This is a genomic window from Rhodococcus sp. ARC_M5, from assembly GCF_022810405.1.
GTDB lineage: Bacteria > Actinomycetota > Actinomycetes > Mycobacteriales > Mycobacteriaceae > Rhodococcoides > Rhodococcoides navarretei.
This window is the reverse complement of the sequence record NZ_JALGQE010000012.1, coordinates 56,962-112,610: the sequence shown is the minus strand read 5'-3', so window position 1 is coordinate 112,610 and position 55,649 is coordinate 56,962. Positions and strand designations below refer to the sequence as shown.

Below are 55,649 nucleotides of genomic sequence, written 5' to 3'. Positions count from 1 at the left end.
GAGAATCCGTATCAAGTAGGCAAGCCACTGAGAGATCGACTGGGAGGTAAGTTCTCGGCCCGCCGCGGTGAGTTTCGCGTCGTGTACCAAATCTACGAAGACCGAGTTGTGGTGCGAGTGGTCGCAATTGCTCACCGTCGGGACGTCTATCGGTAGCTTCACCTGTGAGCGTGGTCGTCAGTGCCCGGATGCGATCTCGGCTACGCTCCGATCAGACGATAGGAGAACGTAGATGGGTCTGCAGGAACTCGAAGCATTGGTGCATCGAACGGCCACTGCTGGAGAACCTTTCGAGCGTGGAGCCGATGAGGCGGAGCAGACGTATCTGTCCTCGCTTGCGGCCCGGCCGAGTACCGAGCTGATCTGCGAGGTCGGGTTCAATGCCGGCTTCTCGAGTTGGGCGTTCCTGGAAGCGTCTCCCGACGTGACTGTCGTGTCCTTCGACTTGGCCGCGTATGAATACAGTGCCGCTGCGAAAGCCCATATCGACGAACACTTTCCGGGCCGCCACACCTTGATTCCGGGTGACTCGCACACCACCATCGCGGCCTATGCGAAGGAACACCCGGACGTGCGATTCGACGTCATCTTCGTCGACGGTGACCATTCGGTGGAGGGTGCCCGCGCAGACCTCGACGATCTGCGTGCGCTCGCTACTGCAGACACGGTAGTCATCATGGACGACATCACGCCGTGGCTCTGGTTCGGCGAAGGCCCGACTCAGGCCTGGCGGGAAGCCGTCGACTCAGGTCGAATTCTGCACACGCAGTACTTCCGCGACGGTGAACCTGTCGACGAGGTGACCCCGCCGGCAGCCCGTGCCTGGGCCGAGGGACGCTACCGTCTCTGAATACCGACCTCACGGTGGCGGGATGAGGCGATGTGTGCAGGTTGTGACTGTTCCATCACAGCAGCGCTATCGCATCGACTCGGCGCGAGCCACCGCGTCCGAAACCAGTTGAGCGGCCTCATCGACATTCGACGCGAAGCGTACGTTATCGAACCGGTGCAGATATGCGTCATAAATTCCGGAGACTTTTTGGTTGGCGTTGTCCATCGCAACTACCTGCTTTCCCATCATCGCTGCCAGAACAGCAGCATGAAGGCGGTCGGTCAGCACTACCGATCCGAAGTTGAGAATGCGTTGTGCAACTGAAAGATTGAGTCTGATCAGTCGGCCGTAGGACTGGACGAGGGCAGGGTAGAGGATTTTCGTGGACTTCGGAAAGTTGGACACAATCCTGGTGGGCAAGGTAATCGCATGGGAGCGAACCGAAACCATTCTCTGCTGGCCCCAGTCGAATTTCGCCGACGAGTGCTCGAGGTGGACCGACCCGTGGTCCAGTCGTTCGGAGTCCTCTCTGAAAAGTTTCACCACGTCAACTTTCGAGCCAGAAGGACTGCGCGCGATAGATGCTCCGAAGGCGAGGTCTGGGCAGTACTCGATTCGATTCTCGGGGAATGCAGAGAGGGCGATTTCGTACGAACGACGTTCACGTAGCAGCAACGTCAGATCAGGGTGTTGTCCGTAGACCTCGGCGGTGGCCTTCAGTGCGTCCGACCGTGCGTAGTCGATTCCCTGAGGTAGAGCGACTATCCGATTGGCTGTGAACCGCGAGACTATACGTTCACGGAATTCTTGATGGAGGGGCCAGCGATCGCCGAAATTTCCCCCTCCGTGTAGGAAAATCGTTCGGTCGCCGATTCTTTTGCGGAGCATCTTGTCGCTGTGCGCAAAGATATCCGACAAGTAATCGACTCGCACCTGCAGATCACCGAAATAGCGCCGCTCACCTGCATATATGAGAGAGTCGCCAGCATTTTCATGGATTGGGAAATCCAATAACGCGATGCGATCGCCGGTGTGGATATGGTTGTGAAGAACTGCACGTGTGTCGTCGCGGATCGAGTTGAGGGCGTGCTGTGTCATGACGACCTGTTCCGAGTCGGAGAAAGACGGATTTGCCTCGAAGTGCTGTATTCGGAGCCAACGGCGTCCTTCGGTTGCAGCAAGAATCGAACGCGTGTCGATAGGGCGCCCCACTGCAGGCCGATGTTATGAGCCCACAATCCACGGGGTTGTGGGCTGAGCAGATTCGGTAGCCAGGGATTTCGAAGGATCGCGAGGAAGAAGATCGTGGCCAGTATTGCCGGAATCTGCGTCAAACAAGATGGGTTTGGGCAACCCATGTGTTCGTGCTTACGAACGACTTGGCAAGACGTTCTGCCGTAATTTATTCCTTGCCGGAATGAGGCGTGCATCGTGGGACGTAGCCGATACGCCACAACTGCATCAGGCACGTGTCCCAACGTCAGACCGGCCTCCTGTATCCGCCAGGAGTAGTCCACGTCCTCGCCCCCGCCGATCAACTCCTCGTCGTAATATCCGATCTTGTTCACCACCGTGCGCCATAGGGCAAAGTTGTTCCCCTGTGCGTAGGGAAGGTAGAAGGTCTCGAAGCGCTTCTCTGGAGGCGGCATCCGACGCCACGTCGCCACCTCGGTCGAATTCAGCGTGGTCAATTCGATCGACCCGCCTACTGCATCGAACTTCTCGGCCGCATGAGTAATCGCGCTCAACCAATGGGGATCGGCAACGTCGTCGTGATCGAGGACTGCCAAGAGATCGCCGCGAGCGGCGTCGATGCCGACGTTTCGTGCATGAGCCGCACCCCGGATGCCAGATGAGTCGACCCAGCGGAAGGGGAAGGAAGGAGTCAAGGCTTCGAGGTATCCACGAGTGCCGTCGCTGGAGCCGTTGTCGCTCACGATCACCTCGAACTCGCCTTTGTAGTCCTGGGCGGCGAGAGCTTGGAGCTGCCAGTCCAGATGGGGCAACCCATTGTGTACGGCAATGATGACGGAAACAAGACCGTTCGGCATAGTTTGTGACTTTACCTGACCTTTGGGCTCAGGCCTTGTCGAGCCTCAGCATCACCTGGTTCGTGAATGATCAGTTTCTCAACTTCTTCTCCAACGGCGTCGGGAACGACGGGACCACCGCGGTACCGTCGAGCAGGGTGGTGAGACGTTCGGCCTCCGCTGCAACGGCTTTCGACACCGTCGAGCCGACGTCTTCGAGCAATTCGGTGGCCACCTCGCCGGAGCCGGTGACAGCCCAACCGCCGACGATGCGACCGTCGGACCAGATGGTCGGGCCGATGTTGCCGAAGGTGTCGAACAGTGGTGCCTTGTGTTCACCGAGATACCAGGTTCGGTGTTTCCAGCCCATCGGCGTGGGATCGAGTGCCGGCAGCAGCATGACACTGGTGCCGGCGGGCTTGTCGAAGGTTTTGCCGGGCAACATGATTCCGTCGCCTTCGGTGAGTTCGACGGCCACGGTGTCGAGGCCCGAGACCGCGCCGCGAGTCTGTGTCTTGTTCCAACCCGTCCACCACTGCAGGTCGTCCAGGGTTGCTGGTCCGAACACCTCCAGCCAGCGTCGAGCCAGGTCCGCCCTGGCCTCGGTCTCGTCCAGGAGGGCAATCCCGTCCGGCCACCAGTGGTCGATCGGTGCCCACGCGTGGCGTCGAGAAGTCCACGCGCCCCGAGGTTCGACGCGCACCAATCTGCCCTCGGCGGCCATCATCACCAATACCTCGGAAGTGACGTATCGCTTGACGTCGTACACCTTGTCGGTGGTCGGCAGATACGCCGTCTTCAGTCCGGGAACTGCAGCGGACAGCTCCGCTCCGGTCGCAGTTCCCATCGCACGCAGCGCGCCCTCGGTCTCTTTTTCCGTTGCGGCAAGCCAGGATTCGACGTTGTCGATGATCGGCTCGGTGGGCAGCGTCGAGACTTGTTTGACCAAGCGTGCCCGCATCGTGCGCGCAACCCCGAGACTTGCGGCGGCATGAATCATCGGGACGTCCTCGTGTGCGACGACGAACATCGTGCGCCGCATCGCCATCAGGCGGACCAGGCTCCGGCGTTCGTACATCGCATCACGAACATCGGACAGTCCCAGCGATCGAGCACGTGCCAACACCGAGAGGTACACCGTCGCCGGGTCGGTGGCATGCAATGCGAGCAGTGACGACACCACCGCTTCGGTGGTCGAGGCGCGGGCGAAGTGCTGCGCGACGAGCCGGTGTCGCCGCTGAGCGTCGGTGATCTTCACGCGCTCAGTGTGACGGCTATCGGGGCGTAGGACCGACGAAACCGGTGAGAAGAGCATCGGCCGATGTTGTTCATGCCGTGTGCGCGGGCGTCGGCGGCGGCACCGACGTGGTCGTACTCGACCAGCTCGAAAGACGAAGTCCAGCTGCCCACGTCGTGATCGTCGAGTACGGCGTAACGCGCATGCGGCGACCCGGATTCCATGACGTGCGGGTAGGGCTGATCGTCGTCGTACGCGGGGGTGCCGACGCTGCCCGGGTTGACCACGAGTGTGCCGCTGGGGAGAGTCCACTGTCGCTGTAGGTGGGTATGCCCGCAGGCGATGACGGATCGGTCCGTGAAACCTGCTGCTCGTTGGAGGATTTCGGCCTCGGTTGCCTCGCGCGAGCCGTTGGCGTCCACCGAGTGCAGGAAATATTGCTGATCGTCGCTGGGAGTTCCGTGCACTGCCAGGATTCCGTGGCCCAGTTCGAGTGAGAAGGGCAGCGAGTCCAGCCACTGTCGATGCTCGTCGTCGAGTCGATCGTGAGCGTGCCGATCCCAACTACCCATGGACTCGGGGTCCTGCTCGAGCAGATAGCGATCGTGGTTGCCGGCGATAGTAGGGAAGTCCAGCGCCATCAGCCGGTCCGCAGTCCGACGGGGATGCAGTCCGCCGGACAGCAGATCGCCGAGGTTCACCACCGAGTGCACGCTCTGCTGTTCGATGTCGTCGAGAACGGCGTCGAGCGCCGCGATGTTGCCGTGAATATCGGCTATGAGAGCTACTCGCACGTCCACAGGATCGCAGCGTGGACATAGGACTGCAACACAAGGGCTCCCGGCGAGAGCCTCGCACCGACGGTGTCTCCGAACGGCTATCACTTTCGCGCGATCGAGATGCGACCGCGCCGCGAGATTCCGCTGTGGCAGCGGGTTGATGTCATCACTGGGTCACTGCGCCAGGAGCTCATTCCGGCGTCCACAGCGTGGAACGCTTCGCTGGAACGCGGCGGCTATCGATCCGATGATCGCCATAGGAAGAGCAAAGACGAGCAAGCTCGAGTAGGAGTCGTGGGTCACGAACGCGATCCCGGCCATGAACAGAACAACGAGGGCGGCGACGGCGATCCAGGAGAACCGCTTGTGCAGTGCTATCGCTGCCATTGCAGGTGGCGTGGCGAGGAACAGCCCTACGCCAATCAGGGGCCATACCCCCAGCACATCGACGGCACGGTCGCTGCACTGATAGGAACTGCTCTCGCCGATCTTGGAGCACGCCATCGATACGTCGAACATGGTCAACGACGCCGCGTTCCACGCAGTGAAGGCCACCGCGGTAACGGCCAACGCCCACCACACCGTTCGCACCATGCCCGCAGCCTAACCGTGTGGTCCGACCGAACTAGGCCCTCGTCCCTGGCGTATCACTGCTCGGCCTGCGAGACTGCGCTGACAGGAACCGGACGACAGGGGTGACGGATACGTGGTGCTTGCGTTGTGTGCCATCACGTTCGCTGTTCTGCTTCACGTCGTGGCAGCTCGAATCGCCGCTCGTGAGAACTACGGCCGTAGGTTGCCAGCCGTGAACGGCTCGTATCCGGTCAGACCCGCCCGACGTGTCCGCGGTGCCCAGACTGCCGGATGGTTGCTGAGTATCTACGGTGCGCTCCAGCTCGGCAACTATTTCTGGCTGAGCGAGCCGTGGTTGGCAATCGGTCTCATGGTTGCCGTAATTCTTCTGGTCAACGGCCTACCGAGTCTGCTGGTGACGGTGCTGCACAACGGCAATCTATCGACGCAACCGTAGGACCTGAACAACATCAGGACGCGAACACCTTGCCCGGGTTCAGGATTCCGTGTGGATCCAGGGCTTTCTTCACCGCGCGGTGCATGTCCAACACCACCGGATCGAGTTCTTGCACCAGACCGTCCATCTTGAGCAGCCCTACTCCGTGCTCACCGGTCACGGTGCCGCCGAGTTCCAAAGCAGCGTCGATGATCTCGGCGAAGGCGGCCTGGGCACGCTCGCGAGCCGGAAGGTCGTCGTGTGGCGTGATGAGCAGCGGGTGCAGGTTTCCGTCACCGGCATGGGCGATGTTGGCGATCGTCGTCTCGTATCGAAGGCCGATCTGCTCGATACGCGACAGCATCTCGGGCACATGCTTCTTCGGTACGCACACGTCCTCGGTCAATACCGGACCCAGCCGCTCCATCGCCGGATACGCCAACCGTCGGGCTGCGAACAGCGCGTCGGCCTCCTCCTGATCGGTCGAGACCGCAGACCACGTCGCCCCGGCCTCGTCGAAACACGAGAGCATCTTCTCGGCTTCCTGGTCTCCGATGAGGCCAGGATCATCGATTCGTCCGAGCAGCACTACATTGGCCTCGACCGACAGGCCCATGTTCTTCCAGGCGTCGACGGCGATGAGGCACTGCTTGTCGATCAGCTCCAACGCGGAGGGCGTCAATCCGGCGGCGGCAACTGCGGCCACGGCACGTCCGGCGTCGACGATCGAATCGAAATAGCCCGCAACGGTGCGTTGCGGATCCTGCAGCGGGCGCAGCTTGAGTGTCACTTCGGTGATGATGCCGAGCGTGCCCTCCGACCCGACCATCAGCCCCGCAAGATCGTATCCGGCAACACCTTTCGCGGTCTTGCGCCCGAGCCGCACCAGCTCGCCGGTTCCGGTGACGACCTGCATGCCCATGACGTAATCGCGGGTCACGCCGTATTTCACGCAGCACAGCCCGCCCGCATTGGTGGCCACGTTGCCGCCGATGGTCGACCACGGCGCGCTGGCCGGATCCGGGGGATACCACAGACCCTGCTCGGCGACGGCTGCGCGCAGATGATCGTTGACCACTCCCGGCTCCACGACGGCGTAGCGCTCGAGTAGGTCGATCTCCTTGATCGCGTCCATACCGTCGAGTGCGAGCACGACGCATCCCTCGGTGGCATTCGCGCCACCGGACAACCCGGTACCCGCCCCGCGAGTGACAACGGGCGCGCCGTGAGCGAGGCACGCACGAACGACAGCCTGCACTTCCTCGGCGGTGCGGGGCCGCACGACGGCAAGGGGCATCGCAAACGGGGCCCATTCCGCCTCGTCGTGCTGGTACGAGGCGATGACGTCGGGATCGACGACGAGACGATCCGCGGGGAGAGAGTTCGACAACTGTTCGACGAGCGACATGCTTCGACTCTAGCTGTGACCTGGGTCTCGGCCAATGTAGGTTTTCTCTATGTCGCCCGCGAAGTCATGGATGGAACTACTGCTGGACGATGCGTCCATCGACGAACTGGAAGCCCACGGTCGAGAACATCCCGGTGCCGAGGCGTACGCGGCCTCCAGGCTGCGCGCGTTGCTCGATCAGCGCAGACAGCGCAGTACCGAACTCTCGGCGCTCAACGACATCGCGGTGCGCCTGACGACCGTGCGCGACAATCGGATCCTGCTGCAGGAGGTGGTGGACCAGGCCCGCACACTTCTGGGCGTGGATCTGGCCTACATGGGCTCGGTGTACGGGAACGAGTTCGTCATCGAGGTCACCAGTGGTGCTTTGACGCCGAAGCTGGTGGGCATCAGGCTCACGCTGGACGAGGGGCTCGTCGGCCTGATCGTGCGCGGGGCCTCGCCGTCCTGGACACCCGACTACCAGAGCGAACCTGCATTTCGGCACATCACGGGAGCGGACAGTGCTGCGCGGTCGGAGAACATGCGCGGACTACTGGGCGTGCCCCTCCGGGTCGGCGACCGAGTGATCGGCGCATTGTTCGCGTGCAAGCGGCAGGAGCGGGACTTCGCAGACAGTGAGATCGCGCTGCTGTCGGCACTGGCCGCACACGCGGCCATCGCCATCGAGAACGTGCGAGCGATCGACAAGCTCGAAACGCTCAACGCCGAATTGTCGCTCCGCACCGCGGAATTGGAACAGACCCTGCAGTGGGACCGTACGTTGACCCAGGTGGTGCTCCAGGGCGGCGGCGTACGGAGTCTGGTGCGGGAGGTGGCGTCGGCCACCGAATGCCCGGCGTATTTCGTGGCCGATGGCGCGTCCGTACCGGTTGCGCTGGAGGACAGAGCTATCGAGGTCGACGCCATGGTCGAACGCTGTAGGGCGGGCGCGGATACTGCCGTGGGCGACGGTATGACCGCACGCAGGGTGGTGGCTGCCGGACGCTTTCTGGGGGCGTTGATCTCCGTCGGACCGGACGACAGCCGGACCCACCTACTTCTCGATCGGGCTGTGCCGGCCATCGCGCTCTCGCTGGCCGAGGAGCGCGCGGCGGCGGAGTCCGCACGCCGTGCGCAGGACGCATTCCTGCTCGACCTGCTGCTCCATCCGACCTCGTCACCCGACGATGAACGCAGGCAGTTCCACCGCGCCGGACTGGCTCCGGACGTGACGTATTGTGTGGCGGTCGCGCAGGGAAACGCGTCGAGGTCCGAGCTGGAAGCGGCTGCACTGCCGCCGGGATCGGTTGTAGCAGAGCAGGGTTCGAGGGTATTGCTGGTCGTTCCTGCTCGCGAGTCCGCTGCCGTCCGCCGCATGATCGCCACCCGTGCCACCGTCGGGATCTCCGAGCCCGCGCGAGGTGCCGACGCTCTGGCGGCGGCGTTCCGGGAGGCGCAACAGACTGTAGACGTGCTGACCACCCTCGGCCGGGATGGGGACGTGTCCTCGGCGCGTGGCCTTGGCATCTACCGAATCCTGCTGAGTCACATGGCTCGTGAGCACTTGGACGAACTCACCGAGGACAAGCTCGGGCCGCTGCTCGCGGAACAGAACAAGCGCGGGGTCCCGCTGATGGAGACGTTGTCGACGTATCTGGCTCACGGTCGCCATCATTCGGCCACCGCGTCGAGCCTGGGGGTACACGTCAACACGCTCTATCAACGGCTCGACGCGATCGACCGGCTGATCGGTACGCAGTGGCGCGACCCGGACGATGCTCTCGATCTTCAGGTGCTGATGCGCCTGCGACGGTCCGCCGATCTGCTGGGTCTGTGATCCGAGAGAATCGGTGCTCGTCGGATAGCGTCGGGGCATGGCAGTCGACTTTTCGTGGTCTCAGTTCCTGTGGATAGTCTTCGTGTTCGTCGGTGTGCCGTCGACGTTCTGGGCTCTTGTTCTGTGGGCGGTGTTCTCGAAGCGTCGAGAGAGCAAGGGGAGCGGCCCGCTCGGCTTGTGGGCCACCGGATCGGTCGCTGTCGCATCGGGTTTCGCCGCGTGCGCAGGGTGGCTGAGCTGGTCCGCGGACTACCGGGGCGAGTTCCGTGGCCCGGGTCTGCCGGCACCGAACGAATTCCCGTCCTGGCAAGTCGTCGCGTGCGGTGCGACGGTCGTAGTGCTGTGCCTTCTTGCCGCACGCATGTCGCGCTGGGCGAAGACCGGTGGACACGTCGCTGCGTTGGGCACGACGGCAGGGTTCGCCACTGCGTTCTGCATCGAAGCAAGCACCGATGTCACCGGTCAATCGGGTGTGGGTGTCATTCTGTGCATGATGGGCTGGGGCACCGGCTTGACCGTGCTGATGCTCGTTCGGAACGTGTTCGGTGGGCGACAGCGGTCGGCAGTCCAGCCGTGAAGCCGTCAGAGCTCGATGCCCGTTGCCTCGACCACGCTTGCCCACAAGGCATCTCGCACGCGTGGTGAATCTCCACGCCAGGACGGGTAATGAGTCGGACGCGGGGCCCGGTCGTGCCAGAACGTACCGGTGCTGGTCAATGCCTGATCCGCTGCCACGAGCCAGACGATGGTGTCTGCCCCGTCGCGTGCGGTCCGCAGAATCGGCTTCATCACCGAACCGAACAACGGCATCGAGCCGGTGACCCCGGGCGTCGCCGCCCAGCCCGGGTGCATGCTGTGCACCACCGGATCGTCTTCGAGCGAAAAGCGTTCGGCCAACTGCTCCGCCACCACCACCTGCATGCGTTTGGTTCTGGCGTATGCCGTCATACCGGAGTATTTGCCGTCCGCGTATTCGAAGTCCGCGGACTGCAGCGGCACCGGGTACATGCCGCCGCTGGAGACGAAGACGACCCGAGATCCGGCGTCGAACAGCTCTCGCAGTCCCACCGTCAACGCCACCGGCCCGAGAACATGGGTGGCGTAAGCAGATTCGTGTCCCTGTGCAGACAGTTGTCTCCCGTCCGGCATCACCCCGGCGCAGTGCACGAGAGCATGCACCGACGTGAGCTCGGACGCCAGAGCCGCGATCAACTCGGCCACGGAGTCGAGATTGCTGACATCGCACTCGCGTACCACGAGGGAGGCGTCGGGCACCTCGGCTCGGATGCCGGCGGCCGCGGACTCCAGCCGATCGGCCGACCTACCGACCAGGTGGACCCGTGCCCCCAACCTGGCCAGTTCCTTCGCCGTGGCTGCGCCCAACCCGGACGACGCACCGGTCACCACCATGTCGATGGGGGAGGGGAAGGGCGTCGGATCCGCGGCCCAGAACCGTCGACGCACCGTCGCACCGATGCGGGAGTATCCGGGAACGACTGCTCTGTCGAGGATCGTGTCCAGCGTGCGGGTCAGCAATGACATGCCGCTCTGATACCCCGCGGTAACCGGATGTATGCGCGTCCGCACGCCGGGGTCGATGCCAGAATGAGTCCATGGTTCACCCCGCCGTCTCCGACGTCACCCGCGACATCCTCGCCGAACTTCCCGCCCACCGACGGGAAACGTTCGAGTTGCGACTCGAGCAGTGGTTCCCCGATCTGCACGACGCGGTCACGGCCGTCTACCCCGATCCCGACGCCGTCGCAGCGACCATGGTGGAGATCGCAGCGCACGCCTATGCCGCCCGCCCCGAGGATCTGCACCGACTCGACCAGCGCCGATCGCTCGAACCGGATTGGTTTCAGCAGCCGGACATGTTCGGCTACGCCTGTTACGTCGACCGGTACGGACAGACGTTGCGCGGAGTGGGCGAACGGCTCGACCATCTGGCCGAGCTCGGCGTCACCTACCTGCACTTGATGCCGCTGCTGCAACCGCGGCCCGGCGACAACGACGGCGGATACGCGGTGATGGACTACCGCGCGGTGCGCGAGGATCTCGGCACCAACGAGGACTTGCGGGCGCTCGCGCAGACGCTACGCGGACGCGGCATCAGTCTTGTGGTCGATCTGGTACTCAATCACGTTGCTCGCGAACACGAATGGGCGGAGAAGGCGCGTGCCGGTGATCCGAGGTATCGAGACTACTTTCTGATCTATCCCGATCGCACCACCCCGGACTCGTACGAGCGCACGCTTCCCGAGGTGTTTCCCGATTTCGCACCCGGCAGTTTCACCTTCGACGACACGCTCTGCGAATGGGTGTGGACGACGTTCAACGAATGGCAGTGGGATCTGAACTGGGCCAATCCTGCTGTGCTGCAGGAGTTCGCCAGCATCGTGCTGCATCTGGCCAACCTCGGGGTGGAAGTGCTGCGGCTCGATGCGATCGCGTTTCTGTGGAAGCGGCTCGGCACGAACTGCCAGAACCAACCCGAGGTGCATGCGATCACCCAGGCCCTGCGCGCCACCGCCCGACTCGCTGCTCCGGCCACGCTCTTCAAGGCCGAGGCGATCGTCGGACCCCGCGACCTGCTGCCGTACCTGGGACAGGGGCGGCACACCGGGCGCGTCTCGGACATCGCGTACCACAACTCGCTGATGGTGCAGGTGTGGTCGATGTTGGCAACGGGCAGTACGGCTTTGGCGCGTCACGCCCTGTCCGCACTCCCGCCGACTCCGCCGAGTGGCACCTGGGTGACCTATGTTCGCTGCCACGACGACATCGGCTGGGCCATCGACGACGGGGACGCAGCGTCACTCGGGCTCTCGGGCGCAGGCCATCGCCACTTCTTGGCCGACTGGTACTCCGGGGAATTCGACGGCTCCTGGGCCGAAGGCCTGGTGTTCCAGTACAACCCGGACACCGGCGACCGCCGGATCAGCGGAACCGCGGCCGCGCTCACCGGCCTCGGACCGTCCCGCCTGGATCCCGACGGCGCATTCGGGCGAATCTTCCTGGCGCACGCCGTCATCGCCGGGTGGGGTGGGATTCCGGTCGTGTGGGGCGGCGACGAGCTCGGTTCCCCTGGCGACCCGAACTGGGCCGACGAACCCGCTCACGCCGGGGACAATCGGTGGGTGCATCGTCCCCGCGTGACCGACGCCGACCGCGCCGGCCGATTCCAGCAGGGGAGTGACGCGCAACGAGTGTTCGACGGTATCGCGCGCATTGCGAAGGTGCGCGCCGGTCTGCCGATGTTGCACGCCGAGGCACCGGTGGACGTGCAGAGCGAATCGGACGACGGTCTGCTCGTGGTGCGCAGGCGGCATCCCAGCGGCACCCTGGTCGCCCTCTACAACGTGACGGCCGAACACCGGTCGTTCCCGCACGCGCAGCTCATCGAACTCGGAATTCCGGCCCCGGTCGAGGTGCTCTCGCAGCACGATCTGGGGGTCGACGACGCCGGCTCGGTGTGGTTGCCGCCCTACGCGGCGTGGTGGATCGTCGACAGCCCGCTGCGCTAGAAGAGGCGATGCCGTGACCGGGCTGTTACCCTCCCCGAGACGGTCGGCTGGATACGAACAAGGGGACAATGTTCATGCTGCATGCTCGGATGCGAAGTCTGGTGCTCGCTGTGGTGGCGGTGTTGGTCGCCACGATGGCAACGGTGCTGATGGGGACCGGTGTGGCGAAGGCCGACTCCGAGCTCGTCTACGTCTACTCGCCGTCGATGGACAAGGACATCCCGATCAAGGTGCTCACAGCTGCCGGGGGCGGACCAGCGCCCACGCTGTATCTGCTCGACGGCCTGCGCGCACCCGAGGACAACAGCGGCTGGCTCATCGAGACCGACGTCGAGCGCTTCTTCGCCGACAAGCACGTCAACGTGGTCATTCCGTTCGGCGGCGGCGGAACCTTCTACTCCGACTGGCAGCGCGACGACCCCAAGCTCGGACGGGTGAAGTGGGAAACCTTCCTCACTCAGGAGCTGCCGCCCGTCATGGCCGATCGGTTCGGCAGTGACAACGTCAACAATGCCGTCGCAGGACTGTCGATGAGCGGAACCTCCGCGCTCAACCTGGCCGCGCATCGTCCGGATTTCTACAAGGCGGTGGCGTCGTTCAGCGGCTACCCGACGGCGAGCAGCCCCGGGTTCGCGCAGGGCATCTCGGTCGCCGTCGGCGAAATGGGCGGCAACGCGCGCAACATGTGGGGCACCTGGCCGTCCGCGGACTGGATCCGTAACGACCCGTCGCTGAACGTGGGCGCACTGCGCAACACGGCAGTCTTCGTCTCCTCGGGGAGCGGCTCACCGGCTACGGACCCTGTGTTCAACCCGGCGAGCAGCCGCTTCGACCCCGTCAGGTTCGCGCAGATGGTGCCGCTCGAGACGGCAGCCGGCATGAGCAGCCGTGCATTCGTTCCGTTGCTGCAGGCGGCAGGCGGTCGACCCAACGTCAAGATCACCGGTACCGGTGTGCACTGGTGGAACCACTGGGAGCAGCACCTGCACGATGCGTGGTTCGAGACTATTGCCCCTGCGCTCGGCGGCTGAGCCGGAAGTTCGTCAGGGCGTGCCGCATCCTCGGCGACAGCGATCCGTACACAGTTCCCATGCTCATCGCCCACATTCCCTTCGGTAGCGGTGACAGGCGCTTGGGCAACCAGGGATTGCGCAACGCCAGCCCGTAGGCGAACAACCCCATCTCACGGAGATGGGGTTGACGGGCTCCGTTCTGCTCGTGCTTGTGGGTGACCTCCCAGGCGGAACGGCCGTAGCCGACGCCCTGATGGAACGCGGCGCGAACCGTCGTCCTCAGGCGGTAGGCAACGAGCGCGTCGGGGGTGTGGCCGAGGGAGAGGCCTGCCTCCTGAATTCGCCATGAGATGTCTGCGTCCTCACCGCCACCGAGGAAGCTCTCGTCGAACGTGCCCACTCGATCGACGACGTGCCGCCACATTCCGAAGTTGTTCCCGTGGGCGTACGGCAGATACGTCGTCTCGAATCGATCGTCCGGTGCAGGCACCACGCGCCATGTCGCCACCTCCGGTGAGTTCAGCGTCCGCACCTCGATCGGACCGCCGACGGCGTCGTACGTCTCTGCGGCTCGGGCGAGCGCGGTGAGCCAATTCGGATACACGGCATCGTCCTGGTCGGTGAAGACGAGGAAGTCTCCACGAGCGGCCTCGATGCCGGCGTTCCGCGCGTGTGGGGTGCCCCTGACGTCGGAGCTGTCGATCCAGCGGAGATCCAACGGAGACTCCAGCTGCTCGAGATGCTCGCGCAATCCATCGGTGGACCCGTTGTCGCTGATGATCACCTCGAACTCTCCGTGGTAATTCTGGGCGGCGAGCGCGGCAAGCTGAACGTCGAGGTCCGGCAGGCCGTCGAAGCACGGCACGATCACTGATACAAAACCGACTGGCATGTATGTTGACGCTACCCGGTCGAGTCCCGCTACTCTGTCCGCCATGACGCCACCGAGGATCACCGTCGACTACACCGTGCTCGACTGCCCGGATCCGGCTGCGCTCGGCCGTTTCTACAGCACCATCCTCGGATGGGAGCCGGTGCGCGACGACGGCGACTGGGTGGTGGCGCACGGTCCCGGCGAACTGCGCCTCGCTTTTCAGAAGGCAGCGGACTTCACCCCCATCGACTGGCCGAACGAGGGCATCAAGATCCACCTCGACCTAGTGGTGGACGACATGGAACAGGCCAGGGATTTCGTCGTCGACGCCGGGGCCGAACTCATCGACGACGCGCAGCCCTCGTTCTGGGTGTTCCGTGATCCGGCCGGGCACATCTTCTGCCTGTGCAAGCGAAGCTGATATCGAAACCGGATTTCGAGAACAGGCTCAGGCAACTTTCGACTGTTGCAGTGACGTGCCGATCCGCTCGTGCTGCTCACCGAGCCAGCGCGCAAGAACCTGGCAGCCGGTCAGTCCACCTGCATAGTCCTCCCGCGCGTACGCGATGTGGCGGCCACCGCCGGGATTCGACCACTCGAATCGATTCCAGCGCAACGACTGCGGCAGGTAGCCGGCCACTTCGCCGGCCGCGGTGCGGAGGCGTCGAACATCCTTCGTCCACTGCGAGGGGCGAAGGCGAGTTCGGGTAGCGTTCTGGAAACTGTTGCTGCGCACGAGGTTCCACAGTTCACGTAGCCATGTCTTCGGGGTGCGGAACGACATCCATCGGGTCAGGTCGGCGATGTCGCGGACGAGGCTGTCGTCGCTGGCGTTGCAGATCATGTCCGAGGCGAGGCCGATCCACTCGACCGGAATCGACTCGGGCAGAGCAGGACCCGCGCCTGCGACGCCACGCCCGGTGCATCCGTCGACGGCACCCACCGGCTGCTGAGGATCGGAAATCAGACCTGCGGCAACGATGCGGCTGCCGTCGATCGTCCCGTCGTGGACGAGGCCGAGGACTTCGCGCACCACCGTCGCTCCCTGCGAGTAGCCGATCAGCGCAATCGGCCCCGCCGTGGTTTCCAGTGCACGACGCAGGCGTCGAACACCGAGTTCTGCGCTGTGTCGGAAGCACAGACCGCCGAGCGCGACCGGTCCGTAGGACGCCGGATAGCCGACCCACCGGCCGACGAAGCGGTCGTCGAGTTCGGCGACCACACAGGACAGCAGGCCCGTCACCCGCGTCCGGTGGTCGGACGGATGTGATTCCCCGGTACCTCCGACGGCGAGTACGGTCACCTTCTCCTGGCTCATGGCCCTCAGTCTGGTGGGGGAACCTGAGCCCGACGCCCGACAAATGCTGAGAACTGTCTGGCAGTTCGATCCGGATTCATCCCAGTGCGACGCGTACCTCGTCGAGGGAATCCCGCAGGAGCGCCTCGTAGCCATCGGGGTCCGGCACGGCTGCGCTGTTGGACGTGATGCCGACCGTGACGGTATCGCCGATGCCGTGGACTCCGTGGGTCAGGCTCATGGCAGGTGACAGGGCGGGAAAGCCCGCGGTGAATCGGACGCAGCCGCCGCCGAGAGCGAGGTCTGCGGCACCACGCGAGACGCTGGACACGACGGTGTTCCCGGTGACCGTCGACGGGACGGCGGTGGGATCGAACTGCGCGACGCCCCACTCGGCCAGAAATGCCGGCACATGTGCTTCGACGTCGTCCTGTGACGAGCGGGCAGCCTCCGACAGTGAATGATTCGCGCGGTGTCTGCGGGCCGCCAGATCCGCCGAGATCAGAATGCTTCGGCTGCGGATGTCGGATTCGGAGGTGAACAAACCGACGCCGACGTTCCCGAAATTGTTGCGAGCGTCGGCTCGTGCGTCCCGGGCAAGGGTGACCTCGGCGGCCAGATCCACCGAATCTCCGAGAAAGCATTGCAGCGCAACGGAGATTGCGGTCAGCACGAAGGTGGTGACGGTGGTACCGCCACAGTGCACGTCGGCCTTCGGGAGCACGATGGTGCGCACGGAGGTCCGGCCGGTGGGCGCAACGTCGAGGGCGGTCAGGGCGCGGGAGGGCGCGGGCGGTGGGATCGCCCCCGAGTCGGTGCCCTGCTCGAGGTCGAGCGCGTCGCGTCGGGCACGGACGCCGCCGCGAACCATCTGTGCCAGTCGAAGCGGAAGAGCGACAGCGGCAAGGGCTGAGGATGCCATCTCGCATACGACCGGAGGCTCTGTGCGGGCCGGTGATGCCGCAATGGAATGCGTGCCGAACAGGTCACGGGCAATCCGCGATGCCAGTGTTCCGTCGGCAGCTGCGTGCGAAAGCTGGAGCACCGCAACGAGGGCCGTGCCGCCGGGAGCGTCGACGATGTTCGGATACAGGTGCAGGTGCCACACGGAATCTCGGGGGTCGACCTGCCGTCGGAACGACGCAGCGACCGCATCGAGACACTCCGGCCAGGTGCGGGCTGTCCGGTGGACGGAGATCGCATCGGAGGGCGGACTCGCCTCGGTCCAGTGGGGATACTCGAGGCCGAAAGCCGCGTCGGTGATGCGCGTGCGCAATACCTCGATGCGACCGCTGCGCTCGTGCAGTCGCGTCACCTCGGTATCGATGTCCGCGGAGCCGTGATCGAAGCAGTACAGCAGGAATTGGTCACTGGGAATCTTCGACGCCATCCAGTATGCGCGTGCATCCGCCGGATGCAGTCGTGTCGATTCGCGGCGACGGCTGTCGGCTCGAATGCGGGGCACGCGCCAAGCCTATTCTCCCTCCACGCACCTGTGGACTACAGACTGTCCGGTACTGATCTGTGAACTGTCACCACGACCGGCCGGGAACTTCTTCGATGGCCTCGCCGTCTACCGGCACTATCGGCGCTAGCCTTGGCCAGTGCATCGACCAGCCCTGTGTTCGCGACGCCGTGACACCGCATGGTGGGTATCGTGACGCCGAGAGTCGCCTCGGGCTATCGGGCAGGACTGCGTTCGTCGACCAACGCGGCCGCGTCGGCCGACTACGTCACCGACGTCTCGTACACCGAGTACGGCTCCGCGGCCTGCACGCTCGGTGTCGCGGCCGACAACACCGTGTTCCTTGCCCCCGCTTTCACCGTCGACGGCATCGGTGTGCTGCGGTCGTCCGACTTCGGAAAGTCGTGGCGCGCATCGGTTCCGCAGGGCGTGCAGAACAGCCGACATCGGCCCTACATGTATTTCGACGACGTCGACGACCGACTGTATCTGCATGCCGGCCGATTCGATGCGCTGTCCCCGCACCCGCTGAGGACTGGATTCGTGCTCGGAGTCACCGACGATCGCGGCGAAACCTGGCGCACGAGGAAAGTGGCGTCGAAGGCCAGGATGGACGCCAAAGTATTCGCTGGGCCACGTCCTTCACGCGAGGGGAGGATCACGTATCTCTCCGCGCCGACGCCGTTCTCGATGCGAGTCCGGCCACTGATCAACGTCACCCGTCAGATGATCTGGCGGTCCTTCGACGGCGGTGTGAAGTGGGAGGTGGCCGGAGGTTTCGACATCGACCCGAAGAACATCCCCGGCCTGCCGAGCCGGGAGTACGTCTCGTTCGGCAAGGGCGTCGTCGGTCCGGACGGCACCGTCTACATCGGTGGCCGCTACGGTCGACGGTTCGCCGTTGCAGTCAGTCACGACGAGGGCCTGAGCTGGAACGTTCGAATGGTGCCGGGTTCGGCACTGGCCAAATATCACAATGCTCTGCACTTTCTGCTACACGGATCGCGCTATCTGCTACCGGAGTCGATGGCGGTCGACGACGACGGAAACGTGTACGCGGTGTGGCCGGACCGCGACGGATTGTTGCATGCAGCATGGTCTTCCGACGGTGCGGTGAGCTGGTCGAGGCCGGTGGTGGTATCGGCACCGGGGGTGCGTGATGCCCGCTTCGGTGCGATCACCGCCACGGGGTCCGGGAGGGTGGGTATCGCCTACTACGGACGTGAGAAGGATCGTGCCTTCCATGGATTCATCGCGCAGTGCCGTGATTTCCGCACCGGGGGCCCGGTGTTCGTCGGCGGCAAGTACAACGATCCCGATGCCCCGTTGTTTCCGCACGGATTCTGCAGCGGCTACCCGGGTTTCGCGTTGGGGCGTTCACCGAACGACAACGTGCGGGTGCACTTCGCCCCCAACGGTGACCTTCTGACCGGGGCCGTGATGCAGATGCGAGGAAGAAATCGGCAGCGCCCATGGGCGGCACGCTCGGAACGCACCGAGATGCAGGCAGTACTGGGCAGGCTGGGCCGGATCGGCCGCGACTGAACAACGAAAGGCCCTGCAACAGTGTGCTGCAGGGCCTTTCGGGGTCGAGCGCAAGCGTCAGGCGACGTTGATCAGACCGACAGTGGGGAAGAAGAAGCAACTCTTGTCGGTACCGTCGAGCGCCTTGTGGTTCACCGTGCCGAACACCGCCGCGAGGACGGTTCCCGATCCGGTCTCGACGGGCACTGCGCGTGCACCGGCGGCGGGCAACGCATTGAGTGCGTTGACCACGAGAGGCCGAGCCAGTTCCTTCAACTCTGCCGGAATGCCGGAGTTGTCGAGGATGGACTGGGCGAGAGTGGTTGTCAGCCCGCCGAAGTCGGCGAAGCCACCCTGCAGGGTATTGACGTTGAACCACGCCACCTGCATGCCGGACTTGTCGGCCGAGTCGTTCACGATGCCGGCCGGAACGAACGCGAACATCGTCTCGCCCTTGTTCACCGCGTTGAGTTCGGGCACGGCGATCGACGGCAGGCCGGGCAGAGTGGCGATCGGTGGCACGGTCAGCTGGGGCCACGGTCCGCCGGCACCACCGGCGACGCCCGGCACGATTCCCAGCGGTGCGCCGGGTGTGGCAGCGCAGTTGATGGCTGCGGTCGGGTAGAAGAACGGAGTGATGCCGAAGTCGGTCAAAGCCTTGTTGGCTGCGTTCAGTGCGGCGAACGGGTCGGCGCTCACATCCTCGGCGACCGGGGTGCGCGACTCGGCGATGGCGTTCGCCGCGTCGAGCGAGGCACCACCCTGTCCTTGCAGGGCGGCGATCGCCTGTGCCAGCGGATCGGCCGGTGCCGGATCCGCTGCCGCGGTGGCGGGAACTGCGAGCAATGCCGCGCAGGAGAGCGCGAGCGCGCCCGCCATACGGCTGAGGCGACGAGACATGTGTGACTCCTGTGACTGATGTGGCTTATGTTGCGGTTGCGCTGATATCACCACACATCATCTCGACGTCACAAGCCAGGACGGATTCCGTTGTCCAATCGAGACGGTCCGTCTGCCGCTCAACCCACGTCGATACCGAAGTCCCGGACGATTCCTTCGAGACCCGATGCGTAGCCCTGGCCGATGGCGCGAAATTTCCATTCGGCACCGCGGCGGTACAGCTCACCGAACACCATGGCGGTTTCCGTCGATGCGTCCTCGCTGAGGTCGAAGCGGGCGAGCTCACGCCCGTCCGACTTGTCCACCACGCGAATGAAGGCGTTGACGACCTGACCGAAGTTCTGGCCGAGGGCGTCGGCGTTGTGGATGGAGACCGGGAAGACGATGGAGTCGACCTCAGGGGTCAAGGCTGCTAGGTCGACGTCGATGCTCTCGTCGTCGCCTTCGCCCTCTCCGGTCCGGTTGTCGCCGGTGTGCTCGATGGCACCGTCGGGGGATCGCAGGTTGTTGTAGAAGACGAAATAGTTGTCGCTCAGTGCCTTCTTGGTCGTGCCGAGGCCGATGGCACTGGCGTCCAGATCGAAGTCACCGCCGGTGGTGGCGCGAACATCCCAGCCGAGCCCGACGCTCACGGCGGTCAGATCCGGGGCTTCCTTCGTCAGCGAGACATTTCCACCTTTGGCAAGCGTTACGCCCATGTCCATTCACTCCTCAGCGCGTTCGTCCGTGCATCGTCTCTCCACCATATTCATGTTCGTGACGGGGGTGCCCGAGGTGCTCGTGTGAAGCCGGAGGGAGACGTTGCGGGTGTGAGCAGTGAGGCTGGCGGTACCGATGGGTTTGTGGTGGGATACGACAAACGACGAAAGCTAGCAGTGGTTGTGCACATTTTCGAGTAGGCGCGCCGCGGCGATCGAACGGCAATGGAGATTTCTGTGCAGGTGTCGCGACGTGAACTGTTCAAGTACGCCGCCGCGGGGTCCGCGGCCGCCGTCGGCCTGGTTGCGGTGGGCACAGCGACCGCGCACGCCGACGCCGGACTCGGAACGCTCGTCGACTACTCGGGTGGAGTGCCGTCGGCCTCGGCGATCAAGGAGGCCGGTCACCTGGGGGCCGTCCGCTACGTCTCCGACCGCCGACCCGACGCGAACTGGATGATCGGCAAGCCGATGCGCAAGTCCGAGGCCGACTCGCTCACCTCTGCCGGGCTGGAGGTGGTCTCGAACTACCAGTTCGGCAAAGGGACCACATCGGATTGGCGCGGGGGATACGCGGCGGGCGTGAAGCATGCCACTCGCGGCCTCGAACTCCACACGGCCGCCGGAGGTCCCGAGGACCGCCCGATCTACGTGTCGATCGACGACAACCCCACCGCGGTGGAGTTCGCGACTCTGATCGCGCCGTACATCCTGGGCTGGGAGTCGGTGATCGGAGCCGAGCGAACCGGTATCTATGCCAATTCACCGACCATCGAATTGGCCTCGGTGGCCGGTCTGGGTCAGTGGTTTTGGCAGCACAATTGGGGAACCCCCAAAGGCTTCGTTCACCCGGCAGCGCATATTCATCAGATTCGAATCGACAAGGATTTCGTGGGTGGGGTCAAAGTCGACATCAACAATGTTCTGAAAGCCGATTACGGGCAGTGGTCGAAATCCGCCGCCGACATTCTCTGAAATGCCATCGATGTAATTCCTTCCGAACGCACCGAATGGAAAGCGATATTCGGTGCGTTCCGGGCGGACGGCTGCATTCCGCATTCGCCCACAGAAAACAGTTCGCCCCCGGCCTCTGCTGAGGCCGGGGGCGAACTGCGGTGGTCTGTGCGTGCGAGCTACGGGACGTAGACCGTGCCGATGGTGGGCAGGAAGGTGCAGCTCCGCGGAGCCGACGCGGGATCTTCCTTCGACTGTGTGGTGATCGATCCGGAGACGACCGACAGGACGCGTCCTGGGCCGGTGTCGGCGATGGCAGACAGCGTTGCCGGGCCGTCGGTGTTGATCATCGCCGCGCCGGTCAGATCCTGAGTTCCCGAGCGGCGATTGTCGATGTTGAGCCAGGTCACCGTCAGAGGAGCTGCCTGCTCTGCGGCAATCGGCGCGGTGCCGAGGGCGGTGAAGACGAAGCCGGCCTGGCCTGCACCCGGTCCGGGAGGCGGCAAGGTGGCGGGGCCGGGTACGGCCAGTGCGGTTCCGACGGAATCGGCGGTGTCGGAGATGCACCCCACGCCGAGTGTCGGGTAGAGGAACTGGGCGATGACGGGACCGTCCGTCGGCAGTTCCGGGCCGCCGCCGCCGGAGCCGTCCAGGAAGGTGATGACTCGTTCGAGCAGCGCCTTGACCTGGTCCGGTAGCTGCGCTGTTTCGAGTAGTGCGCGGGCCTGACCCAACAGGTCGGCGGCCGGAGCGGCTCCGACATCGGCAGGTCCGGCTGCGGCACCGAGGATGGCGGGTGCGAACGAGGCGAGTGCCTCCACCTCGGCCAGGCTCGGCATGGGCTCACCCGGGGCGGGGAGGAACTGGGCGATGAGATCAGCGGGATCGGCCGGTGCCGCGGGCAGATCTGCCGGTGCCATGGGCACCAACGGCTGCGCGGATACGCTGGTCGGCACGACTAGTGCGGCGGCTGCGGCTACGGCCAAAGCTGTAACTACGCGACGCGTTCCGCGGGTACGAAGCACGGTGATGTTCCCCATTCTGATCATGACGCGGGCCCTCGGCGACAGCCGGTGCTCGAGGGGTCACTCTATGTAGCGCAATCCCCGATGTACAGCCGTTGTCGATGGAGCCCTTCCCCGTCGCAGCTATGCCAGGGCAGTCTATTGGTCGCACGCTGCGAATTCTCCGCAGAAGCACACGATAACCTGTTACTGGAGTTGTCAGTGTGAAAGGTGATGCAAATGTTACTCGCGTGCATCCGCGGTTAGGGCAGGTGTTCGGCGCCCTATAAGCTCGACGATCGATACACGGCATCGATACCGAACGGAACCGCACGCACAGTGAACCGACTCGTTCGGCTGGCCCCCGTTCTGCTCGCGGTCTCGGTGATCAGCCGATTCGTCTGGGCGTTCGCGACGCCCAACGGAATGAACCTCGTGGACCTGCACGTCTACGTCGACGGCTCCGCTGCTCTGCTCGGCGGCAATCTGTACGACTACACGTATTCGGTTCAGACGCCGGACTTCCCGCTCCCGTTCACGTACCCGCCGTTCGCCGCGCTCGTGTTCTTCCCGCTGCACTACCTGCCGTTCACGGTGGTCGGCGTCCTGTGGCAGGCCGCGACCATGCTCGCACTGTTCGCAGTGGTGCGTCTGGTTCTGTCGATGGTTCTCGGCGACGAGCGAGCCGCCGAGTCGCGCTGGGTCCGCATCGCAATGCTCTGGACCGCACTCGGGCTGTGGTCTGAACCGGTGCGGACGACGCTGGACTACGGCCAGGTCAACGTGTTTTTGGTGCTGCTGGCGATCCTCGCGGTACGCAGCAGTCGGTGGTGGGTGGCAGGCGGGCTCGTCGGTGTCGCCGCAGGGATCAAGTTGACTCCCGCCATCACCGGTCTGTACTTCCTGGCGACGCGGCGATGGAAAGCGGCAGCATTCTCTGCGGTGGCGTTCGCCCTCACGGTCGTGGTCAGCTACGCGGCACTGGGGCACCAGGCCTCCACCTACTTCACCACGCTGCTCGGCGACGCCGACCGCATCGGCCCCGTCGGCTCGGTCTGGAATCAGTCTCTGCGCGGAGCGCTGAGCCGGATCGTGGGTGAGGACGTCGGCCAGGGGCCGTTGTGGATCGCCGCCGCGGTGATCGCCACGGTTCTCGCTGTGCTGGCGTGGCGAGCACTCGATCGCCGCGACTACCTGGGAACCCTCGTCATCGTCCAACTCCTGGGCTTGTTGGTGTCGCCCATCTCGTGGTCGCATCACTGGATCTGGGTGATTCCGATGGTGCTCTGGCTCGTGCACGGGCCGCTGCGCGACATCGCCGGAGCCAGAATCGTCGCCGGCTACTGGCTGGTGACGGTCACGGTGGGGGTGCCGTGGTTGCTCAGCTTCTTCCAGGAGTCGATCTGGACGATCCCTCGTCCTGGCCTCGAGGCCTGGGCCGGTGCCGTCGACGTGGTCGGATCTGCTTTGTTCCTCGGTTGGGTCGTCTATGCGGGACGCATCAGTGCGCGGTCAGCTGGTCGATCCGACGCGCCAGATCCACGTCCTTCTGTGTGAGACCGCCGGCCGAGTGCGTGGACAGCGTGAACGTCAGCGTCCGCCACCTGATGTCGATGTCGGGGTGATGGTCCGCCTCCTCCGCGGCGTCGGCCACGCGGTTCACCACCTCGATCGCTGCTCGGAACGACGTCAGTTCGACGGTTCGGGTGATGGATTTCTCCACCACGGTCCACTCCGTGAGCCGGGCGTCCTCGATGTCGCGGTCGGTCAGCAGTTCGGTCATAGAAAGATGGTGGCATGTCCGGTACCCCCACCGCTGTGGTTGTCGCAGCCGCGTTGACGCACGAGGGCACGCTGTTGCTCGCGCAACGAACTCGTCCGCCCGAGTTGGCGGGCCTGTGGGAACTGCCCGGCGGCAAGGTCGAGCCGGGGGAGTCCGAGGACGCGGCGCTGGCGCGCGAGCTGCGTGAAGAACTGGGGGTGGAGTGCTCGATCGGTGCCGCGCTCAGTGGAGACGTCGACCTGGCCGGGGGACTCGTCCTACGCGCCTATCGAGCCACCCTGGTCTCGGGAACCCCTGCGGCGCTGGAACATTCGGCTCTGCGCTGGGTGGACGCGGCAATGCTGCCGACGATGGACCTGGTCGATGCCGACCGACTGTGGTTACCCGAGCTACTGGACATCCTGCTCACTTCGCCCGAGCGGTCTTCAGGCCCTTCTTGAGATCTTTCTTGGTTGCGCCCGCCGATTCGAGCTTCTTCATTCGCATGATGACTACCGGGCATGTGACGCACCGAACCTTCTTGCGGCAGCATTTTTTCTTGGGCTTCATTCCCGAGACATCTGCGGCCTTTACCTTGCCCATGAGCACCAAGACTAATGGGTGGCGCAGGTCACAGACCTGAGGGTGGCGCGGGGCACCGTCGGACTACGGGTAAACTCGATCAGTCGCGAGAACCTCGCGGTGCAGCGCGCTTCTCTAGCGACATAAGCCCGCTAGCGAACAAGAGCCCGCATTCGACTCCAGGAGAATTTTTCGCGTGAGCGCCCCAAGCAGTGCAGACAACATCGACAGCACCACCACTTTTCGCAACGTAGCCATCGTTGCACACGTCGACCATGGCAAGACCACCCTGGTCGACGCCATGCTTCGGCAGTCCGGCGCGTTCGAGGAACGTGCCGAAGCGATCGACCGCGTCATGGACTCGGGTGACCTCGAAAAAGAAAAAGGCATCACGATCCTGGCCAAGAACACGGCCGTTCACAAGCGCAATGCCGACGGCACCATCACCGTCATCAACGTGATCGACACCCCCGGCCACGCCGACTTCGGCGGAGAGGTCGAGCGCGGCCTGTCCATGGTCGACGGCGTCGTGCTGCTCGTCGACGCATCCGAGGGCCCGCTTCCGCAGACCCGCTTCGTGCTGCGCAAGGCGCTTGCCGCCTCGCTGCCGGTGATCCTGGTCGTGAACAAGACCGACCGTCCCGACGCGCGCATCGAAGAGGTCGTCTCGGAGAGCCACGATCTGCTCCTCGACCTCGCGTCCGACCTCGACGACGAAGCGTCGGAGGCGGCCGAACTCGCACTCGACCTCCCCGTTCTCTACGCCTCCGGCCGCGAGGGCAAGGCGTCGCGCGTTCAGCCCCAGAACGGCAACGCTCCCGACGCCGAGAATCTCGACGAGCTGTTCGAGGTACTCCTCAACTACGTCCCCGCGCCCAAGGGGAACGTGGACGCGCCGCTGCAGGCCCACGTCACCAACCTCGACGCGTCGGCCTTCCTCGGCCGTCTCGCCCTGGTTCGTATCCACAACGGCCAGCTCTCCAAGGGGCAGACCGTGAGCTGGATGCGTGAGGTCGACGGCGAGCCCGTCGTCCAGAAGGCCAAGATCACCGAACTGCTCAACACCATCGGCGTCGAGCGCGTCCCCGGCGAGAAGGGTGTCGCAGGCGACATCGTCGCCGTCGCGGGCTTCCCGGACATCATGATCGGCGACACGCTCGCCGATCTGGAGAACCCGGTCGCTCTGCCGCGCATCACCGTCGACCAGCCCGCCATCTCGGTCACCATCGGCACCAACACGAGCCCACTCGTCGGACGCGTCAGCGGCCACAAGCTCACCTCGCGCATGGTCAAGAGCCGGCTGGACCAGGAGCTCATCGGTAACGTCTCCCTCAAGGTCCTCGACATCGGTCGCCCCGATGCGTGGGAGGTCCAGGGTCGTGGCGAGCTCGCGCTCGCCATCCTCGTCGAGCAGATGCGTCGTGAAGGCTTCGAGCTCACCGTCGGCAAGCCCCAGGTGGTCACCCAGCAGGTCGACGGCAAGCTGCACGAGCCCTTCGAAGAGCTCATGGTCGACACACCGGAGGAGTACCTCGGTGCCGTCACTCAGCTGCTCGCCGCACGCAAGGGCAAGATGGTGCAGATGACGAACCACGGCGCAGGCTGGGTTCGCATGGAATTCATCGTTCCCTCGCGTGGCCTGATCGGCTTCCGCACCGAGTTCCTCACGGACACGCGTGGCACCGGTATCGCCAACGCCGTCTTCCACGGGTACGCGCCGTGGGCCGGTGAGATCCGCGCCCGCCACACCGGTTCGCTCGTCTCGGACCGCCACGGCACCGTCACCCCGTTCGCCATGATCCAGTTGGCCGATCGCGGCACGTTCTTCGTCGAGCCGGGCGCGGACACCTACGAGGGCATGGTCGTGGGCATCAACCCGCGTCAGGAAGACCTCGACATCAACGTCACCCGCGAGAAGAAGCTGACCAACATGCGTCAGTCCTCCGCAGACGTCATGGAGACCCTGGCCAAGCCCAAGAAGCTCGACCTGGAAATGGCCATGGAGTTCTGTGCAGGCGACGAGTGCGTCGAGGTCACCCCCGAGGTCGTCCGCGTCCGCAAGGTGCACCTCGATTCCAACGAGCGCGCCCGTGAGCGTTCGCGGAGCAAGACTCGCGACAAGGCTGCTCTGTAAGACTCACTTCGTGCAGCAGAAGCGACGTGTCACCCTTGTGGGGCGCGTCGCTTCTGTCGCACAAGGTAGCCGACCACGAAGGAGATCCTCGTTGCGCAAGGTGCTGATACCGACGGTTCTGGTTCCTGCCATGGCTCTGGTACTCACCGCGTGCACCGCGGATCCGCCGCCCCCGATCGAGAGTGTCGAGACCTCGGTCAGCACGACGATGGTTCCGGCCGAGACCGGTGATCCGGTCGTCGTCGCCATCGACGACGTCGGCATCGGCTTCAACCCACATCTGCTGGCAGATCAGTCGCCCGCAACGGCAGCGGTCAGTTCGCTGGTGCTGCCCAGCCCGTTCCGCCCGGTTCGGAACTCCGACACCGGGGCGACCACCTGGGAGCCGGACCTGTCGTTGCTGATTTCGGCCGAGGTGACGTCGCAAGCGCCGTTCACCATCCGGTACCAACTGCGCAACGAGGCCCAGTGGTCCGACAGCGCACCGATCGCCGCCGAGGACTTCCGCTACCTGTGGCAGCAGATGATCGCCCAGCCCGGTGTCGTCGACCCCGCGGGATACGACCTGATCAGCGACGTCACGTCCTCGGGCGGGGGCAAGACGGTCGACGTGACGCTGTCCTCGCCGTATCCGGCCTGGCAGCGACTGTTCTCCGATCTGGTCCCCTCGCACCTGCTCAAGGACTCGCCCGGCGGTTTCCAAGGGGGGCTGACGGACAACGTGCCGGTCTCCGGTTCCAGGTTCAACATCAAGACCGTCGACAAGGGTCGTGACGAAATTCTGCTCGAGCGGAACGACCGATTCTGGGACGAGCCCGCAGCACCCGATCAGATCCTCATCCGTCGGGGAGGCACCCCGGCACAGCTGGCCGATTCTCTGCGGTCGAGTGATGCCCAGATCGCCCAGGTTCGTGGCGATGCGGCGCTGCGGGCGCAGCTTTCGGCGATTCCCGGGGTGCGGACCGACACCATCAGGCAATCGCGCGTGCTGTCCATGACTGTCAACGGGCGAGCGCCGAACATGTCCGATCCTGCTGTGCGACAAGGAATATTCGGCCTGCTCGATCCGAACCTGTTGGCCACGGTCGGAGCGGCAGGGGGTGCGACGGATCGTCGAGCAGCAGCACAGCTGTCCTCTCCGTCCGACCCAGGCTATTCCGCGACAGCGCCTGCTCCGATCGGCACGACGGCTGCCCTCGATCTGCTGGAACGGGCCGGGTTCGTGCCGACACCCGATGCGCTGGTGACATCCACACCGAGTGCCGCGACCACCGCCGCACCGACCACGACCGCGGTTCCCACCGGTGCCGCGACGACGGGCGCTCCGGTGCCGAGTAGCACCCGCATCGCGGACGCGACCGGCACCGCCCTGCGATTCGTCATCGGTGCCGTCGAGAACGACGACATCGCGCTCGCTGTCGCCGGCACCGCCGCGGACGAACTCGTCGGAGCGGGGATCGATGCGACCGTCACCCCGCTGCCCGCCGACGAGCTGTATTCGACGGCGTTGACCGAGGGAACCGTCGACGCGATAGTCGGATGGACGAGTGCAGGAGTGGACCCCGCGACGGCCCTCGCGTCCCGCTTCGGCTGCGTCGAGGAGAGCTCCGACGGTGGCGACACCGGTATCGAGGCCCCGCGGAACCTGTCCGGGCTGTGCGTGCCGGAACTGCAACCGAGAATCGACCGGGCCCTGGTGAGCGGTCTCGATCCCTCTGTAGCCACCAACGACGTGGAGCCGGCGCTGTGGTCTCTGGCGTCCACGCTGCCGATCATGCAGGACTCGTCGGTGGTCGCGGCCGTGCCCGGTATCACCGGCGTCTCGCTGACCGGCCCGGTGGAGGTCGGAATCTTCGCCGACGCCGCGCAGTGGATGCGGACGCCCCGGTGACCATCCCGAGGTGCCCTCGGGTGATCGTGTTCGATGTGAACGAGACATTGTCCGATATGGCTCCGATGGCGACACGATTCGATGACGTGGGAGCGTCGCCGCAGCTGTTCCCCACGTGGTTCGCGAGCGTGTTGCGCGACGGTTTTGCGCTCGCGGCCGCGGACGCCGCTCGGCCGTTCGCCACCGTCGGTGCCGGTGCGCTTCGGACGCTGCTGTCCGAGGCCACGCTGAATCGCGATACGGACGACGCGGTGGAGCACATCATGACCGGGTTCACCGATCTCGACGTTCATCCCGACGTGGTCGAGGGTGTGAGAGCCCTGGCAGCACTCGGTATCCGACTGCTGACGCTGAGCAACGGCTCGGCGTCGGTGGCGCAGACTCTGCTCGACAGAGCCGGGGTGCGTGGCGAATTCGAGACGCTGCTGTCGGTCGAGGCGGCGGGCCGGTGGAAGCCGCACCCGCAGTCCTACCGGTACGCACTCGACCAGTGCAGGGCCGAGCCCGAGGACACCATGCTCGTCGCCGTGCACCCCTGGGACATCGACGGCGCACACCGTGCAGGCATGACCACGGCCTGGATCGATCGGGGCAACAGCCCGTACCCCGCCTATTTCGCCGCACCCGACGTGCGCGCGAGCTCGCTACCGCACCTGGCGCAGCTACTCGGCGAGCGGGGACGGGAAGACAGCGAGAGACGGCGGAGCGACAGTGAGTGACGGATCGATGACGGGCCAGACAAGTGCTGAGCAGACGATGACGGAGCCGCAGCGGTTGCTTCTGGTCCACGCGCATCCGGACGACGAGACCATCACCACCGGCGGCACCATCGCCCACTATGTTCGCGCCGGTGCCGATGTGACCGTGCTGACCTGCTCGCTGGGCGAGGAGGGTGAAGTGATCGGCGAGACCTGGGCCGATCTGGTCGTCGATCGCGCCGATCAGCTCGGTGGCTACCGAATCCTGGAACTGCATCGCGCACTCGCGGCCCTGGGCTGCAATCCACCCCGGTTCCTCGGCGGAGCCGGTCGCTGGCGAGATTCGGGGATGGCCGGCACGACGGCTGCACGCAAACCGCGCGCGTTCGTCAATGCCGATCGCGACGAGGCGCTCGGAGCACTCGTGGCGGTGATGCGTGAGCTGCGGCCGCAGGTCGTCGTCGGCTACGACCCCGAAGGGGGATACGGACATCCCGATCACCAGCAGGTGCACTCACTGGTGACCGAGGCCGTCGAGGTCTGCGGGACGGGTTCCTACCCCGACGCGGGAGCGCCGTGGGAGGTATCGAAGTTCTACTGGACCGTGACCGGTCAGGACCAGCTGCACTCGGGGCTGGCCGCGATCGACGGCCTCCCGTCGGGATGGCGACTGCCGGAGGACGGGGAGCTGCCGAGCGTTCCGGAGAGCACGATCACCACCAGCATCGACATCCGCGGTGTACTCGACGCCAAGAGGGATGCGCTCCGCGCCCACGCCACGCAGGTGACCGTCGCGCCGTCGGGCAGCGAGTACGCGCTCTCCAACGACATCGCCCAGCCGATCCTGCTCGACGAGCAATACGTGCTCGTCCGCGGTGAACTCGATCCCGATGAGACGGGCAGAGAGAACGATCTGTTTGCCGGCGTACTAAGCTGTGGTCCGCATCACTGAAATACACACCAGTACTGATCTCACCAGAGCAGGGGCGGAACACATATGTACAACTGGGTAGTGCAGGACGCCATCGTCGCGTTCGTCGATTCTCTCAAGCCGCAGTTCGGCGCGCAGGCAGATCTGTACCAGTACGTACTGGGACAGATCGCCATGGGCGCGAGCAACCTGCTGACCTCGCTGGGATACCCGCCGGTTTCCTGAGTACCGGTGCACTGAAACAACCAGGGTCAAGGCAGTATTGGGCGCATGATCTCGAAGGCCGCATCCAATACTGTCGCCCTGGTGTCCTGGGCGACCGTCGCAGTACTGGTGTTCGACGGCTTCCTGTCCGGAATTCTGTCGGTCTTCTTCCTTCCGACCTACCTCGGGTCGGTGCAATTTCCCATCAGCGCGCTGCTCGGCGGGATAGCCAACGTCGCGTTGGTCCTGGCCGCACGCAAAGTAGCGGAACGGCCGATCTGGGTGGCGTCACCCCTTGTCGGATGGTTTTTCGCGGTGGTCCTGTGCATGTTCGGCGGCCCGGGCAACGACGTTCTTCTCCTCGCCGATTGGCGCACGATGCTGCTCATCGTCGCCGGTGCAGGCCCCGCCGGTGTGCTGCTGTTCATGTTCCGGATGAAGGCGATCACAGCAAGCGTGCATGCCGACCCGCATTCCGCAGCACATCCTCGATCATCGTCGGAGTCAACAGTCCGGTGAAGGTGTTTCGCTGGCTCACGTGATAGCTCCCGAACACGGTGATCGAGCCCAGGTCGAGTCGCACACCATGGCCGAATTTCGGTGCGGGACGGGGTATTTCCCACCCGTTGGCGGCCAGTGTCGGTAAGAGGGACTGCCAGCCGAATGCCCCGAGAACGAGCACCGAGCGCAGAGTCGGACGCAGCAACCGTAGTTCGTCGTCCAGCCAGGGCCTGCACGTGTTGCGTTCGGCGGGCGTCGGCTTGTTCTGTGGGGGAGCGCAGTGCACCGGCGCAGTGATGCGAACCCCGTTGAGCGTCAACCCGTCTCCGATGTGCGTCGCGGTGGGTTGGCTGGCCAGCCCGACGGCATACATCGCGCGGTACAGCACGTCGCCGCTTCGGTCTCCGGTGAACATCCGCCCGGTGCGGTTGGCACCGTGCGCTGCCGGGGCGAGCCCGACGATCAACATCGATGCATCGGCCGGGCCGAATCCCGGAATTGCCTTACCCCAGTATGTTTCGTCGGCGAAGGCGGCCCGCTTCTCGGCGGCGACCTGCTCGCGCCACCGCACCAGGCGAGGGCAGGCGCGACACTCGGACACAGCGAGGTCGAGTTCCTCGATGCTCTGCGGTCGCGTCATGTCAGGTTCGTTGCAGCCAGACGTCCCCGGCTCCCGGGGTGACGGCGTCGATCATCGCCCATGCATTCTCGATGGGGATGTCGATCACCTCGTAATGTCCGACGCCTGCGGGAGTGGCAGCGACGATGGTTGCCACCCCGGCGCGGCGCTGGAAGAATGTCTGCCGCACGGTCCAACCGATGATGCCTGCGGCTTCGAGGCTGTGGCGAGTCCGGTCGAGCGAACCGTGCTGGGTGATGAGCCAGCCAGGCAGCACGGCATGGCCCAGGCCTCGGTAGCGATCGTGAGCCAGGCCGAATGCAGCGACGAACAACACCGCGATCGCTGTCCACGCGAGGATCGGAATCGGCGCGCCGAAATACTGTGCAACTCCCAGGCCGGCAGCGATGACCAGGAGTGGCAGCCCTGCCCGGGTGTAACGGCGGCGACGCGCTGCGGGTCCGTGCTGCAGCAGCGGCTGGTCGGCACTACCGTGCAGACCGGCCTCGCCGAGCACGGTGGTCATCATGCGTAGCGCCTCGGCGCGCGGGGCCTGGGGGAGCAGCAGGGACGATTCTTTCTTCTCGGCGCTGACGCCGGTCATGATGGCGTCCAGTCTTGCTCCACCGGCCGCACGAAGCAGCAACGGTTGGGACAGAGAGGTGCCGCGCAGCCGCTTGCGATCGAGTGTCGACTGGCGAGTGCGCAACAACCCGTGGCTGACATGCATGGTGCGTTTCTGGTCCATCACCGTGAGGTTGGCGTAGGCCAGCAGATAGCGGACGCACGCGAAGATGCTCGATACGACGAGCAGTGCCATCAGCACCACGACGACGAACACCGCGATTCCCAATCGCTCGGCTGAGTCGATGCCGGTGGAGACCACCGACGATTCGGCCAGTGTCTGCCCGAGCCCGTACTGGAAAAGTACGCCGACGGCTGCGGCGATGGTGACGATACCGGTGATGGAGAACGGCGCGAACCGCACCCATGAGAACTGCCAGTGCGCAATCTCCGCCCCGGAATCCGCTGGTGTGCTGGGTGTTCCGTCGGTCGCCGGGATCTGCCCCGAGACTCGCTGCAGCAGATCTCCGCGCAGTGCGGGCACCAGTGCGGTATCGAGGGCGTTGAGCTCGAAGGCCTCACCCTTGCCTGCCTGTTGGCCGGTGCCGATGCGCAGGATGGACAGGCCGAGTACGCGGTGCAGAACGTTCGCTTCGACGTCGACCGACCGAATTCTGTTGCGCGGAATCGAGAGCACCTTCTTCTGCAGCACCCCGGTGCGCAGTTGCACGTGTACCGGACCGATTCGGTAGCTGGTGGTGAACCACCGCAGAATCGCGAACACCACGACGACCACGAGAAGGCCCAGACTCCAGAAGTGGTTCCCGCTCTGACTACCGACGAAGAACGAGATCAGCAGCACCGGCAGAATCTTGATGCCCTCGTTCACCGGATGCACCAACAACATTCGCTTGTCCAATCGCAGCCAAGGCTGCTCCTCCTCGACGGCGAGGAGGTGCTCCTGGTCGGTCACGTGGCGTCTCCCACGGTGCGGCCGGCGATGTCGGTGAGTCGCGCGACCGTCTTGTCGGCGACATCCTGGTCGAGCGCCGTGATCTTCACCGCACCCGCGGACGACGCCGTCGTCACGGTGACCGTCGCCAACCCCAGCATGCGGTCGAGCGGTCCGCGCTCGGTGTCGACGGTCTGCACCCGCGAGATCGGTGCGATGCGTCGCTCCTGGCTGAGCCAGCCGGTTCGGGTGTAGACCGCGGTGTCGCTGATCTCCCAGCGATGCACGCGGTACCGCCACTGCGGCACGACCGCGATGTTCAGGACGGCCAGCACGATGGATGCGACGAGGACGGCGACATGCGGCCAGGTGGTCCACGTCGAGTCGACGACAGCCCAGACGACCTGGGCGACGAAGACCGGTACCCACAGCAGACCGGCACTGAGAGCCCAGAGCAGACGCGCACGCGGAGACGGTTGCCACTGTGGATCGGTCATCGTTGTCACGGGTACAAACCTAGCCCTCACCCGCGCACGAGGGCGGCAGTCCGACCCGCGGGTGGCACGTGCGTACCAGGAAGGCGCATGATCGACTGGTGACTTTGCAGCCTGACTCCGCTCCAGCCGCCTCTGCCATGCGTCGCGTTCTGCGTCGTGCCCGCGACGGGGTGTCTCTCAACGTCGACGAGGCCACGGTGTTGCTGCATGCGCGTGGGGACGATCTGGTGGACCTGATGGCGTCGGCTGCTCGGGTTCGTGATGCCGGGCTGGAGTCGGCCGGTCGTCCCGAGACGGTCTCGTATTCGCGAAAGGTGTTCGTACCCATCACGCGGTTGTGCCGCGACAAGTGCCACTACTGCACGTTCGTCACCGTCCCCGGCAAGCTCAATGCCTCCGGCCACGGGATGTTCATGGATCCCGACGAGATCGTCGACGTCGCCCGTAAGGGTGCCGCGCTCGGGTGCAAGGAAGCGCTGTTCACCCTCGGCGACCGACCGGAGGAGCGGTGGCCCGAGGCCAAGGCGTGGCTCGACTCCCGCGGCTACGACTCCACTCTCGACTACGTGCGCGCCATGTCGATCCGGGTGCTCGAGGAGACCGGCTTGCTGCCGCACCTCAACCCAGGAGTGATGTCGTGGCAGGAACTCTCGCGACTCAAGCCGGTGGCTCCGTCGATGGGGATGATGCTCGAAACCACCTCGCGCCGGTTGTTCGAGGAGAAGGGGCAGGCGCACTACGGCAGCCCCGACAAGGATCCCGAGGTTCGGCTGCGCACGTTGACCGACGCGGGCCGGCTCAACATTCCGTTCACGACCGGCATCCTCGTCGGCATCGGTGAGACGCTGCGGGACCGGGCCGAGTCGATCATGGCAATTCGCAAGGTGCACAAGTCGTTCGGGCACGTGCAGGAAATCATCGTGCAGAACTTCCTGGCCAAGTCCGATACCGCGATGCGGTCCGTGCCCGACGCGGGTCTCGAAGAATTCCTGGCGACGATCGCAGTGACGCGCATGGTGCTCGGCCCGTCGATGCGCATCCAGGCTCCGCCGAACCTGGTCGAGCCGGAGGAGACGGCGGCGCTGCTCGGCGCGGGCGTCGACGATTGGGGCGGGGTCTCGCCGCTGACTCCCGATCACGTCAATCCCGAGCGGCCGTGGCCGAACCTCGACACCCTGGCAGAGCTGTCGGAGAAGGCGGGCTACCGCTTGGTGGAACGTGTTGCTGCACAGCCGCAGTACGTGCTCGCCGGCGCTCCGTGGATCGACCCGCGGATCTCGGCGCACGTGCGGGCGCTGGCCGATCCGGAGACCGGCATGGCGCGCGAGAACGTGAACCCGACGGGTCTGCCGTGGCAGGAACCGGACGAGGAGTGGGAGTCCTCGGGCCGCGTCGATCTGAACACCGAGATCGACACTCAGGGCCGCAACACCGAGACCCGCTCGGATCTGGCGAACGCGTTCGGCGACTGGGATTCCATTCGTGAGCAGGTGCGCGATCTGGCCGGGCTCGAGCGGGTGGACCGGGACCTGGTGTCGGCGTTGACGGCAGCGGAGAAGGACCCGGCCGGGCTCTCCGATGAGCAGTACCTCGCGCTCGCAACGGCCGAGGGCCCGGGCATGGACGCTGTCGCTGCGCTGGCCGACGATCTGCGCAGGCAGGTCAACGGAGACACCGTCACCTACGTGGTGAACCGGAACATCAACTTCACCAACATCTGCTACACCGGGTGCCGCTTCTGTGCGTTCGCGCAGCGCAAGGGCGACGCCGATGCCTTCACCCTGTCCACCACCGAGGTGGCGGATCGGGCGTGGGAAGCGCATGTCGTCGGTGCCACCGAGGTCTGCATGCAGGGCGGGATCGACCCCGAACTTCCGGTGACGGGGTACGCCGATCTGGTGCGGGCGGTCAAGGCCAAGGTGCCGTCGATGCATGTGCACGCGTTCTCGCCGATGGAGATCGTCAACGGGGCCTCGCGCGGTGGTCAGTCGATTCGCGAGTGGCTCACCGAGCTGCGCGCGGCCGGCTTGGATTCGATCCCGGGTACCGCCGCGGAGATTCTCGACGACGAGGTGCGGTGGGTGCTCACCAAGGGCAAACTGCCCGCCGCCGAGTGGATCGAAGTGATCACCACCGCGCACGAGGTGGGACTGCGTTCGAGCTCGACGATGATGTACGGGCACGTGGACAATCCGTCGCACTGGGTCGGTCACCTGAACGTGCTCAAGAAGATCCAGGACAAGACCGGTGGGTTCACCGAGTTCGTGCCGCTGCCGTTCGTGCACCAGTCCTCGCCGTTGTATCTGGCCGGGGCCTCGCGACCGGGACCGACCAATCGTGACAACCGCGCGGTGCACGCCCTGGCTCGCATCATGTTGCACGGCCGAATCGACAACATTCAGACGTCATGGGTGAAATTGGGAATCACGGGTACACAGGCGATGCTGAACGGAGGCGCGAACGATCTGGGAGGGACCCTGATGGAGGAGACGATCTCGCGTATGGCGGGTTCGCAGAACGGTTCGGAGAAGACCGTCGCGGAACTGCACGAGATCGCCGACGGCATCGGACGCCCGGTTCGTCAGCGCACCACCACCTACGACCCGGCCCCGGCCGTGTCGGTTGCCGGCCTGATCTGACCCTCGGGTCCCCTTTTCGAAATGGAGCTTGTCTGACATGGACGACCGTCGAGTCGCCGCGGTTCTGAGCAGTGCCGTCGCCATCATCCATCCCGTGCTCGACATCCTCGCGACACGCGACCCGATCGGGCTCAAGGGACGAACGTTTCGGCAGTCCTCCGCGGACGACTCGACGCTCGACAACGTCATCGACTTTCTCGCGAAGGCTTTCGACACCACAGACTTCCCGGGTACTGCAGGCTGGGAGGAGCTCGACAGCGACGCCCGCTCGCAGTGGTGGGTCAATCGCATCGGCGCACTCAACACCGTGGCCGTGGCGTTCCCCGGCGTGTTCGGCATCTTGGTCAACCGTCTGCCGATCCAGGATCTGCTCGGTTTCGCCAATCAGGCGATGGTGCTCGTGGCCGTGGCCCGCGAATCGGGTGTGACCGATCGTGAGACGCACGTGGCGTTGCTCGGGTCGGTGCTGTGCAAGCGCGATCTGACGTCGTTGGCCGACAGTGCTCCGCCGGAGAAGGAGGAGTCGCCCAAGTCGGGTCCGTTCGCGCTGCTGCGCGGAATGTGGCAGATCGCGAACGTGCTGCGCGACGTCGCCGGTGAACTGGAGAAGCGTCCGCACCCCCGCGGCATCTACCGCGTGCTCGGTGCCATCCCGCTCGTCGGCGGTGTCGCCGGATATCTCGGCGAGCGCGGTGCACTTTCGCGTGCCGCGAAACAGGGCCGAAAGTGGCTCGCCGCCCACCGTACGGCCTCTGCAGTCGGCGAAAGAGCCCCCGCGAAGCAGCTACGGAAGTGAGCCGACCGAGCCAGGTGAGGTCACCCTGGTCGGTTTGCTCCAGGTTCGGACGGCGATACTAGGATGCTCAGGGCGCGCGAGCGCCCGAAATCGATACAGGAGGGGAGAGCAGCAGTGACTTACTCGATTGCAGAACCGTGCGTAGATGTACTGGACAAAGCGTGCATCGAAGAGTGCCCGGTGGATTGCATCTACGAGGGTAACCGAATGCTGTACATCCACCCCGACGAATGCGTCGACTGCGGAGCCTGCGAGCCCGTGTGCCCCGTCGAGGCCATTTTCTATGAGGACGACGTACCCGAGCAGTGGAGCGCGTACGTCGGTGCCAACGTCGATTTCTTCGACGACCTGGGATCTCCCGGTGGCGCAGCGAAGCTAGGCAAGACCGATTACGACCCGCCGTTCATCAAGGCTCTGCCTCCCATGGGCGAGAACTGACTCCCTTGGTACGTACAGCGGTGGCAGCGGGGCTGCCCGATTTTCCATGGGACTCGCTGACCGCCGCGAAAGACAAGGCCTCGGCGCACCCGGACGGCATCGTCAACCTGTCGGTCGGTACACCGGTGGATCCGGTCGCAGAGGTGATCCGTGCAGCGCTGAATTCTGTGGCGAACGAACCCGGTTACCCGACGACCGTCGGTACCGTGGCGCTGCGGGAGACCGCGGTGGCTGCGCTCGAACGTCGGTACTCGATCACCGGTCTGACGCCCGACGCGGTGCTGCCTGCCATCGGTACCAAGGAAATGATCGCCTGGTTGCCGACGCTGCTCGGCCTCGGAGCCGACGATCTGGTCGTCATCCCCGAATTGGCATATCCCACCTACGAAGTGGGGGCGCTGCTCGCTGGATCGCGCACGATCCGGGCCGACGGCCTGAATCGGCTCGGGCCCGAGCGGGCGTCGCTGATCTTCGTCAATTCTCCGTCCAACCCGACCGGCAAGGTGCTCGGAGTCGAGCACCTGCGCAAGGTCGTCGCCTGGGCCCGCGAACGCGGCGCGATCGTCGTGTCCGACGAGTGTTACCTGGGTCTGACCTGGGACGCCGACGCCGTGTCCGTCCTCGATGCCCGCGTGTGCGACGGTGATCACACCAATCTGCTTGCCGTGCACTCACTCTCGAAGACCTCGAACCTGGCGAGCTACCGCGCCGGCTTCGTCACCGGTGATGCCTCCCTCGTCGCCGAGTTGCTCGAAGTGCGCAAGCACGCCGGCATGATGGTGCCGTTGCCGATCCAGGCCGCCATGACCGCGGCGCTGGCCGACGACGAGCACGAGAGCGTTCAGCGTGAGCGATACCGGGCCCGCCGAACGATTCTGAAGTCCGCCGTCGAGGCAGCGGGATTCACCGTCGACCATTCCGAGGCGGGGCTCTACCTGTGGGCCACGCGGGGCGAACCGTGCCGCGACACTGTCGACTGGCTCGCGCAGCGCGGAATCCTCGCCGCGCCGGGGGAGTTCTACGGGCCGGACGGTGGACTGCACGTGCGTATCGCGCTGACGGCCACGGACGAGCGCATCGACGCTGCGGCAGCTCGCCTACGCGGGTAGTCGGGTTTCTCTGGTGCGCTGAGCGTCCACTATTCGGCTCGTCGAGCGGGATCCCGTTTCTCGATGCGAATTGTGGACACTGAAATCAGTTGGCTCCGGGTCGGCCCGGGTGTTCTCATGTACCCATGACCCTCAGCCTGTTGCTCAGCTTCGCCGGAGTGTGTTTTCTGCTGGCGATTCTGCCCGGGCCCGATTCGTTTCTGGTGCTTCGCTACAGCATCGGCGGCCTCAGGCCAGGCATCGCCGCGGCGATGGGCGTCGCGATCGGTGGACTGTTCTGGGCCGTGTTGGTGGCCGTCGGGCTGGCGGCGATCGTCGAGCAGTCCGCGACGGCGTATCGCGTCGTGAAGATTCTCGGCGGGCTGTACCTGCTGTATCTGGGCGTCAAGGCAATTCGCGCGCGACGGAAGAAGAAGGTGGCCGGGGAGCCTTTGGTGCCCGTCGCTGCGTCCGCGTGGTCGGCGTTCGGTGCCGGGGTTCTCTCGTGCGCGCTCAATCCCAAGGTAGGACTGTTCTACCTCGCGGTGGTGCCGCAGTTCCTCACCGTGGTCACGTTCGCAGGTGCCATGACGCTCGGACTGGTCGAGGTGGTCGTCGCTGCACTGGTGATGGGAGTGTTCTCCGTGCTCGCCTCACGCGCGGTCGCGTTGCTGCGCAAACCAGCGGTGGCCGACTGGCTGGATCGCATCAGCGCTGGAATCCTGGTTGCCCTCGGCGTCGGAACGGTGGCGTCCTCGGCCTAGTGGATCACGGCAAGTAGGGGAAGTGGCAAGCCTCGAGTTTCACGACTGACGGGTGCGGGGGCGCGGCCTGGATCTCGCAAACGCGCGCGCATTTGCCATATGCGCGCAGAATCGTGACGCGAAACCGCTCGCGTTCGGCAAATGCGCGCGCGTTTGCGAGGACTGAGGGGCCGCGTGGATCAGGGCTCGAGGTCCGGCTCGCCCACGTCCCAGCCGCCGCGTCGGATGCGCAGGATGTAGACAAGTTCGTTGCTGCCGAAGGCTTCTACTGTGGTGAAGCGTTTCGGCTCCGTATTGACCTCGGGGTTACGGGCATGAGCTTCCTCGTAGAGCTGAGTGGCTCGAAGATCGGCCAGTTCCACTCGGGTCCAGAAGTCGTCGGATTGCACCGAGTAGACGAGCCGCGGTGCGCCGTCGGTAACGTGTGCGATGTCGATGTCGTCGTCCTCGGAGTCCTCGTCGTCGAGGTCCAGATCGAGTTCGTCCTCGGAATCGGCGTCCTGCTCGGCGTCGGTCCCGATCAGATAGACGCCCGCCTGCAGGTCACCGGCGGCGACCGTCATGTACTCGGCGTAGTCGCCGGTGTCGATTCCGTCCACGTCCATGTATGTACGGTAGCCATGTGCTGCTTCGTTCACTGAACCCACTCGCCGTTGCGCGGGGAGACGATATTCCCGACGCCATCACCATCGACGGTGTCTCGCTTTCCCGTGCCGACATCCTGGGTGCGGCGACCTCGGTTGCCGAACGCATCTCGCGAGCCGACCGCCTCGCGATCTACGCGACGCCGTCGGTCAAGACGGTGCTCGCGGTCGTGGGCGCGCTGATCGCCGGAGTCACCGTGGTGCCGGTTCCGCCGGACGCAGGGATCGCCGAACGCGAGCACATCCTTCGCGACTCGGGTGCCCAGGCATGGCTCGGTGAGGCACCGTCGGACACCTCCGGGCTGGAGGTCCTGCCGGTGCGTCAGCACGCACGCTCGTGGCACAGCTACGCCGAACCGCAGCCGTCCTCGGTCGCGTTCGTCCTCTACACCTCCGGTACCACCGGCCCACCCAAAGGCGTACTGATCTCGCGCAGTGCCATCGCCGCCGGCCTGGACGCGTTGGCGCAGGCGTGGGCATGGACTTCGAGAGACACTGTGGTGCACGGACTTCCGTTGTTCCACGTCCACGGTCTCATCCTCGGTGTCCTCGGCCCACTGCGTGTGGGCAGCCCGCTGATCCACACCGGTAAGCCGACGCCGGAGCTCTACGCGGCCGCGCGTGGATCCTTGTACTTCGGAGTGCCGACCGTGTGGTCGCGCATCGCCGCGGACGAGACGTCCGCCCGCGCCCTGGCCCACGCCCGACTGCTGGTGTCCGGCAGTGCGCCGCTCCCGGTTCCGGTGTTCGAGAAGCTGCGTGAACTCACCGGGCAGGCGCCGATCGAGCGATACGGCATGAGCGAAACCCTCATCACCATCAGCACCCGCGCCGACGGGGAGCGGCGCGCTGGCTCGGTGGGACTGCCGGTCGCGGGCGTCGAGACACGGTTGCGCGGTGAGAAGGGCGAAATCCTGCCGCACGACGGCGAATCCATCGGCGCGCTGCAGATCCGCTGCCCCATGCTGTTCGACGGTTACCTGAACAACCCCGACGCGACAGCGAAGACCTTCACCGAGGACGGCTGGTTCGATACCGGAGACGTCGCCCTCATCGAGCCGGACGGCTTCCACCGCATCGTCGGGCGAGCGTCGACGGACCTGATCAAATCCGGCGGCTATCGCGTCGGCGCGGGGGAGATCGAGACCGTGTTGCTGGGCCACCCGAGCGTCGACGAGGTGGCCGTGGTCGGTATGCCCGACGCCGATCTCGGTCAGCGCATCGTGGCGTTTGTCGTCGGTACCGATGTGGAGGATCGGGTGCTGATCGATCTGGTGGCCACCGAGCTGTCGATTCACAAGCGGCCCCGCGAGATTCGAGTGGTCGACTCCCTCCCGCGCAATGCCATGGGCAAAGTTCAGAAGAAGCTGCTCGGCTGACATCCTCTTGACGACCTAGGTTAGGCATGCCTACTATTCCGGGTCATGACCGCACCTGCGCCTGCATTCGCTATCGGGGAAACCCAGTTCGAGACAAACACGATCGAGGCGGCGACGCGTCGTGAGTTCCTCATCGGCAGCGTCGCGCTTGCGGCCTTGCTGGCCGGATGCGGGAGCGGTGAGGAGCAGCCGTCGGGCGACGGGACTGCAGGGGACGGCTATCCCCGTACGATCGTCGACGATGCCGGTGAGTCCGTCGTGATCGACCGTCGGCCGCCGCGGGTGGCGTGTGTGGCCAACCTGTGGGATCTCGACACGGTGCTCGCGCTGGGCGTCGTTCCCGTGCAGTTCGGGGTGCGCGAGGGCTTCGCCGAGATGATCGGCGCACCGAACAGGTCCTGGGAGTGGCACGAGAACGCCCTCATCGAACTCGGCGGGTCGAGTGAGCGGATCTCCCTCGGCGAGTCGATCGACACCGAGCGCATCGCCGCAGCCGAACCGGATCTCATCATCGGAGACGACGGGGTGGCCGATTCTCGTTCTCAGCTCGAATCGCTCGCCCCCGTTGTCCAGATCGCGTCGTTCGACTGGCGGCGCAACCTCGAGATGATCGGCGACGCACTCGATCGGCGAGATCGCGCCGACGAACTCATCGCGGACACCGAGGCGCGAATGTCCGCCGCGCTCGACGGGCTCGACGTCGGCGGTGCCACGGTCGGTTTGATCGCCGCCTACGACACGTCGATGTTCTACGGGCTGGGGCACGAGTCCATCCCCGCCGTGGATCTGTTCCGACGAGCCGGGTTCACGACGGTCGCCGCTCTGTCCGACGGAGCGACCGCGGACGCCCCGCGCCCCGAGTTCTCCACTGAGAACGCCGACGTTCTCGCCGATGCCGACGTACTCGTCGTGTTCGACTTCGGCTCGGCCGGGATCGTCGATACCGGACTGTTCACCTCGTTGCCGAGCGTCGCGGCGGGCCGGGTGGTGGTGCTCGAGCAAGGCGAAGTGGCTCAAGGCTTCTCGACGTTGAGCCCGCTCAATCTCGACATCTGCATCGATGTGGTCCGCCGCGCAGCCGAACTGCTCTGATGAACGCCGTCGTCAGCGGGGGTGTGAGGTGGCCGTTAGCCTCGAAAGTATGACGACACTCGACGGTGCACGCATTCTCGTATTCGGTGCCAGTGGCGGTCTCGGCGGCCCGATCGTCGAGCAGCTCGCGCAGGCCGGTGCTCGGTTGACCGTGAGCGGCCGGAGCATCGAGTCGGACCATCACACGGTCGATGCCGATCTGACGCTGCCGGATTCGGCTCGCTCGGTGGTCGCTGAGGCCGTCGAACACCACGGTGGACTGGACGGGATCGTCATCGCCGCAGGTGTCGTGGCGTTCGGTCCGGTGACCGAAGTGGACGACGACACTGTCGACGAACTGCTGCTGCTCAACTATCTCGCGCCGCTGCGGGTACTTCGCGAAGCGCTGACCACCCTGGATCAGGGCGGGTTCGTGCTCAACATCAGCGCCGTCGTGGCCGACAAGCCGATGCCGAACATGGGTGCCTACTCGGCGACCAAGGCCGCGGTGAGCGCATTGCTGAAAAGCGTTCGTACAGAGGCACGTAAGTCGAAGATCAGAATAGTGGACGTGCGTCCGCCGCACACCGAGACGGGACTGGCGACACGGCCGATCGCCGGGCAGGCACCGAAACTACCGCAGGGTCTGACGCCGGATGCGGTGGCCGCACGTATCGTCGCGGCGATCGTCGACGATGAGACGGACGTCGGCGCGGATCAGTTCTCGTAGGCTATTGTCGGCATCGTGACCGAGACACACGTGATCGACGCAGCCAGAAGGCTCGTGCGTCGTCGCACCATCGACTTCGGTCTCATCTGCACTTCTTCCTGTTCGTAACTGTCGATCGAACCCATCCCCGACGAGCATTTCGCGCTCCTCGGGTCGTTCCGGCAACCCTCGAATCGAACAGGAATTTCCCATGACCACATCTGTGTCTCATCTCGGCGGCGTCATCGCTGCCACCGACGATGCCGTGCAGGCCGATCCGAAGAACGCGCAGGCAGTCTTCCGGGCTTCGGTCACCGCGCACGATGCTGTCGCCAGCACCGTCACCTTGGGCAAGTACACCGTCGAGGTCGACGAGCCCCCTGCCCTCGGCGGTGAGAACAACGCCGCCAACCCGGTCGAGTACTACTTGGCGTCGCTGCTGTCCTGCCAGGTGGTCACCTACCGCGTCTGGGCGGAGAAGCTCGGGATCGTCGTCGACGACATCAAGGCCAAGGCCGAGGGTGACCTCGACGTTCGCGGCTTCTTCGGTTTCGACGACGACGTTCGTCCCGGGTTCGGTGAGGTGCGCGTCGTCGTGACCGTCTCCGGTCCCGAGTCACGGGAGCGGTACGAGGAGCTGCAGAAGGCCGTCGACGATCACTGCCCCGTGCTGGATCTGACGCGCAATCCCACTCCGATCCACACCGTTCTCGAAACGGCCTGACGTCATGAGCGAACGGACATTCGGCCTGCGTACCAGAGCAATTCACGCCGGAGCGAGGCCAGATCCTTCCACCGGTTCGCGTGCGGTGCCGATCTACCAGACGGCGAGCTACGTGTTCGAGAATTCCGCGGACGCAGGCGATCTGTTCGCTCTGCAGAAGTACGGCAATGTCTACAGTCGTATCGGTAACCCCACCGTCGCCGCCTTCGAGGAGCGCATTGCGAGCCTCGAAGGCGGCATCGGAGCGGTTGCGTTCGCCAGTGGGTTGGCGGCCGAGTTCGCAGTGTTCGCTGCGCTTGCCGGCACCGGAGACCACATCGTCGCCGCGGCCGGGCTGTACGGCGGCACGGTGACCCAGCTGGACGTGACGCTGCGCCGCTTCGGCGTCGAAACCACGTTCGTTCCCGGTACCGATCCGTCGGATTACGCAGCAGCGGTGACGGATTCGACCAAGCTGATCTACGCCGAGGTCATCGGTAACCCGTCGGGGGAGATCGCCGACATAGACGGTCTCGCCGCCGTCGCCCACGATCACGGAATTCCGCTGGTGATCGACGCGACGATGGCGACGCCGTGGCTCAGCCGGCCTATCGAATTCGGTGCCGACATCGTGATTCACTCGGCGACGAAGTTTCTCGGCGGGCACGGTTCGACGCTCGGGGGAGTGGTGGTCGAGTCCGGTCGATTCGACTGGGGCTCAGGCAAATTCCCGCAGATGACAGAACCGGTGGCCTCCTACGGCGGGCTGTCGTGGTGGGGAAACTTCGGGGAGTACGGCTTTCTGACCAAACTGCGCAGTGAGCAACTGCGCGACATCGGGGGCGCGTTGGCACCGCAATCGGCGTTCACCTTGATCCAGGGGGTGGAAACGTTGCCGCAGCGTATGGACGCGCATGTCGGCAATGCCCGAGTGGTCGCCGAATGGCTCGAAGCAGATTCCCGGATCGAGTACGTGAGATGGGCTGGGCTGGAGGGGCATCCGCATCACGACCGCGCAGCGAAGTACCTCCCCGCCGGCCCTGGTGCGGTATTCGCTTTCGGAATCGACGGTGGCCGCGAGGCCGGTCAGGCGTTCGTCGAGAGCGTTCAGGTCGCCAGCCATGTGGCCAATATCGGTGACGTGCGCACGCTGGTGATCCACCCTGGCAGCACGACGCATCGACAATTGACCGACGAGCAGCTGCGCGGAGCAGGTGTCGGTCCCGAGTTGATACGCATCAGCGTCGGACTCGAAGATGCCGAGGACATTCTGTGGGACCTGGATCAGGCCCTGACACTGGCAACAGGAAAGGCGCGGTCATGAGCGAACGCACCTGGCAGGGCCCGTCCGCGCCGCAGCGGCAACGCATCCTGAGTGAGACGAAGACCGTCGCGATCGTCGGTGCGTCCAAGAATCCCTCGCGGGCAAGCTACTTCGTCAACCGGTATCTGTCGTCGACGAGCAACTACGAGATATTTCTCGTGAATCCGACGGTTGCCGACATCGAGGGCACGCCCGTGTACCCGACGCTCGCCGATCTCCCGAAGCGACCGGACATGGTGGACGTGTTCCGCAAGTACGACGACTTGCCCGACGTTCTGTCCGAAGCGATTGCAGCGCAGGCGAAGACGATCTGGCTTCAGCTCGGGTTGTGGCACGAGCAGGTGGCACGCGACGCCGAGGCAGCGGGACTGAACGTTGTCCTGGATCGGTGCCTCAAGATCGAACACGCCCGATTCCACGGAGGACTGCATCTGGCCGGATTCGATACGGGAGTGATCGATTCGCGTCGTACGCGCGGTTAGCGGTTCAGGCCTTCAGCAGGCGACCGCTGATCTTCGCGGCCAGTGAACGTGGGGCCAAACGCACACCGCCGGCGCTGATCTTGTTGGACAGGCCGGATACGACGCTGGCGGGGGTGCGGCGAGAATCCAACGCGCGCATAGCCGTCGAGACCACCTGCTCGGAGGTCTGGTAGTTACCCACCGCGGCGTCGCCGGTTCCGACGACGTCGAAGAACTCGGTGCGGGTGGGGCCGGGGGAGAGCGCGAGAATCTTCAGCGACGAGGTACGGTGCTCGAAGGCCAGCGCTTCGGTGAAGTTGAGGACGAAGGCCTTCGTGGCACCGTAGACGGCCATGTTGGGGGTGGGTTGGTACGCAGCAGTACTCGCGATGTTGATCAACGCGCCGGTGAGGTTCGGCAGAAATGCGTGCGTCAGGTCGACCAAGGCGCTCACGTTCAGTGCGATCTCGGCGGCGATGCGCGCAGGATCCTCGTCGGTGAACTTTCCGTGCGTCCCGAAGCCTGCATTGTTGACGAGGGTTGTGGGGGTGATTCCCTTGTCCACCAGCGTGGTTCGCAGGGCTGCGCCGACACCGGGCGCGCCCAGGTCCATGACCACGACGGTGGCCGTCACGCCGTGCTCGGTTTCGATGCGCCGCGCCAGGGTGTTCAACCGATCGGCGCGTCGTGCCACGAGGACGACGTTCTCGCCGCGTGCGGCGAAGCGGGTGGCAAATTCCTCGCCGAGGCCCGAGCTTGCTCCGGTGATGAGCGCTGTGGAAGTCATGGCAGCCAATGTAGGCAGTGTCAGCATTGTTGTCAACGCCAACATCGCCTAGGGTGAATGCATGGCAACGCAGCGCTACCACCACGGCGACCTGCGCGCGGTGTTGCTCGGCGAGGCCGAACGGAGCATCGCGCACGGCGGAGTCGAGGCGTTGTCGCTTCGGCAGCTGGCCAGAGATGTCGGCGTCAGTCACGGTGCCCCGGCGCGCCACTTCCGCGACAAGCAAGCGCTCTTGGATGCGCTGGCGCTGCACGGTTTCGAGGAACTGAACCGCCGGATGGTCACAGCGGCAACGGGGCCCGGTGAGCTGATGGCTCGGTTCCGTGGAGTTGCCCGCGCCTACGTGGGATTCGCCGTCGAACACCCGGAGCTGCTGGACGTCATGTACAGCACCAAGCATCATCCCGACGCCAGTGAGAAGCTGAAAATTGTTGCGCACGAGAGTATGACCGCTACCGAGGCATTGCTCGGCGAAGCCATAGCAGCCGGTGTGATCACCGAGGCTCCACCGGAGATCCTTGCGCGAGTGGCATTCGCGAGCGTGCACGGACTCGCGATGCTGGCCACCGGCGACCTGCTCGACGGCGTCCCGACCGAGGATCTGCTCGACGCCACCGTCGACACACTGCTGCGCGGGTTCACCTAGGTTGTGTGTCCTGAATGTGAGTGCGGTGGTGCCTGAGAACGTTCCTGGTGTCGAAATTGTAGATCGTTTCGCGCGGGACGTCGCCCTCACTGGATGAAGTCGCGCGACCGAACCCCTGTCCCCGCAGATCGATATTCACTGCGAGCGGACGTAGTCGGTGCACGGCCGATGGAGCATCGCGCAGTTCTTCGTCCAAGGAATCAGCGTCGATGAAAAGCACTGCCCAGAACTATCACGATGATCTAGTATCTTGATTATCGAGATATTTGGGAGGTTCAGTGAGTCGGTTCAGGGATAGCTCCGCAGCTGACGGATTCTTTACGGCCTACGAACGCGTGCTGTCGAAGTGGCCGCTGCCCATCGACACCATCGACGTCGAATCCGGCTACGGCACAACTCGAGTCAACGCCGTAGGCCCCCTCGATGGAACTCCGGTGGTGCTACTGCCCGGCGGCGGAGCAACCTCGACCGTCTGGTTCGCCAATGTCGCCGCCCTGGCCCTGGGCTACCGGGTCTTCGCAATCGACCCGATGGGTGAGCCCGGACGAAGCATTGTCGGTCAGAAACCGATCCGCACTGTCGATGACCTGATGTGCTGGTTCGATCAGGTTCTCGAAACCCTCGAGGTCACGCGGACTTCGATGGTCGGACATGGGTACGGGGCGATGATGGCGCTCGCGTACGCACTGCACCGGCCAGAGCGCGTCCGCGCTCTCGTCCTGCTGGATCCCCCTTCGTGTTTCGCTGGCATGCGCCTCGCGTACCTGCTGCACGCGGTGCCACTTCTGGTGCGACCGACTCGCCAACGTATGCGTTCTCTGATCCGGTGGGAAACGCAGAAGGCTCCGCTCGACGCCGACTGGCTCGATCTCACAGAGCGAGGCACCGACTTCCCGTCGGCGAAACCAGTGGTTCCGCGCCGCCCCAAAGGAAATCGATGGGCGACGCTGGCCGCGGACGTCACCGTCGTCTTTGCCGGTGACAGTAAGGTGCACAACAGTTCTCGTGTTGCCGACGCTGTCGAGACGGTTCTCCCGAACGCACACACCGTCATCCTGGCCGGCAGCAGCCATCACATGTTGCCGATGCTGCCGGCCGGGGAACTCGATGCCGTGCTGCTGAGTGCCCTGGGCTGAAACCTGTCGTCTGATTGCCGCGAGCTGAAATCCGAAGCGGCAATGGACCGCTAGGTTGAACGGCATGACCGAATACGACCTGCAACGCTTCGTCGACGCTCAGGATCCCGTCTGGACTGTGGTGACGCGGGAGCTGAAAGCGGGACGGAAACAGACGCACTGGATGTGGTTCGTGTTCCCGCAGTTGGCCGGTTTGGGGCGCAGCGCGACTGCTCAGCACTTCGGCATCGCGGATCTGACCGAGGCGGAACTGTACCTCTCGCACGAAGTGCTTGGGCCGCGCCTGAAGAAGGCGGCACGGCTGGTGGTGGCTGTCGAAGGGCGCACGGTCGAAGAGATCTTCGGCTATCCCGACAACCTGAAGCTGCATTCGTCGATGACGCTGTTCGCCGAAGCTACCGAGGGTCCGTCCGTATTCGGCGAAGTGTTGCAGAAGTACTTCGCCGGTGAATTCGATGGCCCGACACTCGACTTGCTCGACGAGCGATACCGCTAGCATCGCACCCATGACCACTCCACTCGCCGGATCCATTGCCTTCGTCCACGCCAGCTGGCACCTGGACATCGTCGATCGCGCGCGAGTGGGATTCGCCGTCGAGCTGAAGGAGCTCGGTCGGGGCGAGACGCCCATCGACGTGTTCGAGGTGCCCGGGGCATTCGAGATCCCGCTGCACGCACAGCGGCTCGCCAAGACCGGAAAGTACTCGGCGATCGTTGCCGCCGCGCTGGTGGTGGACGGCGGAATCTATCGACACGACTTCGTCGAAACGGCGGTCATCGACGGCCTGATGCGAGTGCAGCTGGACACCGACGTGCCGGTGTTCTCGGTGGTGCTGACGCCACACCACTTCCACGAACACGCTGACCACAAGGCCTTCTTCACCGCGCACCTGGAGACGAAGGGTGCCGAGGCGGCGCGGGCGGTTGTCAAGACTCTTGCTTCGCTGGGAACCATCGGCTGACGCGTCGGGGTGCGGGTGATCGAAGTTCGACGTCGCGCCTTATGTCGTCGGCTCGGCGTTACTCGCGACAGTGCTTCTAGCGCTGGGAGGTCTACGACGTCGGTCGTTATCACACCCTACCGACAGGTTCTGGATAGCCAATAGTTAAGCAGGACAACAGTTTTCGATTCAATCATGCTTGCCAGTCGAACGCACGTTCGATACACTTGCGTCCATGACCACGGAGATCTGGCAACTGAGCGAGAGTGAACTGCTCGCCGACGCCGCTACGGTCTCCCATGAGATTCAGTTGTTGGAGGCCCGGCGGATCGCTCTCGTCGCAGAGATCGACACCCGCGTCTCCCGTGAGAAACTGGGATTCCCCGGACCCGCCGGCTGGCTGACGTCCACTACCCTGCTGTCACCGTCCAAGGCCACCAAGATCGTCGCCCTCGCCCGCGGTATGGCTGCGTTTCCCGATATCGCCGACGCCGTGAACACCGGCGTGATGTCCGTCGATCACGCCGCGCTGATCCTCACCTTCGCCGAAACCCCACCGAAGGACCTCCCGGAAGAGGGCCGCGTCATGGCCCGCACCGCGATGATCGCCGCCGCCACCGGGCCCGAAGCACGCACCGGCCGGATCCGCGCAGCGATCACCAAACTCGAGGACGAGTTCGGCGGCAAGACACCACCACCGGAGAACACCGACCGCAACGAACTGTTCGCGTCGACAACCCTGAACGGACGTCTGGTGGCGAAGATGGATGTCGACGCTGTCACCGGAGAAAAACTCCTCACCGCACTCTCACCCCTGACCGAACCCCGACCCGCCGCAGACGGCACCCCAGACGACCGCACCCCCGCCAAACGGCGCGCCGACGCCTTCGGGCACATCCTCGACCAATACCTCGCCTCGAGCAGCCGGCCCATCGAAGGCGGCGAACGCCCCCACCTGAACCTGCACATCAACCTGCGCGACCTCACCGACCTCCGCGACAGCGCCGACACCGCCGACGACATCGAAGATGACATTGCCGACGACGAAACCGCACGCGCAGCAACCGAATCCGACACCGTCGATCCGGTCGACATCAACACCGGACACCCCATCCACCCCGATGCTGAAGAAACGTCGGATGACGACACAGACAGTAGCTGCGGAAGCGACGCTGCCCCGGATCGCGGCGCTTACAGGGACCTGTTCGGCGACGGCACGTCAGTCGGCTGGCTCCCCTTGATGGGACCACTCTCCCGCAACACCTCCCGCCAACTCGCCTGCGACTGCGTTCTCACCGCCATCGTCCTGGACGAACACGGCAACCCACTCAACCTCGCCCGCACCGCCCGCACCGTCACCGCAAAACAACGAAAAGCCCTCACCGCCCGCGATCACGGCTGCGCCTTCCCCGGCTGCGGAAAACCCGCCGCCTGGACCGAAGGACATCACATCTGGCACTGGGCCGACGGCGGCCCCACCGACATGAACAACCTGGTCCTACTGTGCGGATTCCACCACCGACTCATGCACCACTCCGACTGGGAAGTGTTCATCGGCACCGACAACCACCCATGGTTCGTACCACCCGCCACCGTCGACCCTTACCGACAACCCAGACAATCCCACGCCCGAGCCGGACCCCACATCGCCTGACCCCCAAGAAAAGCTCCAGCCCCGCACCGAGAACACGGTGCGGGGCTGGAAGAGGTTGTTCAACAGAATGATTCGAGTGAATCGGACTCTCAGTCGTTGGCGTGCAATGCCGCGTTCAGTTCGACGCCGGTGCCCTTCCACGGCACCACCTCGACAGCACCCGACAGCGAGTTGCGACGGAACAGCAGGTTGGACTTGCCGGACAGTGTCGCCGCCTTCACCACAGTTCCATCCGGACCACTGACCTTCGTTCCGGCGGTGATGTACAGCCCCGCCTCGACGACGCAGTCGTCACCGAGCGAAATGCCGAGCCCGGAGTTCGCGCCCAGCAAGCAGCTCTTTCCGACGGAGATGACGTTCTTGCCGCCACCGGAGAGCGTGCCCATGATCGACGCACCGCCGCCGACGTCGGAACCGTCGCCCACCACGACGCCCGCCGAGATGCGGCCCTCCACCATCGAGTTGCCGAGCGTGCCGGCATTGAAGTTGACGAAGCCCTCGTGCATGACCGTCGTTCCACTGGCCAGATGAGCACCGAGACGAACGCGGTCGGCGTCGGCGATACGAACGCCGGTGGGAACGACGTAGTCGACCAGACGCGGGAACTTGTCGACTCCGTACACGGTCACCGGACCGCGGACGCGCAGCTTCGCGCGCACCGTTTCGAAGCCGTCGACCGCCGCGGGGCCGAAGTTGGTCCATACGACATTGGCGAGGAGGCCGAACACTCCGTCGAGGTTCTGCCCATGCGGCTGAACCAGCCGGTGCGAGAGCAGATGCAGTCGCAGATATGCATCGTGCGCGTCGATCGGGGCGTCGTCGAGCGAGGCGATGCTGGTGCGCACTGCGACTACCTCGACGCCGCGCGCCTCGTCCGGTCCGACGAGAGCGGCCAGCTCCTCGGGGACATCCGAACCCTCGAGTCGGGTGGTGCCGGCCTCGAAGCCCGACCCGAGCTCAGGGCTCGGAAACCAGGTGTCCAGAACGACACCCGACGTCGTGATGTTGGCAATTCCTACTGCTGATGCTCCCTGTGCGCTCACGGCAGGAAGAATACGCGGTGGGTTTCGCGCGCGGGTTCACCCGTCATCGCGGGTACTCGGACTGTTTCCGGATTCCGATCCTGATGCCGCGTCGGTTCGTTACCGATTCGACTGCCGAGTGTGATCGCATCGGGATGCCGGTGGACGGGTAGGGGGCGGGGGAGCTGACAGAGTTTCACCGGTGATCACCCGTACCGGCTCGCGCAGCCGAGGAGCCGCAGCAGTGATGATGGACGGCGTCTCCTTCACCGGATTGGTGACGACGCTGGCCGCGACGATCATCCTCGGAGTCGCTTTCGGTTTGGTTGTCGCCGAGGCGTGGTAGACATGCCCATCGGCTGACAGGGGGTCGCCGTAGGCGGGGGATGTCATGAGTTCGAGCAGGTCAATAGCCATGCGTTCGATAATTTCGGTGATCGCTGCATCACTTCTGACGGTGACCGGCGTGGTTGCCGGTTCCGGTGCCGCAGCTGCCGCACCCAACTGCGTCGGAGTCGGCGGGAAGTCGGCAGTGGTCGCAAGAATTCCGGGGGCTGCACTGGAGGGCCTTGCCGTTGACGCGTCGGGTCGCGCCTACGTCACCGACATCGTGTCCGGCCGGGTGTACCGCATCGACGCGCCGGGCCGGCCCGCGTACCCCATCGCCAAGGTCCCCAGCGGCGGCGGCGGAGCTCTGGCATGGATGCCCGACGGCACCCTGCTGGTCGGCTACGGAGCCGACCCTCGCGTCTTCGTCGGCGACGTCGTCAAGTCCGCGGGGATCGTTCGACTCGACGTCGACACCCTTGCCGTCACTCCCTTCGCGAAGGGTCTCAGTGCGGCGAACGGACTTGCCGTCGCCGCCGACGGAACGGTGTACGCCACCAACGACTTCGGCTCGCTCATCGGCCGGATCGGCCCCGACGGCGCGGTCGACCCAGCATGGGCGCGCTTCCCCAGCGCCAACGGCGCAGTGCTCGACGCCGCCGATCGGTACCTGTACGTCTCGCGAACGTTCGTGAACCCAGGGGTCAGCCGAATTCCGATCGCCAACCCCTCGGCACCGGAAAGCGTGCTCGACCTGTCGGGTCTCGACAGCTTCGCGGCCCCGGACGGGCTGACCCTCGACGATGCCGGACGCCCGGTGGTGCCGCTCAACGCAGGCGGCTCCGTCATCCGCATCGATGCGCCGGGGGCGACGTGTGTCATCGGCACCGGTACACGGTTGACCAGCGTCGTAACGTACGGACGCTCCGACCAGGGATTCTCGAGCGGAAGATTGTTCGGTGCCGGCTTCGACGGCGTGGTCCGCGAGATTCCGGGATCCACGGCCTAGAGTTTTCTCCCGTGACGCTCGAACTGCATGCCGACCCGATAGACCTCACCGCGGCACTGGTGGACATCCCCAGTGTCAGTGAGGACGAATCGCGCATCGCCGACGAGGTGGAGCAGGCGCTCCGCGAGCAGACCACGGGCTTCGAGATCATCCGCAGCGGCAACGCAGTTCTGGCCCGAACCAATCGAGGACTCGGGTCGCGGGTGATGCTCGCCGGGCATCTCGACACGGTTCCCATCGCGGACAACGTGCCGTCGAGGCGTGAGCACGACAGCGCCGAGGGCGACATCCTGCACGGGTGCGGAACCGTCGACATGAAGTCGGGCGACGCGGTGTTCCTGCACCTCGCCGCGACGATCGACAATCCTGCGCACGATCTGACTCTGGTGTTCTACGACTGCGAGGAGATCGCCGCCGCTCGCAACGGACTGGGCCGCATCGAACGCGAACTTCCCGACTGGCTCGCTGCCGACGTCGCGATCCTCGGCGAACCGTCCGGCGGGTTCATCGAGGCCGGGTGCCAAGGGACGCTGCGGGTTCGACTGACGGCGTCGGGAACACGGGCGCACAGTGCTCGTTCCTGGCTGGGAGACAATGCAATTCACAAGTTCGGTGCGGTCCTGAACCGACTCGCGGCGTATCGCGCACGCACCGTCGATATCGACGGCTGCGTGTATCGGGAAGGGCTGCAAGCAGTCCGGATCTCCGGTGGGGTCGCGGGCAACGTCGTCCCCGATGCGGCCGAACTCGATGTCAATTTTCGCTTCGCGCCTGACCGCAACGTCGACGACGCCGTCGAACACGTTCGTGAGGTGGTCGAGGGACTGGATCTCGGCTTCGAGGTCACCGACTCGTCGCCCGGAGCGCTTCCCGGTTTGAACCGACCCGCAGCAGCCGCTCTCATCGAGGCCGCGGGCGGACAGTTCCGGGCCAAGTTCGGCTGGACGGATGTCTCCCGGTTCTCGGCGCTCGGGATCCCGGCGGTCAACTACGGACCCGGCGACCCCAATCTTGCCCACAAGCGCGACGAACGCGTACCCGTCGAGCAGATCACTCACGTCACACAGGTTCTCCGGAGCTATCTCTCTGCCGGATAGCCTGAACGCCATGAACAGCGACCAGGGGCCAGATAGTTTCGAGGAATTCGGCAGTTCCGACGGCCACAGCACCGAGAAGTCGGCCAAGCACAAGGGATCCGTCGTACTGCGTCGTGGCCGGAACACCGAGACGTCCACCTCGGATCAACGACTGCTCGACGAGCGAGGACCAGGGAACTGGATTCACTCCGACACCTGGCGCGTACTGCGTATACAGAGCGAATTCGTCGAGGGATTCGGTGCGCTCGCCGAGGTCCCGAAGGCCGTGACGGTGTTCGGTTCGGCGCGCACCCCCGTCGACCATCCCGAGTACGCCCGAGCCCGGCAGCTCGGAGCCGCGCTCGCGAAGGAGGGCTTCGCCGTCATCACCGGCGGCGGACCCGGCGTGATGGAAGGGGCCAACCGAGGCGCGAGCGAGGCCGACGGGTACTCGATCGGCCTCGGGATCGAGCTACCGTTCGAGCAGGGCCTCAACGAGTGGGTCGATCTGGGCGTCAACTTCAGATATTTCTTCGTCCGCAAGACCATGTTCGTGAAGTACTCGCAGGCATTCGTGTGCCTACCCGGTGGCTTCGGTACCCTCGACGAACTCTTCGAGGCGCTGACCCTGGTGCAAACAGCGAAGGTCACCAGGTTCCCGATCGTGTTGTTGGGCAAGGACTTCTGGTCAGGACTGCTCGACTGGATAAAGACGACTCTCGTGAAAGAAGGCAAGGTGTCCGAGAAGGACCTCGAACTGATCCACTGCACCGACAGCGTCGACGAGGCTGTCCGGATCGTCCGCGAGGCCCAGCAGTGAGCGATCGCGGCACGACCGAAGGCTTGCTCAGTGTCTGCGTCTACTGCGCGTCGGGTCCCGTCGACGCCTCGTTCATCGACCTGGCCGGCGAGGTCGGCACCGAGATCGGTCGACGAGGCTGGCAGCTGGTCTCGGGCGGCGGCAACGTCTCGATGATGGGCGCGGTCGCGGCGGCGACGCGAGCAGCGGGCGGCAACACGGTCGGCGTGATTCCGAAAGCGCTCGTGCACCGCGAGGTCGCCGATGTCGACGCCGACGAGCTGATCGTCACCGACACCATGCGTGAGCGGAAGAAGATCATGGAGGACCGCGCCGACGCGTTCATCACCTTGCCGGGTGGGATCGGGACGTTGGAGGAACTGTTCGAGACATGGACTGCGGGCTACCTGGGCATGCACAGCAAGCCGATGGTGATGCTCGACCCATTCGGACATTTCGACGGCATGATGCAGTGGATAGACGGATTGCGTGAGACGGGATTCGTGCAGCAGCGCGCCCTGGACGCCCTGG

Annotated in this window: 60 protein-coding genes (2 of these 60 only partly in view); 39 read left to right on the top strand and 21 right to left on the bottom strand. The window is 65.0% G+C overall.

The window, feature by feature from the left end; translation table 11 throughout:
- Together MTX34_RS18480 and MTX34_RS18475 are read left to right on the top strand one after the other, a co-directional pair.
- Positions 1-156, top strand: the 3' portion of a protein-coding gene (locus tag MTX34_RS18480) for a type II toxin-antitoxin system RelE/ParE family toxin (protein ID WP_308198551.1). It extends 108 nt beyond the left edge of the window; the window shows 156 of its 264 coding nt (coding positions 109-264); its start codon lies beyond the left edge, outside the window; its stop codon occupies positions 154-156.
- A gap of 76 nt (positions 157-232) precedes the next feature.
- Positions 233-850, top strand: a complete 618-nt coding sequence (locus MTX34_RS18475) for a class I SAM-dependent methyltransferase (protein WP_243610330.1) — start codon at positions 233-235, stop codon at positions 848-850.
- A 66-nt stretch (positions 851-916) separates the two neighbouring features.
- Here the strand turns inward: MTX34_RS18475 and MTX34_RS18470 are convergent, their stop codons facing one another.
- From MTX34_RS18470 to MTX34_RS18450, 5 genes are all read right to left on the bottom strand, one after another.
- Positions 917-1,930 (bottom strand): polysaccharide pyruvyl transferase family protein, encoded by a 1,014-nt coding sequence (locus MTX34_RS18470; RefSeq protein ID WP_243610329.1) that lies wholly within the window; start codon positions 1,928-1,930, stop codon positions 917-919.
- A complete protein-coding gene (locus tag MTX34_RS18465; protein ID WP_243610328.1) occupies positions 1,927-2,883 on the bottom strand; it encodes a glycosyltransferase family 2 protein in 957 nt (318 codons plus the stop codon). Before MTX34_RS18465 ends, MTX34_RS18470 begins: the two co-directional genes overlap by 4 nt.
- Before the next feature lie 70 nt (positions 2,884-2,953).
- Positions 2,954-4,120, bottom strand: coding sequence for a winged helix DNA-binding domain-containing protein (locus MTX34_RS18460; RefSeq protein ID WP_243610327.1), 1,167 nt, complete (start codon positions 4,118-4,120; stop codon positions 2,954-2,956).
- Positions 4,117-4,893: a metallophosphoesterase gene (locus MTX34_RS18455; RefSeq protein ID WP_243610326.1), complete on the bottom strand. Its 777-nt coding sequence runs from the start codon at positions 4,891-4,893 to the stop codon at positions 4,117-4,119. Before MTX34_RS18455 ends, MTX34_RS18460 begins: the two co-directional genes overlap by 4 nt.
- Before the next feature lie 159 nt (positions 4,894-5,052).
- The gene (locus tag MTX34_RS18450; RefSeq protein WP_243610325.1) at positions 5,053-5,472 is read right to left on the bottom strand and encodes an ABC transporter permease; all 420 of its coding nucleotides are present in this window, start codon (positions 5,470-5,472) and stop codon (positions 5,053-5,055) included.
- 160 nt (positions 5,473-5,632) lie between these two features.
- Between MTX34_RS18450 and MTX34_RS18445 the strand changes: the two genes are divergently transcribed.
- Positions 5,633-5,908 (top strand): hypothetical protein, encoded by a 276-nt coding sequence (locus tag MTX34_RS18445; protein ID WP_243610324.1) that lies wholly within the window; start codon positions 5,633-5,635, stop codon positions 5,906-5,908.
- Between the two features lie 13 nt (positions 5,909-5,921).
- Here MTX34_RS18445 and MTX34_RS18440 read toward each other — a convergent pair whose 3' ends face one another.
- The gene (locus MTX34_RS18440; protein WP_243610323.1) at positions 5,922-7,295 is read right to left on the bottom strand and encodes an FAD-binding oxidoreductase; all 1,374 of its coding nucleotides are present in this window, start codon (positions 7,293-7,295) and stop codon (positions 5,922-5,924) included.
- A 49-nt stretch (positions 7,296-7,344) separates the two neighbouring features.
- Here MTX34_RS18440 and MTX34_RS18435 point away from each other — a divergent pair, with 49 nt between their 5' ends.
- Positions 7,345-9,114, top strand: coding sequence for a helix-turn-helix domain-containing protein (locus MTX34_RS18435; RefSeq protein ID WP_243610322.1), 1,770 nt, complete (start codon positions 7,345-7,347; stop codon positions 9,112-9,114).
- Between the two features lie 37 nt (positions 9,115-9,151).
- Entirely contained in the window at positions 9,152-9,691 is a 540-nt protein-coding gene (locus tag MTX34_RS18430) for a hypothetical protein (RefSeq protein ID WP_243595961.1), read from the top strand.
- 5 nt (positions 9,692-9,696) lie between these two features.
- Here the strand turns inward: MTX34_RS18430 and MTX34_RS18425 are convergent, their stop codons facing one another.
- Positions 9,697-10,656, bottom strand: coding sequence for an SDR family NAD(P)-dependent oxidoreductase (locus MTX34_RS18425; protein ID WP_243610321.1), 960 nt, complete (start codon positions 10,654-10,656; stop codon positions 9,697-9,699).
- A gap of 71 nt (positions 10,657-10,727) precedes the next feature.
- Between MTX34_RS18425 and MTX34_RS18420 the strand changes: the two genes are divergently transcribed.
- Both MTX34_RS18420 and MTX34_RS18415 read left to right on the top strand, forming a co-directional pair.
- Positions 10,728-12,641 carry an alpha-amylase family protein gene (locus tag MTX34_RS18420; protein ID WP_243610320.1) on the top strand — a complete coding sequence of 638 codons (1,914 nt, stop codon included), beginning with the start codon at positions 10,728-10,730 and terminating at the stop codon, positions 12,639-12,641.
- Positions 12,642-12,715: 74 nt separating this feature from the next.
- Positions 12,716-13,672 carry an alpha/beta hydrolase family protein gene (locus MTX34_RS18415; RefSeq protein ID WP_243595958.1) on the top strand — a complete coding sequence of 319 codons (957 nt, stop codon included), beginning with the start codon at positions 12,716-12,718 and terminating at the stop codon, positions 13,670-13,672.
- On the opposite strand, the gene MTX34_RS18410 is transcribed toward MTX34_RS18415, so the two are convergent.
- Positions 13,647-14,546 (bottom strand): glycosyltransferase family 2 protein, encoded by a 900-nt coding sequence (locus MTX34_RS18410; RefSeq protein ID WP_243610319.1) that lies wholly within the window; start codon positions 14,544-14,546, stop codon positions 13,647-13,649. The genes MTX34_RS18415 and MTX34_RS18410 overlap by 26 nt on opposite strands.
- 43 nt (positions 14,547-14,589) lie before the next feature.
- Here MTX34_RS18410 and MTX34_RS18405 point away from each other — a divergent pair, with 43 nt between their 5' ends.
- Positions 14,590-14,949, top strand: coding sequence for a VOC family protein (locus MTX34_RS18405; protein ID WP_243595957.1), 360 nt, complete (start codon positions 14,590-14,592; stop codon positions 14,947-14,949).
- 27 nt (positions 14,950-14,976) lie between these two features.
- Here MTX34_RS18405 and MTX34_RS18400 read toward each other — a convergent pair whose 3' ends face one another.
- Both MTX34_RS18400 and MTX34_RS18395 read right to left on the bottom strand, forming a co-directional pair.
- Positions 14,977-15,846, bottom strand: coding sequence for a PE-PPE domain-containing protein (locus MTX34_RS18400; protein WP_243610318.1), 870 nt, complete (start codon positions 15,844-15,846; stop codon positions 14,977-14,979).
- Between the two features lie 76 nt (positions 15,847-15,922).
- Positions 15,923-17,290 carry a WS/DGAT domain-containing protein gene (locus tag MTX34_RS18395; protein ID WP_243610317.1) on the bottom strand — a complete coding sequence of 456 codons (1,368 nt, stop codon included), beginning with the start codon at positions 17,288-17,290 and terminating at the stop codon, positions 15,923-15,925.
- 192 nt (positions 17,291-17,482) lie between these two features.
- Between MTX34_RS18395 and MTX34_RS18390 the strand changes: the two genes are divergently transcribed.
- Complete coding sequence (locus MTX34_RS18390; protein ID WP_243610316.1) at positions 17,483-18,835, top strand: sialidase family protein; 1,353 nt, start codon at positions 17,483-17,485, stop codon at positions 18,833-18,835.
- A 57-nt stretch (positions 18,836-18,892) separates the two neighbouring features.
- Here the strand turns inward: MTX34_RS18390 and MTX34_RS18385 are convergent, their stop codons facing one another.
- A complete protein-coding gene (locus tag MTX34_RS18385; protein ID WP_243610315.1) occupies positions 18,893-19,714 on the bottom strand; it encodes a hypothetical protein in 822 nt (273 codons plus the stop codon).
- 119 nt (positions 19,715-19,833) lie between these two features.
- A complete protein-coding gene (locus tag MTX34_RS18380; protein ID WP_243610314.1) occupies positions 19,834-20,412 on the bottom strand; it encodes a TerD family protein in 579 nt (192 codons plus the stop codon).
- A gap of 225 nt (positions 20,413-20,637) precedes the next feature.
- Between MTX34_RS18380 and MTX34_RS18375 the strand changes: the two genes are divergently transcribed.
- Positions 20,638-21,387: a DUF1906 domain-containing protein gene (locus MTX34_RS18375; protein WP_243610313.1), complete on the top strand. Its 750-nt coding sequence runs from the start codon at positions 20,638-20,640 to the stop codon at positions 21,385-21,387.
- Positions 21,388-21,545: 158 nt separating this feature from the next.
- Here the strand turns inward: MTX34_RS18375 and MTX34_RS18370 are convergent, their stop codons facing one another.
- Positions 21,546-22,406: a hypothetical protein gene (locus MTX34_RS18370; RefSeq protein ID WP_243610367.1), complete on the bottom strand. Its 861-nt coding sequence runs from the start codon at positions 22,404-22,406 to the stop codon at positions 21,546-21,548.
- 303 nt (positions 22,407-22,709) lie between these two features.
- On the opposite strand from MTX34_RS18370, the gene MTX34_RS18365 reads away from it, so the two are divergent.
- Complete coding sequence (locus tag MTX34_RS18365) at positions 22,710-23,927, top strand: mannosyltransferase (protein WP_243610312.1); 1,218 nt, start codon at positions 22,710-22,712, stop codon at positions 23,925-23,927.
- On the opposite strand, the gene MTX34_RS18360 is transcribed toward MTX34_RS18365, so the two are convergent.
- Positions 23,872-24,153 carry a 4a-hydroxytetrahydrobiopterin dehydratase gene (locus MTX34_RS18360; RefSeq protein WP_243595949.1) on the bottom strand — a complete coding sequence of 94 codons (282 nt, stop codon included), beginning with the start codon at positions 24,151-24,153 and terminating at the stop codon, positions 23,872-23,874. The genes MTX34_RS18365 and MTX34_RS18360 overlap by 56 nt on opposite strands.
- Positions 24,154-24,167: 14 nt before the next feature.
- On the opposite strand from MTX34_RS18360, the gene MTX34_RS18355 reads away from it, so the two are divergent.
- Positions 24,168-24,593, top strand: coding sequence for a (deoxy)nucleoside triphosphate pyrophosphohydrolase (locus MTX34_RS18355; RefSeq protein ID WP_243610311.1), 426 nt, complete (start codon positions 24,168-24,170; stop codon positions 24,591-24,593).
- On the opposite strand, the gene MTX34_RS18350 is transcribed toward MTX34_RS18355, so the two are convergent.
- Positions 24,559-24,735 (bottom strand): hypothetical protein, encoded by a 177-nt coding sequence (locus MTX34_RS18350; RefSeq protein ID WP_243595947.1) that lies wholly within the window; start codon positions 24,733-24,735, stop codon positions 24,559-24,561. The genes MTX34_RS18355 and MTX34_RS18350 overlap by 35 nt on opposite strands.
- Before the next feature lie 175 nt (positions 24,736-24,910).
- Here MTX34_RS18350 and typA point away from each other — a divergent pair, with 175 nt between their 5' ends.
- The 6 genes from typA (at position 24,911) to MTX34_RS18320 (ending at position 31,091) form a co-directional block, all read left to right on the top strand.
- The gene (typA, locus tag MTX34_RS18345) at positions 24,911-26,848 is read left to right on the top strand and encodes a translational GTPase TypA (RefSeq protein WP_243610310.1); all 1,938 of its coding nucleotides are present in this window, start codon (positions 24,911-24,913) and stop codon (positions 26,846-26,848) included.
- Between the two features lie 130 nt (positions 26,849-26,978).
- Positions 26,979-28,739, top strand: a complete 1,761-nt coding sequence (locus tag MTX34_RS18340) for an ABC transporter family substrate-binding protein (RefSeq protein WP_243610366.1) — start codon at positions 26,979-26,981, stop codon at positions 28,737-28,739.
- A gap of 20 nt (positions 28,740-28,759) precedes the next feature.
- The gene (locus tag MTX34_RS18335) at positions 28,760-29,458 is read left to right on the top strand and encodes a haloacid dehalogenase type II (protein WP_243610309.1); all 699 of its coding nucleotides are present in this window, start codon (positions 28,760-28,762) and stop codon (positions 29,456-29,458) included.
- Positions 29,459-29,495: 37 nt separating this feature from the next.
- Entirely contained in the window at positions 29,496-30,389 is an 894-nt protein-coding gene (gene mshB / locus MTX34_RS18330; protein ID WP_243610308.1) for an N-acetyl-1-D-myo-inositol-2-amino-2-deoxy-alpha-D-glucopyranoside deacetylase, read from the top strand.
- Between the two features lie 45 nt (positions 30,390-30,434).
- On the top strand, positions 30,435-30,593 hold the full coding sequence (locus tag MTX34_RS18325; protein ID WP_008714214.1) for a hypothetical protein: 159 nt from the start codon (positions 30,435-30,437) through the stop codon (positions 30,591-30,593).
- A 45-nt stretch (positions 30,594-30,638) separates the two neighbouring features.
- The gene (locus MTX34_RS18320) at positions 30,639-31,091 is read left to right on the top strand and encodes a hypothetical protein (protein WP_243595944.1); all 453 of its coding nucleotides are present in this window, start codon (positions 30,639-30,641) and stop codon (positions 31,089-31,091) included.
- On the opposite strand, the gene MTX34_RS18315 is transcribed toward MTX34_RS18320, so the two are convergent.
- The 3 genes from MTX34_RS18315 to MTX34_RS18305 form a co-directional block, all read right to left on the bottom strand.
- Complete coding sequence (locus MTX34_RS18315; protein ID WP_243610307.1) at positions 31,018-31,713, bottom strand: uracil-DNA glycosylase; 696 nt, start codon at positions 31,711-31,713, stop codon at positions 31,018-31,020. The two genes, MTX34_RS18320 and MTX34_RS18315, sit on opposite strands and share 74 nt — an antisense overlap.
- A gap of 1 nt (position 31,714) precedes the next feature.
- Positions 31,715-33,163 (bottom strand): PH domain-containing protein, encoded by a 1,449-nt coding sequence (locus tag MTX34_RS18310; RefSeq protein WP_243596075.1) that lies wholly within the window; start codon positions 33,161-33,163, stop codon positions 31,715-31,717.
- A 62-nt stretch (positions 33,164-33,225) separates the two neighbouring features.
- Positions 33,226-33,705 (bottom strand): PH domain-containing protein, encoded by a 480-nt coding sequence (locus tag MTX34_RS18305; protein WP_243596074.1) that lies wholly within the window; start codon positions 33,703-33,705, stop codon positions 33,226-33,228.
- A 98-nt stretch (positions 33,706-33,803) separates the two neighbouring features.
- Here MTX34_RS18305 and MTX34_RS18300 point away from each other — a divergent pair, with 98 nt between their 5' ends.
- The 5 genes from MTX34_RS18300 (at position 33,804) to MTX34_RS18280 (ending at position 39,430) form a co-directional block, all read left to right on the top strand.
- A complete protein-coding gene (locus MTX34_RS18300; RefSeq protein ID WP_308198550.1) occupies positions 33,804-36,344 on the top strand; it encodes a bifunctional FO biosynthesis protein CofGH in 2,541 nt (846 codons plus the stop codon).
- Between the two features lie 37 nt (positions 36,345-36,381).
- The gene (locus MTX34_RS18295) at positions 36,382-37,140 is read left to right on the top strand and encodes a hypothetical protein (RefSeq protein ID WP_243595942.1); all 759 of its coding nucleotides are present in this window, start codon (positions 36,382-36,384) and stop codon (positions 37,138-37,140) included.
- 114 nt (positions 37,141-37,254) lie between these two features.
- Entirely contained in the window at positions 37,255-37,578 is a 324-nt protein-coding gene (fdxA, locus tag MTX34_RS18290; RefSeq protein ID WP_008714223.1) for a ferredoxin, read from the top strand.
- A 20-nt stretch (positions 37,579-37,598) separates the two neighbouring features.
- Positions 37,599-38,687 (top strand): succinyldiaminopimelate transaminase, encoded by a 1,089-nt coding sequence (gene dapC / locus MTX34_RS18285; protein WP_243595941.1) that lies wholly within the window; start codon positions 37,599-37,601, stop codon positions 38,685-38,687.
- A gap of 125 nt (positions 38,688-38,812) precedes the next feature.
- Positions 38,813-39,430, top strand: coding sequence for a LysE family translocator (locus MTX34_RS18280; RefSeq protein ID WP_243595940.1), 618 nt, complete (start codon positions 38,813-38,815; stop codon positions 39,428-39,430).
- A 179-nt stretch (positions 39,431-39,609) separates the two neighbouring features.
- Here the strand turns inward: MTX34_RS18280 and MTX34_RS18275 are convergent, their stop codons facing one another.
- Positions 39,610-40,035 carry a hypothetical protein gene (locus MTX34_RS18275; RefSeq protein WP_243596824.1) on the bottom strand — a complete coding sequence of 142 codons (426 nt, stop codon included), beginning with the start codon at positions 40,033-40,035 and terminating at the stop codon, positions 39,610-39,612.
- Between the two features lie 2 nt (positions 40,036-40,037).
- On the opposite strand from MTX34_RS18275, the gene MTX34_RS18270 reads away from it, so the two are divergent.
- From MTX34_RS18270 to MTX34_RS18245, 6 genes are all read left to right on the top strand, one after another.
- Positions 40,038-41,453, top strand: coding sequence for an acyl-CoA synthetase (locus MTX34_RS18270; RefSeq protein ID WP_243596825.1), 1,416 nt, complete (start codon positions 40,038-40,040; stop codon positions 41,451-41,453).
- A gap of 45 nt (positions 41,454-41,498) precedes the next feature.
- Positions 41,499-42,545 carry an ABC transporter substrate-binding protein gene (locus MTX34_RS18265; protein WP_243596826.1) on the top strand — a complete coding sequence of 349 codons (1,047 nt, stop codon included), beginning with the start codon at positions 41,499-41,501 and terminating at the stop codon, positions 42,543-42,545.
- Positions 42,546-42,594: 49 nt separating this feature from the next.
- Positions 42,595-43,254 (top strand): SDR family oxidoreductase, encoded by a 660-nt coding sequence (locus tag MTX34_RS18260; RefSeq protein WP_243596827.1) that lies wholly within the window; start codon positions 42,595-42,597, stop codon positions 43,252-43,254.
- A gap of 190 nt (positions 43,255-43,444) precedes the next feature.
- Positions 43,445-43,957, top strand: coding sequence for an OsmC family protein (locus MTX34_RS18255; protein WP_243596828.1), 513 nt, complete (start codon positions 43,445-43,447; stop codon positions 43,955-43,957).
- 4 nt (positions 43,958-43,961) lie between these two features.
- Complete coding sequence (locus MTX34_RS18250) at positions 43,962-45,260, top strand: O-acetylhomoserine aminocarboxypropyltransferase/cysteine synthase family protein (RefSeq protein WP_243596829.1); 1,299 nt, start codon at positions 43,962-43,964, stop codon at positions 45,258-45,260.
- Positions 45,257-45,742: a CoA-binding protein gene (locus MTX34_RS18245; RefSeq protein WP_243596830.1), complete on the top strand. Its 486-nt coding sequence runs from the start codon at positions 45,257-45,259 to the stop codon at positions 45,740-45,742. Before MTX34_RS18250 ends, MTX34_RS18245 begins: the two co-directional genes overlap by 4 nt.
- Before the next feature lie 4 nt (positions 45,743-45,746).
- On the opposite strand, the gene MTX34_RS18240 is transcribed toward MTX34_RS18245, so the two are convergent.
- Entirely contained in the window at positions 45,747-46,508 is a 762-nt protein-coding gene (locus MTX34_RS18240) for an SDR family oxidoreductase (protein WP_243596831.1), read from the bottom strand.
- Positions 46,509-46,569: 61 nt separating this feature from the next.
- On the opposite strand from MTX34_RS18240, the gene MTX34_RS18235 reads away from it, so the two are divergent.
- From MTX34_RS18235 to MTX34_RS18215, 5 genes are all read left to right on the top strand, one after another.
- Complete coding sequence (locus MTX34_RS18235; RefSeq protein WP_243596832.1) at positions 46,570-47,154, top strand: TetR/AcrR family transcriptional regulator; 585 nt, start codon at positions 46,570-46,572, stop codon at positions 47,152-47,154.
- A 335-nt stretch (positions 47,155-47,489) separates the two neighbouring features.
- On the top strand, positions 47,490-48,290 hold the full coding sequence (locus MTX34_RS18230; RefSeq protein WP_243596833.1) for an alpha/beta fold hydrolase: 801 nt from the start codon (positions 47,490-47,492) through the stop codon (positions 48,288-48,290).
- Between the two features lie 64 nt (positions 48,291-48,354).
- Entirely contained in the window at positions 48,355-48,786 is a 432-nt protein-coding gene (locus tag MTX34_RS18225) for a DUF1810 domain-containing protein (protein ID WP_243596834.1), read from the top strand.
- Between the two features lie 10 nt (positions 48,787-48,796).
- Positions 48,797-49,252, top strand: a complete 456-nt coding sequence (locus MTX34_RS18220) for a 6,7-dimethyl-8-ribityllumazine synthase (protein ID WP_243596835.1) — start codon at positions 48,797-48,799, stop codon at positions 49,250-49,252.
- 214 nt (positions 49,253-49,466) lie between these two features.
- A complete protein-coding gene (locus MTX34_RS18215) occupies positions 49,467-50,885 on the top strand; it encodes an HNH endonuclease signature motif containing protein (RefSeq protein ID WP_243596836.1) in 1,419 nt (472 codons plus the stop codon).
- A gap of 89 nt (positions 50,886-50,974) precedes the next feature.
- Here MTX34_RS18215 and dapD read toward each other — a convergent pair whose 3' ends face one another.
- A complete protein-coding gene (gene dapD / locus MTX34_RS18210) occupies positions 50,975-51,928 on the bottom strand; it encodes a 2,3,4,5-tetrahydropyridine-2,6-dicarboxylate N-succinyltransferase (RefSeq protein WP_243596837.1) in 954 nt (317 codons plus the stop codon).
- A gap of 181 nt (positions 51,929-52,109) precedes the next feature.
- Between dapD and MTX34_RS18205 the strand changes: the two genes are divergently transcribed.
- From MTX34_RS18205 to MTX34_RS18185, 5 genes are all read left to right on the top strand, one after another.
- Positions 52,110-52,253 (top strand): hypothetical protein, encoded by a 144-nt coding sequence (locus tag MTX34_RS18205; protein ID WP_243596838.1) that lies wholly within the window; start codon positions 52,110-52,112, stop codon positions 52,251-52,253.
- Between the two features lie 69 nt (positions 52,254-52,322).
- A complete protein-coding gene (locus MTX34_RS18200) occupies positions 52,323-53,243 on the top strand; it encodes an SMP-30/gluconolactonase/LRE family protein (protein ID WP_243610306.1) in 921 nt (306 codons plus the stop codon).
- Positions 53,244-53,254: 11 nt separating this feature from the next.
- A complete protein-coding gene (gene dapE, locus MTX34_RS18195; RefSeq protein WP_243610305.1) occupies positions 53,255-54,340 on the top strand; it encodes a succinyl-diaminopimelate desuccinylase in 1,086 nt (361 codons plus the stop codon).
- A 10-nt stretch (positions 54,341-54,350) separates the two neighbouring features.
- Entirely contained in the window at positions 54,351-55,139 is a 789-nt protein-coding gene (locus MTX34_RS18190) for a TIGR00730 family Rossman fold protein (protein ID WP_243610304.1), read from the top strand.
- Positions 55,136-55,649, top strand: partial view of a TIGR00730 family Rossman fold protein gene (locus MTX34_RS18185; RefSeq protein WP_243596842.1) — the 5' portion only. It continues 50 nt past the right edge of the window; 514 of the gene's 564 nt are visible here — the first part of the coding sequence; the start codon lies at positions 55,136-55,138; the stop codon falls past the right edge of the window. Before MTX34_RS18190 ends, MTX34_RS18185 begins: the two co-directional genes overlap by 4 nt.

Excerpts from the sequence above, each read along its gene's own strand:
- MTX34_RS18475 (WP_243610330.1), top strand. The coding sequence starts at position 233 with ATGGGTCTGCAGGAACTCGAAGCATTGGTGCATCGAACGGCCACTGCT.
- MTX34_RS18470 (WP_243610329.1), bottom strand. The coding sequence starts at position 1,930 with ATGACACAGCACGCCCTCAACTCGATCCGCGACGACACACGTGCAGTT.
- MTX34_RS18465 (WP_243610328.1), bottom strand. The coding sequence starts at position 2,883 with ATGCCGAACGGTCTTGTTTCCGTCATCATTGCCGTACACAATGGGTTG.
- MTX34_RS18450 (WP_243610325.1), bottom strand. The coding sequence starts at position 5,472 with ATGGTGCGAACGGTGTGGTGGGCGTTGGCCGTTACCGCGGTGGCCTTC.
- MTX34_RS18440 (WP_243610323.1), bottom strand. The coding sequence starts at position 7,295 with ATGTCGCTCGTCGAACAGTTGTCGAACTCTCTCCCCGCGGATCGTCTC.
- MTX34_RS18435 (WP_243610322.1), top strand. The coding sequence starts at position 7,345 with ATGTCGCCCGCGAAGTCATGGATGGAACTACTGCTGGACGATGCGTCC.
- MTX34_RS18430 (WP_243595961.1), top strand. The coding sequence starts at position 9,152 with ATGGCAGTCGACTTTTCGTGGTCTCAGTTCCTGTGGATAGTCTTCGTG.
- MTX34_RS18425 (WP_243610321.1), bottom strand. The coding sequence starts at position 10,656 with ATGTCATTGCTGACCCGCACGCTGGACACGATCCTCGACAGAGCAGTC.
- MTX34_RS18420 (WP_243610320.1), top strand. The coding sequence starts at position 10,728 with ATGGTTCACCCCGCCGTCTCCGACGTCACCCGCGACATCCTCGCCGAA.
- MTX34_RS18415 (WP_243595958.1), top strand. The coding sequence starts at position 12,716 with ATGCTGCATGCTCGGATGCGAAGTCTGGTGCTCGCTGTGGTGGCGGTG.
- MTX34_RS18410 (WP_243610319.1), bottom strand. The coding sequence starts at position 14,546 with ATGCCAGTCGGTTTTGTATCAGTGATCGTGCCGTGCTTCGACGGCCTG.
- MTX34_RS18405 (WP_243595957.1), top strand. The coding sequence starts at position 14,590 with ATGACGCCACCGAGGATCACCGTCGACTACACCGTGCTCGACTGCCCG.
- MTX34_RS18400 (WP_243610318.1), bottom strand. The coding sequence starts at position 15,846 with ATGAGCCAGGAGAAGGTGACCGTACTCGCCGTCGGAGGTACCGGGGAA.
- MTX34_RS18385 (WP_243610315.1), bottom strand. The coding sequence starts at position 19,714 with ATGTCTCGTCGCCTCAGCCGTATGGCGGGCGCGCTCGCGCTCTCCTGC.
- MTX34_RS18380 (WP_243610314.1), bottom strand. The coding sequence starts at position 20,412 with ATGGGCGTAACGCTTGCCAAAGGTGGAAATGTCTCGCTGACGAAGGAA.
- MTX34_RS18375 (WP_243610313.1), top strand. The coding sequence starts at position 20,638 with ATGGAGATTTCTGTGCAGGTGTCGCGACGTGAACTGTTCAAGTACGCC.
- MTX34_RS18370 (WP_243610367.1), bottom strand. The coding sequence starts at position 22,406 with ATGGGGAACATCACCGTGCTTCGTACCCGCGGAACGCGTCGCGTAGTT.
- MTX34_RS18360 (WP_243595949.1), bottom strand. The coding sequence starts at position 24,153 with ATGACCGAACTGCTGACCGACCGCGACATCGAGGACGCCCGGCTCACG.
- MTX34_RS18355 (WP_243610311.1), top strand. The coding sequence starts at position 24,168 with ATGTCCGGTACCCCCACCGCTGTGGTTGTCGCAGCCGCGTTGACGCAC.
- MTX34_RS18350 (WP_243595947.1), bottom strand. The coding sequence starts at position 24,735 with ATGGGCAAGGTAAAGGCCGCAGATGTCTCGGGAATGAAGCCCAAGAAA.
- MTX34_RS18340 (WP_243610366.1), top strand. The coding sequence starts at position 26,979 with ATGGCTCTGGTACTCACCGCGTGCACCGCGGATCCGCCGCCCCCGATC.
- mshB (WP_243610308.1), top strand. The coding sequence starts at position 29,496 with ATGACGGAGCCGCAGCGGTTGCTTCTGGTCCACGCGCATCCGGACGAC.
- MTX34_RS18325 (WP_008714214.1), top strand. The coding sequence starts at position 30,435 with ATGTACAACTGGGTAGTGCAGGACGCCATCGTCGCGTTCGTCGATTCT.
- MTX34_RS18320 (WP_243595944.1), top strand. The coding sequence starts at position 30,639 with ATGATCTCGAAGGCCGCATCCAATACTGTCGCCCTGGTGTCCTGGGCG.
- MTX34_RS18315 (WP_243610307.1), bottom strand. The coding sequence starts at position 31,713 with ATGACGCGACCGCAGAGCATCGAGGAACTCGACCTCGCTGTGTCCGAG.
- MTX34_RS18310 (WP_243596075.1), bottom strand. The coding sequence starts at position 33,163 with ATGTTGTTGGTGCATCCGGTGAACGAGGGCATCAAGATTCTGCCGGTG.
- MTX34_RS18305 (WP_243596074.1), bottom strand. The coding sequence starts at position 33,705 with ATGACCGATCCACAGTGGCAACCGTCTCCGCGTGCGCGTCTGCTCTGG.
- MTX34_RS18295 (WP_243595942.1), top strand. The coding sequence starts at position 36,382 with ATGGACGACCGTCGAGTCGCCGCGGTTCTGAGCAGTGCCGTCGCCATC.
- MTX34_RS18280 (WP_243595940.1), top strand. The coding sequence starts at position 38,813 with ATGACCCTCAGCCTGTTGCTCAGCTTCGCCGGAGTGTGTTTTCTGCTG.
- MTX34_RS18275 (WP_243596824.1), bottom strand. The coding sequence starts at position 40,035 with ATGGACGTGGACGGAATCGACACCGGCGACTACGCCGAGTACATGACG.
- MTX34_RS18270 (WP_243596825.1), top strand. The coding sequence starts at position 40,038 with ATGTACGGTAGCCATGTGCTGCTTCGTTCACTGAACCCACTCGCCGTT.
- MTX34_RS18265 (WP_243596826.1), top strand. The coding sequence starts at position 41,499 with ATGACCGCACCTGCGCCTGCATTCGCTATCGGGGAAACCCAGTTCGAG.
- MTX34_RS18260 (WP_243596827.1), top strand. The coding sequence starts at position 42,595 with ATGACGACACTCGACGGTGCACGCATTCTCGTATTCGGTGCCAGTGGC.
- MTX34_RS18255 (WP_243596828.1), top strand. The coding sequence starts at position 43,445 with ATGACCACATCTGTGTCTCATCTCGGCGGCGTCATCGCTGCCACCGAC.
- MTX34_RS18250 (WP_243596829.1), top strand. The coding sequence starts at position 43,962 with ATGAGCGAACGGACATTCGGCCTGCGTACCAGAGCAATTCACGCCGGA.
- MTX34_RS18245 (WP_243596830.1), top strand. The coding sequence starts at position 45,257 with ATGAGCGAACGCACCTGGCAGGGCCCGTCCGCGCCGCAGCGGCAACGC.
- MTX34_RS18240 (WP_243596831.1), bottom strand. The coding sequence starts at position 46,508 with ATGACTTCCACAGCGCTCATCACCGGAGCAAGCTCGGGCCTCGGCGAG.
- MTX34_RS18235 (WP_243596832.1), top strand. The coding sequence starts at position 46,570 with ATGGCAACGCAGCGCTACCACCACGGCGACCTGCGCGCGGTGTTGCTC.
- MTX34_RS18225 (WP_243596834.1), top strand. The coding sequence starts at position 48,355 with ATGACCGAATACGACCTGCAACGCTTCGTCGACGCTCAGGATCCCGTC.
- MTX34_RS18220 (WP_243596835.1), top strand. The coding sequence starts at position 48,797 with ATGACCACTCCACTCGCCGGATCCATTGCCTTCGTCCACGCCAGCTGG.
- MTX34_RS18215 (WP_243596836.1), top strand. The coding sequence starts at position 49,467 with ATGACCACGGAGATCTGGCAACTGAGCGAGAGTGAACTGCTCGCCGAC.
- MTX34_RS18200 (WP_243610306.1), top strand. The coding sequence starts at position 52,323 with ATGCGTTCGATAATTTCGGTGATCGCTGCATCACTTCTGACGGTGACC.
- MTX34_RS18190 (WP_243610304.1), top strand. The coding sequence starts at position 54,351 with ATGAACAGCGACCAGGGGCCAGATAGTTTCGAGGAATTCGGCAGTTCC.